Source organism: Rhodococcoides fascians A25f (assembly GCF_000760935.2).
In the GTDB taxonomy this organism is placed as follows: Bacteria; Actinomycetota; Actinomycetes; order Mycobacteriales; family Mycobacteriaceae; genus Rhodococcoides.
This window is the reverse complement of record NZ_CP049744.1, coordinates 2,697,501-2,755,171: the sequence shown is the minus strand read 5'-3', so window position 1 is coordinate 2,755,171 and position 57,671 is coordinate 2,697,501. Positions and strand designations below refer to the sequence as shown.

At 63.2% G+C, this 57,671-nt stretch carries 53 protein-coding genes, 1 tRNA gene, 2 rRNA genes and 1 pseudogene (2 of these 57 cut by a window edge); 19 read left to right on the top strand and 38 right to left on the bottom strand.

What is annotated here, in order from left to right; genetic code table 11:
• Positions 1-703, top strand: the final stretch of a protein-coding gene (gene car, locus BH93_RS13100) for a carboxylic acid reductase (protein WP_037173650.1). It extends 2,825 nt beyond the left edge of the window; 703 of the gene's 3,528 nt are visible here — the last part of the coding sequence; its start codon lies off the left edge, out of view; its stop codon occupies positions 701-703.
• Between the two features lie 41 nt (positions 704-744).
• Here the strand turns inward: car and BH93_RS13095 are convergent, their stop codons facing one another.
• The 4 genes from BH93_RS13095 to BH93_RS13080 are packed head-to-tail and all read right to left on the bottom strand — an operon-like array spanning position 745 to position 5,610.
• Complete coding sequence (locus BH93_RS13095; RefSeq protein WP_037173649.1) at positions 745-2,334, bottom strand: hypothetical protein; 1,590 nt, start codon at positions 2,332-2,334, stop codon at positions 745-747.
• 10 nt (positions 2,335-2,344) lie between these two features.
• Positions 2,345-3,058 carry a cysteine hydrolase family protein gene (locus BH93_RS13090; RefSeq protein WP_052065069.1) on the bottom strand — a complete coding sequence of 238 codons (714 nt, stop codon included), beginning with the start codon at positions 3,056-3,058 and terminating at the stop codon, positions 2,345-2,347.
• Positions 3,055-4,878, bottom strand: a complete 1,824-nt coding sequence (gene atzF / locus BH93_RS13085) for an allophanate hydrolase (RefSeq protein WP_080739026.1) — start codon at positions 4,876-4,878, stop codon at positions 3,055-3,057. Before atzF ends, BH93_RS13090 begins: the two co-directional genes overlap by 4 nt.
• 57 nt (positions 4,879-4,935) lie before the next feature.
• On the bottom strand, positions 4,936-5,610 hold the full coding sequence (locus tag BH93_RS13080) for a GntR family transcriptional regulator (protein ID WP_032378522.1): 675 nt from the start codon (positions 5,608-5,610) through the stop codon (positions 4,936-4,938).
• A 103-nt stretch (positions 5,611-5,713) separates the two neighbouring features.
• On the opposite strand from BH93_RS13080, the gene BH93_RS13075 reads away from it, so the two are divergent.
• Positions 5,714-6,010 (top strand): DUF503 domain-containing protein, encoded by a 297-nt coding sequence (locus tag BH93_RS13075; RefSeq protein WP_032377966.1) that lies wholly within the window; start codon positions 5,714-5,716, stop codon positions 6,008-6,010.
• 15 nt (positions 6,011-6,025) lie between these two features.
• Here the strand turns inward: BH93_RS13075 and BH93_RS13070 are convergent, their stop codons facing one another.
• A complete protein-coding gene (locus BH93_RS13070; protein ID WP_037173648.1) occupies positions 6,026-6,589 on the bottom strand; it encodes a dihydrofolate reductase family protein in 564 nt (187 codons plus the stop codon).
• A 79-nt stretch (positions 6,590-6,668) separates the two neighbouring features.
• On the opposite strand from BH93_RS13070, the gene BH93_RS13065 reads away from it, so the two are divergent.
• Genes BH93_RS13065 through BH93_RS13055 form a run of 3 tightly spaced genes read left to right on the top strand, consistent with a single transcriptional unit; the run spans position 6,669 to position 8,644 of the window.
• On the top strand, positions 6,669-7,829 hold the full coding sequence (locus BH93_RS13065) for an NAD(P)/FAD-dependent oxidoreductase (protein WP_052065129.1): 1,161 nt from the start codon (positions 6,669-6,671) through the stop codon (positions 7,827-7,829).
• A 19-nt stretch (positions 7,830-7,848) separates the two neighbouring features.
• Complete coding sequence (locus BH93_RS13060; protein WP_037173646.1) at positions 7,849-8,166, top strand: hypothetical protein; 318 nt, start codon at positions 7,849-7,851, stop codon at positions 8,164-8,166.
• A gap of 58 nt (positions 8,167-8,224) precedes the next feature.
• Entirely contained in the window at positions 8,225-8,644 is a 420-nt protein-coding gene (locus BH93_RS13055; protein WP_037174218.1) for a VOC family protein, read from the top strand.
• 18 nt (positions 8,645-8,662) lie between these two features.
• On the opposite strand, the gene BH93_RS13050 is transcribed toward BH93_RS13055, so the two are convergent.
• The 4 genes from BH93_RS13050 to BH93_RS13035 all read right to left on the bottom strand — a co-directional run bounded on the left by BH93_RS13050 (position 8,663) and on the right by BH93_RS13035 (position 13,550).
• The gene (locus BH93_RS13050) at positions 8,663-9,934 is read right to left on the bottom strand and encodes an MFS transporter (RefSeq protein WP_037174216.1); all 1,272 of its coding nucleotides are present in this window, start codon (positions 9,932-9,934) and stop codon (positions 8,663-8,665) included.
• 13 nt (positions 9,935-9,947) lie between these two features.
• Positions 9,948-10,580: a GyrI-like domain-containing protein gene (locus BH93_RS13045; protein ID WP_037173643.1), complete on the bottom strand. Its 633-nt coding sequence runs from the start codon at positions 10,578-10,580 to the stop codon at positions 9,948-9,950.
• A gap of 79 nt (positions 10,581-10,659) precedes the next feature.
• Positions 10,660-12,204 (bottom strand): alanine/glycine:cation symporter family protein, encoded by a 1,545-nt coding sequence (locus BH93_RS13040; RefSeq protein ID WP_037173642.1) that lies wholly within the window; start codon positions 12,202-12,204, stop codon positions 10,660-10,662.
• A gap of 92 nt (positions 12,205-12,296) precedes the next feature.
• A complete protein-coding gene (locus BH93_RS13035; RefSeq protein WP_037173640.1) occupies positions 12,297-13,550 on the bottom strand; it encodes an EAL domain-containing protein in 1,254 nt (417 codons plus the stop codon).
• 156 nt (positions 13,551-13,706) lie between these two features.
• On the opposite strand from BH93_RS13035, the gene BH93_RS28130 reads away from it, so the two are divergent.
• From BH93_RS28130 to BH93_RS27945, 8 genes are all read left to right on the top strand, one after another.
• Positions 13,707-15,098 (top strand): serine/threonine-protein kinase, encoded by a 1,392-nt coding sequence (locus BH93_RS28130; RefSeq protein WP_037173639.1) that lies wholly within the window; start codon positions 13,707-13,709, stop codon positions 15,096-15,098.
• Between the two features lie 28 nt (positions 15,099-15,126).
• Complete coding sequence (locus BH93_RS13025; RefSeq protein ID WP_037173637.1) at positions 15,127-16,461, top strand: flavin monoamine oxidase family protein; 1,335 nt, start codon at positions 15,127-15,129, stop codon at positions 16,459-16,461.
• A gap of 115 nt (positions 16,462-16,576) precedes the next feature.
• Complete coding sequence (locus BH93_RS27955; RefSeq protein WP_242459199.1) at positions 16,577-16,816, top strand: hypothetical protein; 240 nt, start codon at positions 16,577-16,579, stop codon at positions 16,814-16,816.
• Between the two features lie 3 nt (positions 16,817-16,819).
• The gene (locus BH93_RS13020) at positions 16,820-18,193 is read left to right on the top strand and encodes an SLC13 family permease (RefSeq protein WP_242459198.1); all 1,374 of its coding nucleotides are present in this window, start codon (positions 16,820-16,822) and stop codon (positions 18,191-18,193) included.
• A 180-nt stretch (positions 18,194-18,373) separates the two neighbouring features.
• Positions 18,374-20,437, top strand: coding sequence for an AMP-binding protein (locus BH93_RS13015; RefSeq protein ID WP_037173636.1), 2,064 nt, complete (start codon positions 18,374-18,376; stop codon positions 20,435-20,437).
• A 1,273-nt stretch (positions 20,438-21,710) separates the two neighbouring features.
• Positions 21,711-22,034, top strand: a complete 324-nt coding sequence (locus tag BH93_RS13010) for a carboxymuconolactone decarboxylase family protein (RefSeq protein WP_080739025.1) — start codon at positions 21,711-21,713, stop codon at positions 22,032-22,034.
• 73 nt (positions 22,035-22,107) lie between these two features.
• Positions 22,108-22,401 (top strand): DNA-formamidopyrimidine glycosylase family protein, encoded by a 294-nt coding sequence (locus tag BH93_RS27950; RefSeq protein WP_242459197.1) that lies wholly within the window; start codon positions 22,108-22,110, stop codon positions 22,399-22,401.
• Positions 22,402-22,464: 63 nt separating this feature from the next.
• On the top strand, positions 22,465-22,926 hold the full coding sequence (locus BH93_RS27945; protein ID WP_242459196.1) for a hypothetical protein: 462 nt from the start codon (positions 22,465-22,467) through the stop codon (positions 22,924-22,926).
• Between the two features lie 68 nt (positions 22,927-22,994).
• On the opposite strand, the gene BH93_RS13000 is transcribed toward BH93_RS27945, so the two are convergent.
• Together BH93_RS13000 and BH93_RS12995 are read right to left on the bottom strand one after the other, a co-directional pair.
• The gene (locus BH93_RS13000; protein ID WP_037173634.1) at positions 22,995-23,459 is read right to left on the bottom strand and encodes an SRPBCC family protein; all 465 of its coding nucleotides are present in this window, start codon (positions 23,457-23,459) and stop codon (positions 22,995-22,997) included.
• A 146-nt stretch (positions 23,460-23,605) separates the two neighbouring features.
• The gene (locus BH93_RS12995; RefSeq protein WP_037173633.1) at positions 23,606-25,597 is read right to left on the bottom strand and encodes a TerD family protein; all 1,992 of its coding nucleotides are present in this window, start codon (positions 25,595-25,597) and stop codon (positions 23,606-23,608) included.
• A 174-nt stretch (positions 25,598-25,771) separates the two neighbouring features.
• Here BH93_RS12995 and BH93_RS28240 point away from each other — a divergent pair, with 174 nt between their 5' ends.
• From BH93_RS28240 to BH93_RS28230, 3 genes and pseudogenes are all read left to right on the top strand, one after another.
• Positions 25,772-26,224 carry a hypothetical protein gene (locus tag BH93_RS28240; protein WP_347402325.1) on the top strand — a complete coding sequence of 151 codons (453 nt, stop codon included), beginning with the start codon at positions 25,772-25,774 and terminating at the stop codon, positions 26,222-26,224.
• A 15-nt stretch (positions 26,225-26,239) separates the two neighbouring features.
• Positions 26,240-26,308: pseudogene (locus BH93_RS28235) on the top strand (ion channel); the annotation flags it as partial.
• On the top strand, positions 26,309-26,539 hold the full coding sequence (locus tag BH93_RS28230) for a hypothetical protein (protein ID WP_347402324.1): 231 nt from the start codon (positions 26,309-26,311) through the stop codon (positions 26,537-26,539). It abuts the pseudogene before it with no gap.
• 97 nt (positions 26,540-26,636) lie between these two features.
• Here the strand turns inward: BH93_RS28230 and BH93_RS12985 are convergent, their stop codons facing one another.
• From BH93_RS12985 to mhpA, 3 genes are all read right to left on the bottom strand, one after another.
• Positions 26,637-27,419, bottom strand: a complete 783-nt coding sequence (locus tag BH93_RS12985; RefSeq protein WP_037174211.1) for a class II aldolase/adducin family protein — start codon at positions 27,417-27,419, stop codon at positions 26,637-26,639.
• A gap of 413 nt (positions 27,420-27,832) precedes the next feature.
• A complete protein-coding gene (locus BH93_RS27940; RefSeq protein WP_155290938.1) occupies positions 27,833-28,402 on the bottom strand; it encodes an orotidine 5'-phosphate decarboxylase / HUMPS family protein in 570 nt (189 codons plus the stop codon).
• A gap of 145 nt (positions 28,403-28,547) precedes the next feature.
• Positions 28,548-30,128, bottom strand: a complete 1,581-nt coding sequence (mhpA, locus tag BH93_RS12975; protein ID WP_052065068.1) for a bifunctional 3-(3-hydroxy-phenyl)propionate/3-hydroxycinnamic acid hydroxylase MhpA — start codon at positions 30,126-30,128, stop codon at positions 28,548-28,550.
• Between the two features lie 199 nt (positions 30,129-30,327).
• Between mhpA and BH93_RS12970 the strand changes: the two genes are divergently transcribed.
• The gene (locus BH93_RS12970; RefSeq protein ID WP_052065067.1) at positions 30,328-31,629 is read left to right on the top strand and encodes an MFS transporter; all 1,302 of its coding nucleotides are present in this window, start codon (positions 30,328-30,330) and stop codon (positions 31,627-31,629) included.
• 4 nt (positions 31,630-31,633) lie between these two features.
• Here the strand turns inward: BH93_RS12970 and BH93_RS12965 are convergent, their stop codons facing one another.
• The 4 genes from BH93_RS12965 to BH93_RS12950 are packed head-to-tail and all read right to left on the bottom strand — an operon-like array spanning position 31,634 to position 34,667.
• Entirely contained in the window at positions 31,634-32,377 is a 744-nt protein-coding gene (locus BH93_RS12965) for an IclR family transcriptional regulator (RefSeq protein WP_037173630.1), read from the bottom strand.
• A 4-nt stretch (positions 32,378-32,381) separates the two neighbouring features.
• The gene (locus tag BH93_RS12960) at positions 32,382-32,816 is read right to left on the bottom strand and encodes a hypothetical protein (RefSeq protein ID WP_242459195.1); all 435 of its coding nucleotides are present in this window, start codon (positions 32,814-32,816) and stop codon (positions 32,382-32,384) included.
• Entirely contained in the window at positions 32,783-34,027 is a 1,245-nt protein-coding gene (locus tag BH93_RS12955; protein WP_037173629.1) for a DUF3500 domain-containing protein, read from the bottom strand. Before BH93_RS12955 ends, BH93_RS12960 begins: the two co-directional genes overlap by 34 nt.
• Before the next feature lie 10 nt (positions 34,028-34,037).
• A complete protein-coding gene (locus BH93_RS12950; RefSeq protein WP_242459194.1) occupies positions 34,038-34,667 on the bottom strand; it encodes a FadR/GntR family transcriptional regulator in 630 nt (209 codons plus the stop codon).
• A gap of 178 nt (positions 34,668-34,845) precedes the next feature.
• Between BH93_RS12950 and BH93_RS12945 the strand changes: the two genes are divergently transcribed.
• Positions 34,846-35,694, top strand: coding sequence for a fumarylacetoacetate hydrolase family protein (locus BH93_RS12945; protein ID WP_037173626.1), 849 nt, complete (start codon positions 34,846-34,848; stop codon positions 35,692-35,694).
• A 786-nt stretch (positions 35,695-36,480) separates the two neighbouring features.
• Complete coding sequence (locus tag BH93_RS12940; RefSeq protein WP_155290936.1) at positions 36,481-36,660, top strand: hypothetical protein; 180 nt, start codon at positions 36,481-36,483, stop codon at positions 36,658-36,660.
• Between the two features lie 598 nt (positions 36,661-37,258).
• Here the strand turns inward: BH93_RS12940 and BH93_RS12935 are convergent.
• From BH93_RS12935 to BH93_RS12840, 20 genes are all read right to left on the bottom strand, one after another.
• Positions 37,259-37,332 (bottom strand) — tRNA-Pro (locus BH93_RS12935).
• 85 nt (positions 37,333-37,417) lie between these two features.
• Positions 37,418-38,866: a ribosome biogenesis GTPase Der gene (gene der / locus BH93_RS12930; protein WP_032377998.1), complete on the bottom strand. Its 1,449-nt coding sequence runs from the start codon at positions 38,864-38,866 to the stop codon at positions 37,418-37,420.
• Entirely contained in the window at positions 38,863-39,546 is a 684-nt protein-coding gene (cmk, locus tag BH93_RS12925) for a (d)CMP kinase (protein ID WP_037173624.1), read from the bottom strand. The genes der and cmk overlap by 4 nt, the downstream gene beginning before the upstream one ends.
• Positions 39,546-40,724: a pseudouridine synthase gene (locus BH93_RS12920; protein ID WP_080739024.1), complete on the bottom strand. Its 1,179-nt coding sequence runs from the start codon at positions 40,722-40,724 to the stop codon at positions 39,546-39,548. The genes cmk and BH93_RS12920 overlap by 1 nt, the downstream gene beginning before the upstream one ends.
• Positions 40,725-40,736: 12 nt before the next feature.
• Positions 40,737-41,420: an SMC-Scp complex subunit ScpB gene (gene scpB, locus BH93_RS12915; protein WP_037173623.1), complete on the bottom strand. Its 684-nt coding sequence runs from the start codon at positions 41,418-41,420 to the stop codon at positions 40,737-40,739.
• On the bottom strand, positions 41,417-42,253 hold the full coding sequence (locus tag BH93_RS12910; RefSeq protein ID WP_032378001.1) for a segregation and condensation protein A: 837 nt from the start codon (positions 42,251-42,253) through the stop codon (positions 41,417-41,419). Before BH93_RS12910 ends, scpB begins: the two co-directional genes overlap by 4 nt.
• A complete protein-coding gene (locus BH93_RS12905; RefSeq protein WP_242640164.1) occupies positions 42,250-43,212 on the bottom strand; it encodes a ParA family protein in 963 nt (320 codons plus the stop codon). The genes BH93_RS12910 and BH93_RS12905 overlap by 4 nt, the downstream gene beginning before the upstream one ends.
• Before the next feature lie 110 nt (positions 43,213-43,322).
• Positions 43,323-44,237: a site-specific tyrosine recombinase XerD gene (xerD, locus tag BH93_RS12900; protein ID WP_027497213.1), complete on the bottom strand. Its 915-nt coding sequence runs from the start codon at positions 44,235-44,237 to the stop codon at positions 43,323-43,325.
• Positions 44,238-44,242: 5 nt separating this feature from the next.
• On the bottom strand, positions 44,243-44,875 hold the full coding sequence (locus tag BH93_RS12895; RefSeq protein WP_037173622.1) for an NUDIX domain-containing protein: 633 nt from the start codon (positions 44,873-44,875) through the stop codon (positions 44,243-44,245).
• On the bottom strand, positions 44,872-46,605 hold the full coding sequence (locus BH93_RS12890) for a CTP synthase (RefSeq protein WP_037173621.1): 1,734 nt from the start codon (positions 46,603-46,605) through the stop codon (positions 44,872-44,874). The genes BH93_RS12895 and BH93_RS12890 overlap by 4 nt, the downstream gene beginning before the upstream one ends.
• Before the next feature lie 151 nt (positions 46,606-46,756).
• The gene (locus tag BH93_RS12885) at positions 46,757-47,704 is read right to left on the bottom strand and encodes a copper transporter (protein ID WP_037174201.1); all 948 of its coding nucleotides are present in this window, start codon (positions 47,702-47,704) and stop codon (positions 46,757-46,759) included.
• Positions 47,701-48,885 carry a putative cytokinetic ring protein SteA gene (steA, locus tag BH93_RS12880; RefSeq protein WP_037173619.1) on the bottom strand — a complete coding sequence of 395 codons (1,185 nt, stop codon included), beginning with the start codon at positions 48,883-48,885 and terminating at the stop codon, positions 47,701-47,703. Before steA ends, BH93_RS12885 begins: the two co-directional genes overlap by 4 nt.
• An 84-nt stretch (positions 48,886-48,969) precedes the next feature.
• Positions 48,970-50,739 carry a DNA repair protein RecN gene (gene recN, locus BH93_RS12875; protein WP_037174198.1) on the bottom strand — a complete coding sequence of 590 codons (1,770 nt, stop codon included), beginning with the start codon at positions 50,737-50,739 and terminating at the stop codon, positions 48,970-48,972.
• A gap of 2 nt (positions 50,740-50,741) precedes the next feature.
• Positions 50,742-51,707 (bottom strand): NAD kinase, encoded by a 966-nt coding sequence (locus BH93_RS12870; protein WP_032366112.1) that lies wholly within the window; start codon positions 51,705-51,707, stop codon positions 50,742-50,744.
• Positions 51,704-52,531 carry a TlyA family RNA methyltransferase gene (locus BH93_RS12865; protein ID WP_032372367.1) on the bottom strand — a complete coding sequence of 276 codons (828 nt, stop codon included), beginning with the start codon at positions 52,529-52,531 and terminating at the stop codon, positions 51,704-51,706. Before BH93_RS12865 ends, BH93_RS12870 begins: the two co-directional genes overlap by 4 nt.
• A 1-nt stretch (position 52,532) precedes the next feature.
• Positions 52,533-52,775, bottom strand: coding sequence for a hypothetical protein (locus tag BH93_RS12860; protein WP_027497221.1), 243 nt, complete (start codon positions 52,773-52,775; stop codon positions 52,533-52,535).
• A gap of 64 nt (positions 52,776-52,839) precedes the next feature.
• Positions 52,840-53,829: an HAD-IIA family hydrolase gene (locus tag BH93_RS12855; protein ID WP_037173618.1), complete on the bottom strand. Its 990-nt coding sequence runs from the start codon at positions 53,827-53,829 to the stop codon at positions 52,840-52,842.
• A complete protein-coding gene (locus tag BH93_RS12850; RefSeq protein WP_080737267.1) occupies positions 53,826-54,707 on the bottom strand; it encodes a tetratricopeptide repeat protein in 882 nt (293 codons plus the stop codon). The genes BH93_RS12855 and BH93_RS12850 overlap by 4 nt, the downstream gene beginning before the upstream one ends.
• A 74-nt stretch (positions 54,708-54,781) precedes the next feature.
• Positions 54,782-54,898: ribosomal RNA gene (rrf, locus tag BH93_RS12845) — 5S ribosomal RNA — on the bottom strand.
• Positions 54,899-55,052: 154 nt separating this feature from the next.
• Positions 55,053-57,671 (bottom strand): 23S ribosomal RNA (locus BH93_RS12840) (it continues 535 nt past the right edge of the window).

Sequence of the window (57,671 nt, the reverse complement as noted above, 5' to 3'; positions counted from 1 at the left end):
CGACAGTCCTGCGCGGGCTGTCGACGATTCGTACGCCAACGGCTATGGCAACTCCAAGTGGGCCGGCGAAGTGTTGTTGCGCAACGCATTCGACGAATTCGGTCTGCCGGTGTCGGTCTTTCGCTCCGATATGATCCTCGCGCACAGCAGGTGGTCGGGCCAGCTCAACGTACCGGATGTATTCACGCGTCTGATCCTCTCGGTCGTGGCAACCGGACTGGCTCCTCGGACGTTCTACGCCACGGGAACCGGTGCGCCGACGGACGAAAGTGGGCGTCCCCTAGCCCATTACGACGGGCTTCCCGCCGATTTCAGCGCCGGTGCCATCACGACGATTGCGGGTGCCGACGTCTCGGGTTACCGAACCTTCGACATTCTCAACCCACACGACGACAACATCTCGCTGGACACGTTCGTCGATTGGATCCGTGAGGCGGGTCGCGACATCGAGATCGTCGACGACTACGACGAATGGTTCGAGCGTTTCAGCGCTGCAGTCGAGGCTCTTCCGGAGAAGCAGCGCTCCCACTCGCTGCTGCCTTTGATTCAGTCGTACGCACACCCGCAGCAGCCGTCGTCGGGTGCGATGTTGCCGGCGGACGAGTTCGCTGCGGCGGTCGGGGAGATTCCACACCTCGGGCGTGGACTGATCGAGAAGTATCTGTCCGATCTCGTGGCCCTCGGACTCGTCGGCGAGCGCTGAAGCATCTCCCGATGCGGGCCGAGCGGCCCGCATCGGGAGCGCTACTCCCCTGGCTCACCGACCGGTTGCGGCTCGTCCGTCCGCTTCGTGCCGGGAATCAGCCGCGAGTACGCCAGACACACCAGCCCGAAGAACAGGTAGCCCAGCGCCACTTGGGGATTGGCGGCCCAACCCACCTCGTGTGAGTGGATCAAGCCGACCCACGACAATGCCGCGGCAACCCCGCCGGCTGCACCAGCGGTAACAAATCGTTTGTCCAGAACGAACGTGACGATGGTGCCCAACATCAGTCCGGCGAGCACCGCGCCCGACCCGAACGTCTTGAGCCCCTCGTACACGACGCCCGCCTGGCCGAGCGCCTCGTCACCGACCTCCGTCGCCGATGTACCGGCAGCACTGAGTGCATTGTCGATCAACCCCACTGCCCATTCCGCCAGGTTCGGTAGTAACGCGACCACCACCGCGATGGCATGGAGCCTCGGCACCGATTGGAACGCCTGAGCACCGATCAGCAAGCCGATGTACAGCAGAATCGGGACGATCGCTGGAATCGGCAGCAGCGTTGCCAGTAATCCGAAGAGCCCGAGGAAACACATGAGTCCGATCGCGATGCCCGACGCGAGCGAATACCCGGTTCGGCCGCCCGCGTCCTTCCAGCCCGGGTGCCCGATGTACACCGCAGGAGGGAACGGCGATCCGAAGGCCGAGCCGACGATCGCACCGAATCCGTCGGCGAGCAGCACGCTGCGAAGGTTGTAGTTGTCTCCCGCGGCGGATGCGCTTTCGACGTTGCTCATCGCCTCGGTGAAGTTGTAGACCCCCAACGGAATTGCGGTAGCGAGCAACGGGGCCAGATTACCGAGACCGTCGAGAAGGAGATCGAGGCGCAGATCGGGTAAGCCGAGTGCGATGTTGCTCGCTGCCTCGGTCACGTCCGGCACCGACATGTATCCGCCGATCCAGCCGATCGCCGTGCCTACCAGAAGCGCTGCGAGACCGACCGGGATGTTTCCGGGCAGCTTCACGTCCGTGAAGAATCCGATCAGAATGATTGCGAGAACGGGCAATCCGATCCAAGCTGCCTCCCACATCTGAGCGGCCGGACGCATGGCGATGAACGTGATGGAGATGCCGGCCAGGGTGCCCAGCATGGCCGCGCGCGGGGTGATCCTACGGATGTACGGCCCGACGAATGCGCCGATCATGACGATGATGCCGATCATGAACGCCCAGGCCAACCCCGCTGCCCACGCCTGCAGCGCGTCACCCGTTGCCAGATAGACCGGCAACATGACCACGAACACCACGATGAACATGTGCGGAACGCTCGGCCCGTAGGGCAGCGCCGTCACGTCGGTTCGGTTCTCGCGCTTGGCCAATCGACGGGCGAGAACCATGTAGTACAGGTTTCCCAGAATCAGCGCGATACCGAGGGCGGGGAGCAGGGTCCCGAGGACGTCACTCGACGGAATCCCGACCACGGCGATACTGAGTGTCGTCAGAGTGAGCACATTGACGAGGATGTTGAAGCCGAGTCCGAAGAACGCGTTGGTGTCTCCCTTGGTCCACCACGAAAGAGCGAACGGAGACGACGGGTCGGCAGCGGGTGAATCTTTCACGTCCATGGTCATGTCCGAGGTCCTATCGACTCGCCGAGGTGGGGACGAAAGCAGACAACGCAGCCACGACGTCCTCCGACGACGCGGTCCACCCGAAAATTCCACCTTGAGCCGAGATCATCTCGAGTCCAACGCGCTGGAATTCCGGAAAATACGAACCGACGCAGTCCGTCACCACGAGGCACTCGTATCCGCGATCGTTGGCTTCACGCACTGTCGTGTGCACGCATACCTCGGTCGTCACGCCCGTGACGAGCAGCGTGGTGATTCCGGCGGCGATCAGAATCTCGGCGAGTTCGGTTGCGTAGAACGCCCCCTTTCCAGGCTTGTCGATGACGGTCTCGCCGTCGATCGGTGCCAGTTCGTCGACGATGTCGTGACCGTACTCTCCGCGAATCAGGATGCGGCCGAACGCTCCTGGGTCGCCGATGCGCTGCGACGGGGTGCCGCGACGCAACTTCGCCGGTGGACAGTCGGACAGATCCGGTAGATGACCCTCTCTGGTGTGAATCACGGGTATCCCGGATTCCCTGGCTGCCGAGATGAGGCCCGCGAGTGGTTCGATGACGCTTCGCAGTAGGCCGACGTCGTTGCCGAGGCTCTCCCCGAACCCTCCGGGCAGCAGAAAATCCCGCTGCATGTCGATCACGAGTAGTGCCGTCCGTGCGGCATCGATCGTGAACTCCGATGGTGATGCAGTTGCAATCGTCGATTCGGGTCTGTGTGTCGAGGTCATGAGATCTCCTGTGCTGCCGTGGGAGTGTCGTGGGCGGAAGTGATCGCCCGGGAATATGCCCGCCAGCCACCGAACTCGCTGATGTCGTCGACGGTGTGACGCTCCGCGCCGGTCTGGACAGTTGCGTCGCAGACGTAGCCGAGAACGTCGGAACCGTCGGCCAGCAGTACTCGTCCCAGAGCGAGCACCGCCGGCAGTCTGCCCGCGAGTACCGCAAGAGAAGTGGCGGGCAGACGCCACCTCTCCACGTCGATTGCGCTGCCGCCGAATGGAACTCGCAGCAAGCCGGGTGTCGGATCGGCAGTTCCGATCCGAAGCAGTGTGTACGTCGGTGCGGTGGTCGTCGCCTCCACCAGGGTTCCGCCGAGTTCGAGCAGCTGCGGATTGGCCCGCTCCCCTGACAGGTGGTGCCCCGCGACGACGATGTCGACAGTCGATTCTTCGGTTGGAGTACGCGCCGAGACGATCCGTCGTTCGCCGATGATCCTGGCCGCGACCGCCAGCACCGTGTCGTCGGCAAGCGCGGGCCCGATCACCATGAGACCGGTCGGTCGACCGTCCTCGGTGAGCCCCGCGGGGACTGCCACCGCCGTCAGGTCGAGAAGGTTCCCGAAGTGGGTGTAGTGACCGAGCTTCGTGTTGCACGCGATGGGGTCTGCGAGTACCTCCGGAACGGTGAAGGTGGTGCCGATGGTCGGCACGATCATCACGTCCATCGACGTCCAGAGCTGCGCGACGCGAGCGCGAAGGTCTTGCAGTGTCTGCAGTGCACGGAAGGCATCGACTGCGCTGTACTGACGCCCTCCCAGGAAGATCTCGCGGACGACGGGGACGATGGAATCTGGATTCTCGGTGAGGAATGCATCGAACTCGACCAGTCGCTCGGCAACCCACGGCCCTTGGTACAGCAGCGAGCCGGCATCGAGAAACGGCATGAGATCGACTGTTGCCGTGCGCAGTCCGTACGAGGGCAACGATTCCCGAGCAGCCGAATGCGCGGCGGCCATGGCCGCGTCGCCGAAGAAGTCCAGCAGCTGCAGGTCCGGTAGTCCGACGGTGATCTCGCGCCCGTCGTACCTTCCTCCGCGCGGACGTGACCAACCGTCCGCCGGGTCCTCGGCACACATGACGTCGAACACGAGGTCGAGGTCCTCGATCGTGGTAGCCATCAGGGTGATGCAGTCCAGGGACTTGCACGCGGGGACGAGTCCGACGGTGCTGATCAGGCCACGTGACGGTTTCCATCCGACGATTCCGTTGAGCGCGGCCGGTACTCGACCGGATCCGGCGGTGTCGGTGGCCACACAGAACGGCACCTGCCCGAGGGCGACGGCCAAGGCCGATCCGGAGCTCGATCCGCCCGAGATCATGTCGTTGCCGTAGACACTGCGCGGAACGGTGTGTGGTGTACGAGTGCCGTTCAGGCCCGTCGCGAACTGATCGAGACTGGTCTTGCCGACGAAAATGGCTCCGGCGTCGAGCAGCGCCTGAACCGCAGGTGCCGTCGAATCCGGCGTGTAGGCGTAGTCGGGGCAGGCCAGGGTGGTGGGGTACCCGGCCACGTCGATACTGTCTTTCACCCCGAAGGGAATCCCGAACAGCGGAAGCAAATGCGCGTCGGATCGTGCTTCCAGAGCTGCGGCCGCAGCGGAGAGTTCCGCGAGTCCGACGACGGTGATCCATGTGCCGTCATCGCCGCGCGACGCGACGGCGGCCGAGAACGCTTCGACGACACTCGATGGAGTCTTCGCGCCCGTTCGGTACGCCTCGAGCATCTCTGCAACGGTGGGTCCACACACTGGACCACGGTCTGAATTCATACCGTCGATTGTCGACAGTTTGCTGTTTCAGCAGGTTGTCGCCATGTTTCGAGTCTGTTAGGAAATTCTCTCGAGGTGGAGGTACGTGAGTTCGCCGTGCTGCTTCAGCGCAGCGAGCGCCACCGACACGTCGTTGGATTCGATCGCATCGAGCAACCACTCGTGACGCCTGATCCCGTCGACCGGATTCGCAACCCGCGCTTCTTCTCTGAGGTTGCGGGCCATCGGTAGTTGCAACTTCAGCAGGATCGGCGCATACGCGACGTCGAGCTGCCGACTGCCCGCCAACCCGACTATGGCTTCGTGAAAGCGACGATGCGCATCGTCCTTCTCCAATGTGTCTCCGCGGGCATCGGCGTCGCGCATCTCGTCGAGGGCCGCACGTACCGGAGCGAAAGAATCGAAGGACGAGGACGCAACCGGGAGTGCGCGTCTGAGCGCGTGCTGCTCGAGAACCTGACGCAGCTCGAAAAGTTCGAGAATGTCCTCTGCGGACCACACCGTCACCCGAAACCCGCGGCGAGGAAGATGTTCGACGAGGCCCTGCTGAGCCAACAGCCGCAGCGCCTCCCGCACCGGTGCCCGGCTGATTCCGAGGCGCGAGCACAACGTCTCCTCGACCACCCGAGATCCGGGCTCCAGCTCACCACTGAGCACCTCGGATCGCACCTGGCGGGTTGCCATTTCGACAAGGCTCGGCGGCAAGGATCCGTGTCCATCCCGCGCAGCCATGAGGCCAGTGTACGAACACGAGCGTCGAATGGTGTGCATCCACGGCCATCGCCGGGTCGAGTCGGGAGCACGCGGGTGCCGCCGGCACTACACTGGCAGGCCTATGTGGATTGGATGGATAGAATTCGACTTTCTTCTCGGCGATGTGCATTCACTCAAAGAGAAACGCTCCGTTGTTCGGCCGGTGATCTCCGAGATGCACCGCAAATTTGCGGTATCGGTCGCAGAGACCGACCATCGTGAACTTCATCGGCGAGCAGGTATCGGCGCTTCGGTCGTGGCCGGCGACCTCGATCACGTCACCGATGTTCTCGACCGGCTCGAGCGAGTTGCAGCGTCCCGGCCCGAACTCCAACTCGTATCGGTTCGCCGGCGCACCATCCGAAGCGACGACGTCTGAGCCCTGCCCGACGGACTAACGGCGAACGTCGAAGACTTGCTTCTGGATTCCGTTTCCGTACACCTCGTGTTCGACCAATTCGAGATGCGTGGTGTCCTTGTCCGACGCACTGAACAGACGCTTTCCTGCACCGAGCAGGAGCGGGAACACCAGTAGGTGGTACCGATCGACCAGACCGGCATCGGCAAGACTCCGGCCCAGCGTGGCGCTACCGTGCACGGAGATGGGCCCACCGTCGGTGTTCCTGAGCTCCGCGACATCGTCGATACTGCGCAAAATGGTTGCGGGCCAACGCGAATCATCCTGCTCCAGCGTGGTCGACACCACATACCTGGGCATGGCATTGTATTCGGCGAAATCGTCCATCGTCGGCCAGATCGGTGCGAAGGCCTCGTACGAGGTGTGGCCGAGTAGCAGCGCCGACGCTTCGCTCTGCTCACGCCCCTTGATTTCGTAAGCCGCCGGGTCGAACTCGATGTCCTGGAACGTCCACCCGGAGTTGCGGTAGCCCGCTTCGCCACCGGGTCCTTCCATCACGCCGTCGAGCGAAACGAACGCGGTCACGATCAAGGTGCGCATTGGCGGTCCTCACAGTCAAGGGTGTCGGGTGCCGGAATCGTAAACCATGCAGTGCCGGTCGACGGATACCATCGTCGGCATGATCGGCACCGTCCCCATCGACATGTCCCGTCCGGCGTGGGACGACGATTCCGCGGTGTCCGGTTGGCGGGGCGTGCCCGCGTTGGACGGCGACTGCTCTGCTGACGTCTGCGTCGTCGGTCTCGGCGGTTCGGGCCTGGCCGCTGTCGCTGACCTGCTCGGCCGCGGCCTCGACGTCGTCGGGATCGATGCAGGGCGAGTCGCAGCCGGTGCTGCGGGTCGAAACGGCGGCTTTCTGCTGGGCGGCCCCGCAACGTTTCTGCACACCGCGCTGTCGATGTGGGGGCCGTGCGCCGTCGATCTCTATCGTGCGACCCTCGCCGAGATCGATTCGTTGGAAGCACTCCTCGGATCGTCCGTCATTCGCCGCACCGGGTCCATCAGGCTTGCGGGCGTCCCGGATACGCAGGCCGACCCCGCTGATGCGCGGGACTGCGCGGAATTGGTGAAGTGCCTGCGCGAGAACAACATTGCCGTCGAAGAGTATTCGGGCGAGCTGGGAGACGGCGTCTTTTTGCCCGACGATGCGGTGATGAATCCTGCCCGTCGCGCACTCGGAATGGCGGCAGCGCTTGCCGGTCGCGCCAGGCTCCACGAGTACACACCCGCTGTCGGCATCGAGCCCGGAGCAGTGACGACGCCGACCGGGGTGATCCGCTGCGATCTGATACTGGTCGCCGTGGACGGTCGCCTCGAACGCGTACTCCCCCAGCTCGACGGTCGAGTTCGGACGGCCCGCCTCCAGATGCTCGCCACCGCTCCTGTCACGGCGGGTCGGTTGCCGTGTCCCGTGTACGGACGGTGGGGGTACGACTACGCACAGCAGGACGCGTCGGGACGCCTGTACGTCGGGGGTGGCCGCGACTTGTTCGTCGAGGAAGAGTGGACCTTCTCCAGCGAACCGACGGCCCGAGTGCAGAACTACCTCGACTCGCTCGCCGAGTTGTTTGCCGGCGAACATGTCTCCGTGAACGCACGGTGGGCAGCGTCGGTGGGGTTCACCGCGGACGGGCGGCCGTTGTGTGGTTACGTCGATGACGGAGTGATCGCGTTCGGTGGCTACAACGGAACCGGCAATCTCGTCGGGCCGGTGACCGCTCGCGCTGCCGTGGCCCTCGGACTGGACGCGATCGAAGTTCCGCAGTACCTGAGCAGCTGACCCGTGGCAGGGTGGACTCATGGCTGACGAACCGGAACACACCGAAGACGGTCACTACATCGTGATCAAGGGCCGACGTTGGCGCGCAACGGATCCCGACATACCCGAGGATCGGAACGCAGAACTGCGGTCGATCCTCATGGCATGGCGCAGGGAGGTCAAACGCACGTCGGGTGCCCCGGAATCTCGCGCAGGTGTACAGGCGACCAAGGTCGCTCTCGGCGAACGAGGAGCACCGTGGTGGGAGCAGTCCGACGACGAACGACGGGCCAGATGGGAGTCCGCAGTACCGACGCCGGAAGACACCGATACCTCTTCCGGTGACTTTTCGTCGTAGCGCCGGTCTACCGTTTCGACGGATGCCGTCGGTGTACATCAGCGAAAAGGAGCCAGCCATGTCCATTCTCAATCCGTATCTTTCGTTTCGAGACAACGCCCGCGAGGCCATGGAGTTCTACCGGTCCGTCTTCGGAGGCGAGCTGACCGTCAGCACGTTCGGCGAGGCCATGGCCAGCGAGAATCCCGCCGATGAGAACAAGATCATGCACGGCCAGTTGACCACTCCCAATGGATTCACCTTGATGGGTGCCGACACGCCGTCCTCGATGGACCACACGCCCGGTAGCGCGATGAGCGTCTCTCTCAGCGGCGACGACGAGGACGAATTGACGGGCTACTGGAACAAGCTGGCCGTCGACGCGCAATTCACGATGGGCCTCGACAAGGCTCCGTGGGGCGATACGTTCGGCATGCTGACCGACAAGTTCGGTGTGCAGTGGATGGTGAACATCGCGGGATCCACACCCGGTAGCTGAGCGCCGGTTCAATCGTCCCTAGCCGGCGAAGGTCTTCGGAGGGACAACCTGCCGAAGACCTTCGGGGCCCCAGCCACGGTCGAGTGCGACAAGCAATGCTGCACAGCCGATACCGGACAACACCAGGGCAGAACCGAACATCGCTGTGTAGCCGAACAGGTCTCCCACCACACCGGCTGCGATTCCTGCCGCTCCTTGCGCGAAGACGACCGCACAGGCCATCAACGTGTAATCGCTTCCTGCGAAACGCTTCTCCGATGCGTCCATCATGAGAGCGAACACCGCGACCGTGGCCGCCCCACCGAGCACGTGCTCGGTGATGTTCGCCGTGATCAGCAGTGGAAATCCGCCGATGCCGAGGGAGGCGATGACGTACAACGCAAGGCTCATGGTCTGGCTCACTCCGCCTATCAGCAACGCCCGGCGACGTCCGTGCCGGAAGGTCATCCACGCCCCGAGGGCCGCACCCCCGAGCGCTGCCACCGAGGAGAGGCCACCCTCGACCAGCGCGATCTGCGGCAGGGACAATCCACTGTCCGACAGGAACGGGCCCACCAGTGCCGATCCCATCGAGTTTCCGAATTTGAACCCGATGATCAGCAGTATGAACGCCACCATGCCGGGCCTGCGGAGCCTGGACCACCAGGCAACAGCAAGCCGAACCGGCGATTCCGATTCGGTGTGCCGATCGGAGGCGGCATCCGCCGCGTCGAGTTGCCTGCGCATCCACCACACCGGGACAGTCGTCAATGCGATGAGCAATGCCATCGCGACGAACAGCACCCGCCACCCGGCAAAGGTGAACAGCCACAACAGCAGTCCACCGCCGCACACCATTCCGATTCGGTAGGCACCGACTTGGAGGCCGTTGCCCAGCCCTCGCTGCGCCGCGGTCAGCGTTCTGACCGCGATGCCGTCGGTCGCGATGTCCTGTGTGGCCGAGAGAGCATTCATGACGAAGATGCCGACGAACAACCAACGCAACGTCGACGACAGGTCGAGGAACGACAACGCCAGAGCCACCACCGCAGCCGCACACTGCAGAGACAGCAGCCACCGCCGTCTGGATCCGTAGCGATCGACGTACGGTGCCCAGAGAAATTTCAGCGCCCAGGGCAGAAACAGCACACCGGTGGCACTGATCTTCACCAACGAGAATCCCGACTCCCGCAGCACAACCGGGAGTGCCTGGGTGAAGAATCCGAACGGCAGTCCCTGCGCAAAGTAGAGAGCCCCGAGCAAGGTGAGGGTTCCGGCCGTGAACGAAGCCGGACGCACCGCATTGGTCATGTCGGCCATCGTGTCAGAGCTTCGTCGACCCCGCTGAACGCACAACCGGTTGCCGGAGAACAGTCCGGAGTTTCGCGGGCTCGACCCGGCGCGGATCGCTCAGGTAGATCTCGTGGTGTCGGCCGGTCATCGTCAGTCCGGCATCGGGGATGTACGAATCGTGAAGTTCGGCCAGCACCGGCGTCTCGTCGTCGTATGACCCGATGTGCAGCGTCTGCACGCACAGTCCCTCGTTCAGGGTCTCCAACCGAACTCTGGTCGACGCCTCGGACGTGCCTTTCGCGCCGGCGGACGCCACCGCCGCCTCGAACATCGTTCGATCGATCCAGTCGGGCACCATGATCATGACGGTCCAGTTCCACTCGGCCTTGTTGCGGGCAGTGGTGAACGAGACCATGTTCTCGGCCCACCACAGCGCCTCGAGCGGCGGGACGACGTAGTCCCGGTCGAGGTTCTTCTTACTGGCGAACTTCAGTGTGTACGCCACCGGGTAGAGCGCCCCGATTGCTTCGGCGTACTCCGGAGCGGTGTTCGGATCGCCGTGTCCGTCGATCATCAGGTAGGTCAGCGGCGGAACGACGAGGGTACGAAAGGTGTTGTGTCGCGCCGAATATGCGTCGAGCGTCTTCTTGAAGTCGATCTTCACTCGTCCCCCTCCGTCAGGGATGAGCCAAGCACATTCTGCGGGTCGACGCCGACCCTTCGTGTCGACGATCCGCCGTTTCTCAGACCTCGGCGTCGACCTTCTCCTGCTCGCCGCGACGCATCGCCATGTACTCGGACAGCTCACGCTTGACCACCGGCAACAGCAGGTACAGGCCCGTGATGTTGACCAGCGCCAGCAGGAACAGCGTGGCGTCGGCGAAGTCGAGAACCGAGCCGAGCGAGAGCACTGTTCCGATGACGGTGAACACACAGAACATGATGTTGAAGAAGCTGCGAGAGAAACGGCTACGGCCGAACAGCGACGTCCATGCCTGCAGCCCGTAGTACGCCCACGTGATCGCCGTCGACAGCGCGAACAGCGCCACCGCAAGCGTGAGCACGTACGGGAACCACGGCAGAACGGTCTCGAATGCATCCGAGGTCAGCGTCACGCCGCCGGCAGGTAGTTCACCGGTCTCGGCGACGATCGCCCGCTGGTCCTGCCAGGACACGGTATTGGCGATGACGATGGTCAGCGCGGTCGCGGTGCAGATGACGACTGTGTCGATGAAGGGCTCGAGCATTGCCACGAAGCCCTCGGTGACCGGGTGTCTGGTCTTGACGGCCGAGTGTGCGATGGCCGCAGATCCCAGCCCGGCCTCGTTGGAGAATGCGGCCCGCTGGAATCCGATGATCATGACACCCAGTACGCCGCCCGCCACGCCCTCGGGCGAGAACGCACCCTCGAAGATTGCGACGAACGCGGTCGGGACGGAGCGGAAGTTGACGGCGATGACCACACCACACGCGACGATGTAGATCAGCGCCATCGACGGAACGAGCTTGGCGGTCACGGCCGAGATCGACTTCATCCCGCCGATGATGACGAGCCCGATGATCAGCGCGACAACGAGCCCGAACACGGCTTTTGCGCCGTCGGAGCCGAGGAATCCGTCCTCGCCGCCGGTGACCGAGCGAACCTGAGCGTAGGTCTGGTTGGCCTGGAACATGTTGCCACCGCTGATGGCGAAGAAGGTGATGATGATGGCGTAGAAGACGGCCATCACCTTGCCGACCTTCGCAAGCCCACGCTCGGCAAGTCCCTTGGTGAGGTATTTCATCGGTCCGCCGGAGACGGTCCCGTCCTCGTTGATGTCTCGGTACTTCACACCGAGCGTGCACTCGACGAATTTCGACGCCATGCCGAGCACGCCCGCGAGAATCATCCACAGCGTGGCACCTGGGCCACCGAGCGTCACTGCTACCGCGACACCTGCGATATTGCCGAGTCCGACGGTTCCGGACACTGCGGCCGTCAGGGCCCGGAAGTGGCTCACTTCCCCCGGCGCATCGGCCTCGTGTTCCTTTCCGCTCACCAGGATCAACGATCTCTTGATCCCGCGGAACTGGATGAACTTGAAGGTCACCGTGAAGATGACGGCACCGAGGATCAGCCACAGCACGATCAAGGGAACAGCGGCACCACCGATGTTCACGGTGAAGAAGACGAAGTTGGACACTGCAGCGGAGATCGGATCGAACGCATTGTTGATCGCAGTCTCGATGGAGCTGAGTGTGCCTCCATCTGCGGCCAGAAAGTCGCTGTCGAGGGGGTGAGAACTCATACCGACGAGTGAACAGCACGGGGAGCGCTACCGAAGCCGTTTACCTTTTTTCTAGTGAGTGTTTACCTGAACTTGACCGAGCGCATCGGCGATCACGGCGTAGGCCGAGCAGGAATCCGCCTGAGAAGCACTGTGGCCGCGTCGAGTACGACGTCGCGGTCGTAGGTCAGGCGGTAGTCGTAGAGCGTCGCGCCATCGTGCGTGACACCACATTCGACAGCGATCAATGCCACGCTCGACATCGGCGCCACGATCACTGTCGAGCGCTCCAGCGCCAACGGCTCGTTCTCACCCACCGGCACCGACCGAAAGCGGTGCTGCATCAGCGTTGGATCGCAGCCGAAAACTGCCACGAGAGCGGTGCGCGCAGCCAGATCGTCGAGGACGGCGGCACGTGCGGGCGTCAGCCGGTTCGACACGTTCACTGTTGTCAACACGACCGTCGACGGTCCGGTGCCGAACGCACTGTTCAGCAGGCTGTTCTCGATGGCCTCGAGAAACGTTGCCTCGGCGTGCCTGCGGGCACCGAGCTGGTGGGTGAGACCGAAGGGTGTCACCGCGACCGGAGCGCGGACGGTGACAGTCGCATCGAGCTCGAGTGATCCAGCATGGTAGGAAACGTCGTCGAAGTCCGGCAGTGGCCCCGGAGCGCCGTAGAGAAAACCTTGCCCCAGAACGGCACCCATGTCGCGTGCGCAGCTTTCGTGTGTGTCGGTTTCGATTCCCTCGGCCAACACGAGGGCACCGGTGCGCTCGGCCTCGGCGGCGACGGCAGCAACTATGGCAGCAGTCTGGTCGGTCGAACGCTCTTGCACGAGGGCCATATCGAGCTTGATCACGTCGGGACGCAACAACGGGATCAACGCCAGGCTGGACGAGTCTGCACCCACGTCGTCGATTGCGACCCGCCAACCCAAATTTCGGGCGTGCTCGGCCGCCCTCAGCAGACCGGCCGGATCGCCCATCAGGTCTCGTTCGGTGATTTCGACGGTGATCGACAGCCTCGCTGCCTCGGCGATCAGCGGCAGGAGGTCTCCGGGTGGCGGACTGTCGAGGGCGGTGGGTTCGGCGTTGACGAACAGCGCCAGCTCATCGGGATATCTGGCCTCGACGGCACCGTGCAGGGCGCTCGCTCTGCACCGCCAGTCGAAGTCGGCGGACACACGCTGCTCCCGTGCAGCGCGCAGGAGTTCCGGCGGAGCAATGGACGGACCGTCGCTGCTGGTCCGCACGAGGGCCTCGTACCCCACCACGGCGCGGTCGTCCAAAGAAACTATCGGCTGGTAGGCCGACGTGATGTCGATCGACATCGGCGATATCTGCGCATTCGTCGATTGGGGACGCATGGGTAGGACCTTCCTCGACGCCTGCTCGGTCTGTCCCCCACCCGGTGAATCATCATGCCCGACGGAACCGCAGTGTCGAGAACGGACTGCACTCCGAACGACGATCGGTTGGCTATAAGGTGCTCGGAGTAGTCGACGAACGGCGGGTGAATCACGATGGCGGAGGACGCCCGTTTCCGCGCTGCTCAGGATCGTCTGTTCGCGGATCGATATCGACTGGGCGCAGTGCTGGGGCGCGGCGCGATGGCCGACGTCGTGCGCGCAGAAGACCAGGTCCTCGGCAGGTCCGTGGCAGTGAAGATATTCCGCCACGGCGAGCCGGTGGACACGGTTGAACGGATCGACGCGGAAATTCGAACCTTGGCGTCACTGTCGCATCCGGGCCTGGTCACGTTGTACGACGCAGGGACTGCCCCGGACGCCACAGGAATTCCGTCGCCCTATCTGGTGATGGAATTGATCGACGGACCGACGCTGAACAGCTTTCGCCAGAACAGGGCGATGCACGCCGTCCACGTCGCGCGCATCGGAAGCGAGCTGGCGGAGGCGCTCGCGTACATCCAGGACCGGGGTGTGGTGCACCGAGACATCAAACCAGCCAACATCCTGATCGCGCACGCCCCGGACTCAGGGGCGGGGCAGTGCGCGAAACTGGCCGATTTCGGCATCGCCCGCATCGTCGACTCCGATCGCCTCACCGAGCACGGCACCACAGTGGGCACCGCGCACTATCTCAGCCCGGAACAGGCGACCGGTACGTCTGCGGGACCGCCGACCGATATCTACACGCTCGGCCTCGTCCTCATCGAGTGCCTCACCGGCACAATGGTATTCGAGGGCAGCGCGGTGGCCGCCGCGGTAGCGCGACTGCACCGTGATCCCGCCGTTCCCCAGGAACTCGGGCCGGAGTGGCACTCGCTGCTGACGGCCATGACGTCTCGGCAGCCGGAGGACCGCCCGGACGCAGCTGCGGTCGCGCACCGACTGCGCAGGATCCTCCGAAGTGCAACCCCGCTCCCCCCGACTGCCGTGATACCTGTCGAGCGCACACACGTGGTTGCGGCTGCTGACCCGGTCGGCACCGCACACCGTCCTCCGCGTCGACGGTGGATGGTTCCTGGGGCGGCGGCCGCGCTCGTCCTTGCGCTCGGAGCGGGCATCATCTGGATCGCGTCCAGCGCGAGCGACGACCCGGGTCAGGTGCCTGCTACACCGGCGACACCGACACCGATACCGTACGAGTCGACGATCGCGGTGCCCACGACGCAGGTGACTGAGCCTCCGGTAGCCACCGTCCCGAACCCGACCGACGCCGAGGTGACGCCATCGTCGAATCCGGTGCTGATCCAACCCGCTGCACCTGCCGCACCACAGCAAAACGAAAGCCCCGGCACCAACAACGGCAACGGCAACGGCAATTCGGGCTCCGGCAACGGAGGCCCCGGCAACTCCGGCAACGGCAATTCAGGCCCCGGAAACAGCAGTTCGGGTCCGGGAAACCCCGGCAACGGCAATTCGGGTCCGGGAAATCCCGGTCGAGGAAACTGAGCAGGCCCACCACGTGATCGGAGCAACTATGACCCATTTCGACACGATCGTGGTGGGAGCGGGAATCTCCGGTGCAACCGTAGCCAGGATTCTGCACCGTGCGGGTCGGCGAGTAGTCGTTCTCGAGGCTCGTGATCGCGTGGGCGGTCGTGTGTGGACGGTGCGCGGCGACGGCAACCCCTTCGACGTCGGTGCGTCCTGGATTCACGGGATCGACAACAACCCCCTCGCCGACGCCGTGCGAGCTTTCGGTATGCAGACAGTCGAGTTCACGGTGGGCAGCTATCAACCCGATGGCCGACCCATTGCGTACTACTCCCCTACCGGTGTCAGGTTGAGCGAGTCCGCCGCCGCACGATTCGCCGCCGACGTTCACGACTTCGACGGTCCGTTCGCCAGGACCGTTGACCAGTCCTCTCCACGGACATCGTTCGGTGATGCGGTGGAAGCGACTCTGACTCAGCTCAATTGGGACGTAGACCGTCTGGACCGAGTGCGCGAATTTCTCGGCCATCGAGCCGAGGAACAGCTGGGGGTAGCCCAGGGGGATCTCGACGCACACGGTTTGGACGACGACGCCATCGACGGCGACGAAGTCGTGTTTCCCGACGGCTACGACGAACTCGCCGTCTGTCTCACCGAGGGATTGGACGTCCGACTCGGACATGAGGTCACGCAGGTCCGCTGGGGCGACGAGGGAGTGGTCGTGACAACCGCAGCAGGCTCGTTCTCGGCTGATCGCGCCGTGGTGACAGTGCCGATCGGGGTACTGAAGTCGCCGAATTTCACCGTCGAACCTCCGCTACCAGAACCAGTTTCGGGTGCTCTCGACCGGCTCGACATGAACGCCTTCGAGAAAGTGTTCCTCCGGTTCCCGGTGAAGTTCTGGGACGAGAACGTCTACGCAATACGGCAGCAGGGCGAAGCCGGGCGCTGGTGGCACTCGTGGTACGACGTGACCCAGCCGAATGGCAGACCCACGCTGTTGACGTTCGCAGCGGGGCCCTGTGCACAGCAGACCCGACACTGGTCGGACGAACGTATCGGGGACTCGATCATCCACACGTTGCGTGGCATCTACGGCCACCGCGTCGTCCCGCCGGACAGTGTGTATGTCACTCGGTGGCAGGACGATCCGTTCTCGTACGGTTCGTACTCCTACATGACGGTCGGTTCCCGGACTCGCGATCACGACGATCTCGCCACGCCCATCGGTGGCGTCCTGCATCTCGCGGGTGAGGCCACCTGGACCGATGACCCGGCAACGGTCACCGCAGCAATGAAGTCAGGACATCGCGCCGCAGAACGAATCCTGGGCCGCACCGTTCCTTTCAGCGACATCTGGGACTTCGCAAGTCGTTGACGGCAACCACCGATCCCTGCCCGACCACTGAATCGGCATCCAACAACGATCGAACGGGATATATCGGTCATTTCAGACGTTAGGCTGACGGGACGTCGAGCATGAGGAGGTCCCCGTGACGCAATTGGGCGACGAAGTACAAGCTGGTCGCCAGTCCGACAGCCACAGTTTCGACGAGGTCGATCAGCGATCCGCCGGTGAGCGCGAAGTCGAGGTTCAGCCGGGCCGCAGAAAGCGTCAGTGGTTCGGACTCGACGTAGGCCTTATTGCAGTTCTCGTCTACGCAGTTCTCCCTGACGACGTCGCCCATCCGGCTCGACTGACCGCCGGTACGGCGGTATTGATGGGGATCTGATGGATGACCGAAGCTGTTCCGATTCCCGCGACAGCACTGCTGCCGCTCGTCATTTTTCCGGTCTTCGATTCCGGCGTCGCTGTCAACGATGTGGGCGCCTCCTACGGCAACAACATCATCTTCCTGTTCATGGGCGGTTTCTTACTGGCAATGGCCATGCAGCGATGGAACCTGCATCGACGCATCGCTTTGCTCACGGTGAACGCCACGGGAACGAAGCCGACGATGGTGATCGCCGGTTTCATGATTGCCACTGGTTTTCTGTCGATGTGGGTCTCCAACACGGCCACCGCGGTGATGATGATTCCGATCGGCGTCTCGGTGTTGGTACTGGTACTCGATATCGGCAAAAAGGCTGGAGCGATCGATGACTCGGACGGATCCGGATCGGGCGAGAACGTTGCTCCGGACGAGAAGACGATCACCGAGGCCGTGATCGAGAGCAATTTCGGCACCGCACTGATGCTGGGAATTGCCTACGCTGCGTCGATCGGCTCCCTGGGCACGATCATCGCCACTCCACCCAACACTTTGCTGGTGGGCTACCTGGAGGGCCAGGGAGTCACGATCGGATTCCTGCAGTGGATGGTTGCCGGTGTTCCACTTGCCGTCGTCCTGCTGGTGATCACGTGGTTCTTGCTCACCCATGTGATGTTCAAGCCCGAGAGCGACGACATCCCCGGCGGAAAACAATTGATCAGAGGCGAACTGGACTCGCTGGGAGCGATGTCGCAGGGCGAAATTCGAGTGGCGATCATCTTCTTGGCCGCAGCCGCTTCCTGGGTAGACGTTCCACTGCTCTTCGACAGTCCACCGATCTCGGATACCGGCATCGCGATGACTGCGGCGCTGCTGCTGTTTCTGCTCCCCAGCGGAAGCAAGAAGGTTGTGCGCCTCATCGATTGGGAAACGGCCGTGAAGCTGCCGTGGGGTGTGCTGTTGCTCTTCGGCGGCGGGCTCGCGCTGTCTGCCCAGTTCGAGTCGAGTGGCCTCACCGAGTGGATCGGCAGTGTCGCCGGCGGTCTCGACACGATTCCGGTGGTTCTACTCGTCATGGTGGCAACCGCGGCCATCATCTTCCTGACCGAGATCGCCAGCAACACGGCAACTGCGGCGACTTTCCTGCCGGTCGCAGGCGGCGTCGCCATGGGGATGGACATAGACATTCTGGTACTGACCGTCCCCGTCGCACTGGCAGCGACCTGCGCTTTCATGCTGCCTGTAGCCACTCCGCCCAACGCGGTGTCCTACGCCAGCGGCTACATCACGATCGGCCAGATGATGCGAGGTGGATTCTGGCTCAATCTGATCGCCATCGCATTGATCACCGTTGCCGCCTACACGGTGTTCGCGTGGTCGCTGGGTATTCAGTTCTGACCGCTGGACACACTCGACCAGCAGGAAACCGAGATCGGCAGATTTCGCCCACGAAACGTGCGTAGGGATTACGATAGCGATTTCATCCAGGCGGATGACCCGTTCCAAGTGCTCGCCGCCATCCCCTGGTCGGTGCTGATGCGACGTTGTCGTCCGCCTCGGCGAGTACAGGGGTGGGGAATGGTTTCGGACGTCATCGACTGCAAGGTTGTGTTCGCACACGACGTCGAGCAGGTGTGCGAGGTCTTGAGCGCGGTCGAGTTGTTCCCACGCTACTTCGCCGGTCTCGAATACTGCACGTTGCGTGACACCGCTACCGGGTATCGATGCGGCGTCGGCGGCGTCGAGCACAACCTCGAGCTCGTGGTGAACCGGCGTAATCAACCGATCATCACAATCGAGCACACCGAGTCCGGTGGATTCGTCAGATTCACCCTGACGAGACGATCGGCCGGCGAGACCAAGATCGATGTGACCGTGTTCAGGGCAGGTCTCGGCGGGGCGTATGCACCCCAGCCCGAACACAACCGCGCTGTCGTAGATTGGGTCATGGGGGGTCTTCGCAGACTGGAGAATTCTCTTTCCGGTACCCCGACGTCGATAGTGTCGAACAGTGGAGACTCGCGGTCGCTACAACTGGCGATTCTGAAGACAATGGTCGCGACCGGTGTCGTTCGTGCTGCGCGCCCCGACCGCGCGTACAGACAGTTGAACTCCCTGTCGAAGTGGGGCTTCACTCTGGGTGGCGGATTCGCGGCAGCGGCAGCGAAGTCACCCGATGAGATCGCCGTGATCGACGACCGTGGAACCCGCACGTTCTCGGAAATCCACCACCGGTCGCATCGCATCGCTGCAGGTCTCGCAGCATCCGATATTCGCCCGGGAAGCACCGTCGGGATACTGGCCCGAAACCACTCGGCGATGATCGAATGCACCGTCGCATGCGGCATGCTCGGCGTCGAGGTAGTGCTACTCAACACCGGCCTCGCGGCCCGTCAGATCGAGGCGATCGCCGCCCGCCACCAGCTTCGGATGTTGTTCTTGGACGACGAATTCGACACGACGATTCGGTACCTCCCTGAGGACGTCACCCGAGTCAGCCTCTCCGCGCACACCGCCGTTCCGCGTCGACGTACCTTGGAGCATTTCGTCGCATCGCCGTCCGCCACGTTCGTCAGACCCGATCGCCCCGGATCGGTCGTCGTCCTGACATCGGGGACCAGCGGGGCGCCGAAGGGCGCACTCCGTCCCACACCACGAGGCTTCGGCACCATCGCGGCCATGCTGTCGCGGATGCCTCTCCGGATGAACGAGCGGATGCTCATCGCGGCCCCGATGTTTCACAGCTGGGGGTTGGCTGCACTGCAGATCAGCACGCCCCTGCGCGCAACGGTAGTTCTCCAGGATCGGTTCGATCCAGAAGACTGTCTGCGCGCAATCGAAACGCACCGTTGCACCTCTTTGATAGCCGTGCCGATCATGCTTCAGCGCATCCTCGATCTGCCCGAGTCGGTGCGATCCCGTTACGACACCTCCAGCCTGCGCGTCGTCGCCTGCAGCGGTTCTGCGTTGACCGCGTCGACAGTCAGCCGCTTCATGAACGTCTTCGGCGACATTCTCTACAACTTCTACGGGTCCACCGAGGTCTCGTGGGCCACGATCGCCACACCCGACGACCTGCGCGCGTCCCCTGGCACCGCAGGACGTCCGCCGCTCGGCACGACCATCGCGGTGCTCGATGCCGACGGCACCCCCATGGCGGTGGGCAGCCTCGGCCGCATTTTCGTCGGGAACGACATGCTGTTCGACGGCTACACCAACGCCGAACCTCCGCCCACTGCGTCTGCACGTGGAGCCGCGTTGATGGACACCGGAGATCTCGGGTACATCGACTGCAACGGGCGATTGTTCGTGTGCGGTCGGGACGACGAGATGATCATTTCCGGTGGCGAGAACGTATTTCCGGGACCGGTCGAGGATGCCATCGCCAATCTCCCTCAGGTCGGCGAGGTGGCAGTGGTCGGTGTGCCCGACAGCGAGTACGGACAACGTCTTGCAGCGTTCGTCGTCGGACGCGGCGCCGCAGGTCTCGATGCAGACATGGTGCGTGCCTACATTCGAAACCGGCTGAGCCGCTTCTGCGTTCCCCGAGACATCACGTTTCTGGACGAACTCCCCCGCACTGCGACCGGCAAGGTCATCAAGAGAATGCTGATCGAACCCCCGACCGCCGCCGGAATGTGAACCCTGTAGGCCGACGACCGACCGGATTCGCCTCGTGACTGTCGTCGGAACGGTGTTCGACGATGCCGGCCAGGTGCGGTCTCCTTGCCGTTCGAGTGCACCTTGTACGAGTGCATTCCGGAGTTGGCACATCACCGCCGAATCACGAGTCCGTCTTGTCCCTGGTATCTGCGGGCTACTGTTCGGGTAGTGCTCGGCAGCCGCTGATTCACGACCGACGAGCACTGCTGGCTGCGATTCGATCGGAATCACACTGTCTCCCAACAATTATCCAGGATCGAATCTGCTACGCGTAGCGTTTCTCGACGCCGACGTAACACGCCGAATACGGCAGTCCGTCCGCGAACGCGTTGCACCGGCCTTCTCGACCATTCCGAGGTCGGCCCACTCGATGGTCAACCTCGCCGCCGCCGAACAGCGGTAGTCGATCGATTCTCCTCGACACAGTGGGTACTATCTCAGTTGTTTGACTATTCAGAATCTGAGACTGTTCGCCGGAGTCAGGAATGACGCGAGTTCTCCGCACAGCCGATACGGGAGGGACACGAATCGCCATGCCTCAGCAATCCGAAGAGCCTCAGGGAAAGAAATCGACCCGGGAACGCCGCGAACATTCGTCCTTTCTCCAGCTGTTCCTCGAAGCCACCCGCGATGAACAACCACCCAGTGACCACGCGTCCACGGACGCCTACGCATCGCCTGGTCGCTGATCCGATAGGCAGCGTTCTCGAGCTCGACAAAGCCATAGGCGTTTGACAGCGGCGCGATGATGTCCGACGGTAGGGAGTACGGACGAGCCGGGAGAGCAACTGTGAACACTGTATTGGTCCTCGTCGTCTCAATCGCGGTTCTTGTTGTCTTCGTCGCGATCGCTCGCTTGCTTCGCTCCAGGATGCGAAGCGGACGCCTTCACGGAATAGAAGGCTCGGTCGGCGGTTCGGCGTTCATGGGAGCTACACGCAAACCGGGGATCGCCCCACCCGATCGTGCTGATCCCATACGGACACGGGTCGACCAGACGCGTCGCCGGAGTAGGTGACTCCTACGGGACGGACACAGTGGCCAAGCCCGGAGTGGCGGTGCCGCCGGTCGAGACGATCGTGATCGCAACCCCGAGGACAATGGATGCGCAAACAGCAAGTGCACGAGGATGTTTCATTCAAGCTGCCGCCAAAGAGTCACTGAGCAAGCGTGTTCGATACTCCACCCCCTTCATCGCTGAAACATGGGCCTCGGCCAAATCGAGACCTCGCTGACCAGCGCCTGACATGATCTGGCGGCACCCTCCGCCGCACTGCAGGATTTCGTCACCGACACCGTCTGGGGAGGTGTGTGGACCCGCCCCGGACTCGATCACCGCAGCCGCAGTCTGCTCAATCTAGGAATCCTCATCGCGCTGCGCGCACACGAGGAACTCGCGGGCCACGTACGAGGGGCGCTTCGCAACGGCCTCACCAGAACCGAAATCACCGAAACCGTCATCCACACAGCGGGCTACTGCGGAGCACCGGCCGCGCTGGCGGCGATGCGCGTTGTGCAGAAAGTGCTCGACGCCGAACTCGGACCCCTGGTTGCGGACTCGGACTCCACCCGGTAAGTGCCACACGCGGATTCCGATGTTTTCGGTGCCGATCACCGATTGATTTTCGTCGATCGGGTACACGGGATCCATGCCGGAACTCCCCGAAGTCGAAAACGCCCGTCAAGTAGTGGAAAAAGCGCTCGGTCGCGTCATAGTCGACATCGACGACGCAGACACCTTCGAGTGTCGACCGCACATGCCGGGCGATATTGCCCGCGCCCTGACGGGCGGAAAGCTCAGCGAGGCCTGCCGCCGTGGCAAGGCGATGTGGTGCGAAACCGTCACGGCCGACGGCTCCCCCGGACCGACGCTGGGCATTCATCTCGGCATGGGTGGACGCATCATCGTTACTGCTCCCGACGGCGAGCGGACGTCGAAGTAAGGCGGAGGTGATCCTCACGTCGGTGAGCGTGCAACAGACAAGCCGGAGTGGACGCGCTTCTCCATGACGTTCGACGATGGCGGCCAGCTTCGGCTCTTCGACAAGCGCCGCCTCGGCCGGGTTCGACTCGAGCCCGACATCGATGCTCTCGGACCGGATGCCGCGGAGATCACGCGCGACGAGTTCCGGCACCGAATCGGTTCCAGCGGTGCACCTCTCAAAGCGAGGCTGCTCGATCAGGCCGCGATCGCAGGGGTCGGTAATCTGCTGGCCGACGAGGTGCTGTGGCAGAGCGAACAATCACCGTCCAGACGCGCCAAGACGCTGACGACAGAGGAACTCGACGAGCTTCGGGTGATTCTGCGTCGCGCGATCAGATCGGCGATCAAGAAGGGCGGAGTGCACACCGGGGACATCATTCCGTTCCGTAAAGCGGATGCGGCATGTCCTCGGTGTGGTGCGCCCATGACCCGCGGGACAGTCGGCGGACGTACCACCTGGTGGTGCTCACGCGAGCAGGCCTGAGCGGGACACACAAAAGGCCGGCCCCGAGGGGCCGGCCTTTGTCGTCGATCGATCTCTATCTCAGACGATCACGACGTCGCTTCCACTGCGAGGCGAGCGAGAGTGTCGTTCAGCTGATCCTCTGTGACCAACGGAAACTTGATCTGCTCGAGCAGCTTCTTGTCCGTGACCTTGGACCAGTCGTAGGTATGGCGCACCAAGGTCTCGTTGGGACCCTGCGACTCCAACTCCCACAACCACTCCCAGCCGGGAGGCTCGTTGCCGGCGGGTGCTGTCTTCCAGGCGAGCAGCTTGTCCTTGATGTAGCCGCTCACCACGTTATCGGTCTGGTACTCGCCGCCCATGTGATCGCCCTGCATGTTCATCGTGAACTTCTCGCCGACCTTCTGAATCCGATCGGCGTGGTCCACGCTGCGTACGAAGCCTGATCCATCGAGCGCCTGATGCCGCTCGGGATTGGACAGGACGTCGAATACTGCGTCGACGGGTGCCTCGATGGTGCGTTCGACTGTGACCTTGGCATTGTCTGTCATGTCTACCGGGTGCCCACTGTTCGTCATCCTCAATCATGACGTTCGCACAGAACTCACTTTGCCTGAACCGACTGGACATCCAAACGCGTATTCGAGGGGTCGGTTGTGATGCATCCCGCCGTGAAGTGCTCCGAGAACTCGGCTACTCAGTCATCCATAGTCTCGACAGAATGAGCTCCGGGGGCCGAAGGAACCCATGGCTTCAGAGGCTGTACGACGTCGCGATAGAAGGCGTCAAGACCGTCGGTCACGCTGCCGATGAAGCTGGCCGCCGATCCGGAGCGCTTGCTGCCCATCTTGGTCGGTGACGTCAACGTGAAGTACTGCAGTTCACTGGTCCGGCCTGCGGTCAACGATCTCGTATCCGCTCGTACGGTCGCCAGGTTCTCGCACGACACTTCGCCTGGGTCTGCGAACACGGCTTCGACCAGGATGTCGGCGGGAGCGTTCTTCAATTGCTTGAGTAGCCACGACGCTCGTCGAAGCGCGGTTCCTTCGGTCGGCGCGTCGATAGCGGTACTGCACTGAATCTTGTTGGTCCGCATATCCGCTTCGACGGTGACATCTCCCGCGGCATCAGGGATGCGCAACGTGGTCGCAAGGCAGCCGGAAGCAACGAGCTGCTCGACGATGTACTCGTTGCGTGCCTGAGGGTCAGCACTGAACTTTCTCGGGAGGTGGTGCTTCACCGGAACGCCGAGGTCGGCAGTCATCCTCAATGCCAGGTGCCTGGACAGCGACGCCCATGTATTCGCGACTGACAAGGCTTTGACATCACTCGAACGAAGGGTTCCGGCGGTGACGGAGTCACGAACTGCCACCCAGTGGCGACCCATGTCGACGAACTCCGTCGCACCGGACTTCGGGTGGGTCAGATACCGGACGAACTCGCTGAGAATCCATACCTGCAGAGAATCCGCAAGGTCGCCGTGTGACAACAACATTCGAGCCTCGTGAATGACCTCGGACCACGAGATATGGCGCAGCGATACCTTGTTCAGCTTGGTCTTGTTCACCTGGACCGGGAGCTCACCGGCAGAGGCCGGTATGTCGTTGGACAAACTCAGAACGGTCTCGTACCTGTGTCGTTTTGCGACGTCGAGGTAATTCTCGAGCTGCTCCTTCTGTAGCTTGCCGGTGCCGGTCTTCACTTCCAGTAACGCGGTCCACACTTGGCCCGCGCGAGCTACACGGAACACACCGTCGGGAATGACCTTGCCCTCGCCCTTGGCGAACTGCACTTCGAGATATCCCTCGAAGGGACCGGATGGCGCTCCGGCATGTGCGCAGATTGCGCGAGCGAACGGACGAACCGCCTGCATCGTGGCGATCAATGCCGAGGTGGCCCTCTTCTCCTGCTCCTCACCGGATCCGACACCGGAAACGGAGAACAGGCGAGCTGTCTGCCACCCTTCTCCCCCGGCCAGGGTGAACTGAGGCGGCGTGACCTTCTTGGCAATCGGCTTCTTGGTGCGAACGCCGCGTTTCGGTGGTTCGACATCGACGACCGAGACGTCGACGATCTCGCCGGTCGTGTCGACGGCTTGCACGTGCGAATCAGCGACCTCGACAACGACCACATCGTTCGCTGACGCTTCGGGCTCACTGTCGTCGATGTCGACGCCGAAGCTCTGTGCCAAACCACCCAATCCGGATTCCCAGCCCTGCCCGACCGCGCGCAGCTTCCACGCTCCGTTCCTCCGGTACACCTCTCCGAACACCAACGCGCGTTCCGACGACGCATCGGCGGTCAGGAACTCCCCGAGCACCGAACCGGTTTGATCCCGCACCTGCATCGACAGTTTGCCGAAGTCACCCAACGGAACATCGTCGGAGCTGCCCGCGATGACCACCTTGTCGACTTCGGCTGCGAGAGAATCGAGATGGATCGATACTCGTTCCTGTTTTCCTTCGTCGGTGCTACTGCTCCCGCGGTAGCGTACGGTCGCGTCCTCGGACTCCGGCTGGTTGTAGAAGACGAAGTCTGCATCGGACCGAACATGCCCGCTCGAATTCACCAGCAGCGCAGACGCATCGAGATCTCGCTCCGGGTCGACCCAGGACACGATGACATCCAACTCGGTCACGTCGTCCGGTAGAGAAATGTTCTGACCCTTGACGAGAATGGGTGAACTCACGCTGACACGCTCCTGTCGGACAAAACGGACTCGAACCGTGCAGCTTATGCAAAACTGCTTCGGCGATAGTCGTCCTCACCCGACAATTCATTCATTCGACCTACCGACCGCCCGGCGCAATCTGGGCGAGCACAGAAATGAGTCAGGCCCGGTGCCGCAGTACAGTCCCCGCTCATGAACTATCAGCATTGGGAGCGAGCAACCGAATGGCTGCTTGCCGGATCAGCTCTGACGTTCCTTGCGATCTACACATGGACTGTGCTGAGCCAGCAGACAGGCACAGGCGCACACGTCGCCGAGTACGCGATCCTCGCGATCTGGGCATTGTTCGGGATCGACTACCTCGTGCGACTTGCCCTTGCGGAGCAACGCATGCGCTGGTTTTTTCTGCACCTGCACGAACTTGCAATCGTCGCGTTGCCGGTACTGCGTCCGCTGAGACTGCTCCGCCTTCTCACACTGGTGAGTTTGCTGCAACGCTCGATCGGTGGCGCTCTCCGTGGTCGGGTAGTCACCTATGCCGTCGCCGGAACCTTGATGCTGGTTTTTGTCGCGTCACTCGCGATGTTCGACGCCGAACGCACCACACCGGCCGGCAGTATCAAGACCTTCCCCGATGCCCTGTGATGGGCAACTACGACTATCACAACGGTCGGCTACGGCGACTTCTCACCATCCACAGCGACGGGCCGATTCATCGCCGTCGGGCTGATGGTCGCAGGCATCGCGCTGCTCGGAGTCGTCACGGCAACCTTGGCGTCGTGGCTCGTCCAGAAGGTAGCCGAACAGGACGACGCGAACCAGGCTGCGACTCAACAGCAGGTGGCCGAACTGACCTTCCAAATCGCCTCACTGCGAACCGAACTCGCGTTGCGACCCGACAGACGATGTTCGGCAGAGTCTTCGGCACCCGAAGGCACAGTGTCGTCACAAAACCGCTGATCGAAGAACGTCGAGCTGCAGTCGTCGCAAAGTCTCGAAACCGCTCCGCTGAGCGGAGTTTCGGCAGCTCAAACAGAGACAAAGTGGCCGGAGTAGTTCAGTCCATCAATTCTGGGTACTGCGCGACGATTCGGTCGTACATCGGCTGAAACTGGAACCACCCTGCGTACTCGAGACCCACCTGGTTGTACGTCAGCTTCGCCGTCACGTCATCCAACGGTTTCGGTTCACCTGCTGCCATGGCGATGAGCTGCGCCTGACTGGACCGCTCCATTGTGATGAACCACCACGCCGCGGAGTCCACGGTCCGACCGACCGTGAGCAGACCGTGGTTCGACAGCACAACCGCCTTGCGCTGACCGAGTGCTTCACCAATTTTTCTACCCTCTTCCAACTCGGCAACGACACCCGTGTAGTCGTCGAACACGGCGTGGTCGTCGTAGAACGCGCAAGCGTCCTGAGTCAGAGGTGTAAGCCCCATCCGCAGGCTAGACAGCGCTTTGCCGTACAACGAATGTGCGTGTGCGGCCGCAACCACGTCCGGTCGAGCCGCGTGCACCTGGGAGTGGATGACGAAAGCAGCACGATTGACCGGACGATTGCCCTCGACGATCTGACCCTCGTGATCGACCAGGATCAGATCGCTCGACTTGATCATGCTGAAATGCATACCGAAGGGGTTGACCCAGAAATGGTCGGTCTTCTCTGGGTCACGGGCGGTGATATGCCCCGCCACCCCTTCGTCGAAGCCGCACTGACTGAAGAGCCGGAAAGCGGCCGCAAGTCGTTGCTTTCGGTGCTGCCGTTCGTCGTCCACCGACTCGAAAACCGGCGGAGCGGGTACGTCGATTCCTGGGCGGGTCTGTGCCAGTTCGGACATCGTGTTCCTTCGGTCGCAGGTGTCGTTTCCGCGCACGACCTCGGGGCATGGTCGACGCGTAGCGGACGGTCCGCATGACGACCCTCGCAGCGAAACATCACTGCTCGGTCATGCTTCAGTTCTACACCCGCGAGTAGCACATTCGATCGCGAAAGCCCATATGCAAGGCGATGTGCGTCTTGCTGTCGCCGGAGTGGTGGCATTCGCTACGGCTCGTGGCTTTCAGTCGCAGTGTCGCCGGCGACGTCCGGTCAGCGCTCGGCAATCGACCGATGAGATCACCCAGATACCGTCACGCCGGATTGCCACTGTTCCGATTGCGCACCAACAGTTTTGCCGCAACCGACCTGGAGTTTCTCACCACCTCCGGGACGGACTCGAACCACCAGCACAACAATCCGCAGGCCGCAGGGTCATCGGCCGTCCACCACGCGGAGCTGTCCGAACGGTTCGTTGCACCACCGGCAGCTCGCGTTAACGTAGTCGTGGCCGTCTTCACGTTCGCACTCATCCACTGCGCACCCGCTGCCGCAGGAGAGCATCTGCCCACATCGGCACCGCTCGCCGTCACACCCAGGGTGGTGAAGCGCTCCCGGCGGGGTGCCACAGTCGTGACACTTTCTCCTTCCGTTCGGTATTCGACTGGGTCGCCAAGTGCAACCCACCGAATCGAGCATTTCCAGATCGCACGCCATGCAGATCGCCATGCTGTGCAGAGTCGCACAGGGCACCGACAGCAAAGGATTCTCGCGCTCGAAATTCTCGACGTCTCCGTGCTCGACCCCTGCCGTGACGGCACCGTTCACGGTGGTGTCACCGGCAGACCCGAGCACCGTCACGAGGTCGGCACCGGCCGCGAAGGCGATATCGGCTCTCAAAAATCCGGCGTCCGCGGTCTCGAGGTCCGCAAGCACTTCCTTGTCCGGGTGGGCTGCCTTGATGGCACCTACTGCGGTCAACCCTACGGTGGACGACGAGCGCATGCCCTGCCCCCTCAGCTCAGGTCGCACGCCCTCCTGTCGGTCGGTGTCGAGAACATGGGACGACCGTGGGGACCTCGTTCCCGAACGTTATCGAAGCCACCGCGGAACGAGCACCGCACTGCCACATGAAGATGACTTCCCTCGATCAGCAAGCGCGGGCCGCACTGACCACCTTGCCTTTCACGCGCCGAAGAAAATCCTCGATCAGACCGACCGTCTCGGTTGCCGCACTCGTTCCGAACAGATGGAAATCCGGTCGGATGAGAAGAGTGTCCGCACCCAACTCATCGAGCCACTCGCCGTAGCTGCCGTTCACGTCGTCGACATCGGACAGCGCCACGACGCTGATTCCCATGTCCTGCAATTCTTCACGAGTCTCCGAAGTGAGCGACGCGAGCGCCGAGGCACAGCGTGTGATCACCGCCCCGGGACCCCCGAACGCATCGTCGAACATCATCACCGTGCCGTCGACGCCGACGCCGATGAGACCCTGACGAGCCAGCGTTCCGCCGTTGGGTCCGGTGTGAACTCCCTCGCCCAGTCCTGGGCGCGGCGGGGCCGACGGCTTCATTCCGGCTTCCCATTCAGCGATCATCCGGCGATCTCGCTCTACCGCCTCGTCCACGTCGGTGATACAGATGACCTCGCCGAGCGAGGTCGAGAACTTCACGAACGCCACCGCGTGGTGGATACGTTCGGTCCCGTAGGTGTCGAGCAGGCTGTGCTCTGCACGTCCCGCCAAGACGGCATCGAGCTTCCACGACAGGTTCATGACGTCGCGCACCCCGGCCCCGAGACCCTGCCCGGCGAACGGTGGCATCAGATGGGCAGCGTCACCGGCGATCAGAACGCGGCCCACGCGCCACTGCGTCGCCCAGCAGGACTGGAACGTGTAGACCGAATGACGCTCGAGGTCGGAGTTGTCCGGCGTCAGACCGTAGGGCTCGAGTAACTCCCATGCAGTATCCGCCCGATCGAGTTGCTCTTTGGACTCACCGGGCAGACGCATGAACTCCCAGCGACGGCGACCCGGACCGCCGGGAACCATCGTCGAGGGTCGCCGAATATCGCAGTTCTGTGTCGCAATGTGCGGAAAATCGACCCCCTCACGCGGTTTCACATCCACCACGAGCCAGTCGAAGAAATACCCGTCGTTGTGCCACTCGATGTCAACCAGCGATCGGATTCTGCTGTTCGCGCCGTCCGCTCCGATGACCCAGTCGGCACTGATCGACCGTTCGTCACCGGAGGCGTTGTCGCGCATCGTGACCGTCGCGTCGACGACACTCTGGGAGAGCGACGTCGCTTCCCACCCGCGGAGCACGCGAACGGTGTCCAGGCCCTCGACGATCTCGTCGAGGGCGCGCTCGAGGTCCGGCTGGTTGAAGAAATACGTGTTGTACCAACCGGATTCACCGCGCCCGCTCCAGTCGACTTCGAGCAGCGTCTGTCCGGTGCTGTTGCGCCAGCGATACATGTCGTCGTACGGGACCGTGATGCCGGGGATCGTGTCCGGAGCCAGCCCGACCGACTGAAGAATGCGGGCGACATCCGAGCAGTGGGTCACCGCCCTCGGGAGTGGGTAGGCGGCGTGGTTCTTGTCGACGACGGTCACGACGTGTCCTAGCCGGCCCAACTTGACGGCGAGCAGTTTCCCCACCGGTCCGAATCCCACGATCAACACATCGGTACCCATTGCGCCGGACGTCGGCTCACTGATGGTCATAGCTATGACGATGGCGGCTGATACGGCGCCGGTCACTGTGCGCGTCCCGATTTTCGGGACAGTTCTCCGGCGGTCTGCTTCGGGTCGATTGCACGCAGAAGTGTCTCGGAAATCGGGACGGGGTGTTATTTGGATCACATCTCGTCGGCAGGATCACGATGGTCAGTCGAGCCCGATCCCCTTGAATCCGGAGAAGTCAATGCACCCGACATCGTCCCGCACCACACCCGCCGACGCAGAAGTCCGATCGCACACCCGCGTCATCGTGTTGTGCATGTTCATCACCGTCATCGAGGGCTTCAACCTGATCGTATTCGGATCGGTGGTACCGCTTCTCCTGGGCGACGCCTCTCTCGGCTTGACCGACCAGCAGGCGGGTCTCGTCGGTGGACTCGTCTACATCGGGGCCATCTGTGGATCGGTACTTGCCCCATGGGTGGCCGACAAAGTCGGCCGAAAGAACGTGCTGCTGATCGCAATCGGAGTATTCGCGCTAGGTGCTGTCCTGACCGGGTGCGCGACCAGCGTCCCCATGCTCGCGATAGCGCGGTTCGTCACCGGATTCGGAATAGGCGGGGCGCTGACCAGTGCCATGACGGCGGCACGCAACAGCTCGGCGTCGAAGCACGCGTCGTTGGTCGTCACAGTCACGATGGCCGGAATCCCGCTCGGCGGAGTGGTTGCCTCGCTGCTGGCCATACCGATACTCCCGGCGTTCGGATGGCGCCCCATGTTCTTCGTCGGAGCCGGCACCGCTGTCGCGATCATGCTCGCCGTCGCACTGATGACGATTCCAACCGACACTCCGCAGGAAGTAGCCGGACGATCGTGGTCGACCACGCAGAAACTACGGACCATGTTCGTCGGGCGCGGCCTGACCGCGACACTGATCATTGCCGGTTGCGCCGTTGCGAACATGGTTGCGTGGCAGGGCCTCAACGTCTGGGGCACCCAGGCGATGGTCGACATCGGGTACTCGCTCAGCAGCGCACTGCTCATCATGTTCACGCTCACCGGTGCTGCGGTTGCCGGGTCCTTCGCCACCGCGTGGGCATCCGATCGACACGGATCTGCACTGATCTCGATCGTCACCAGCTCGTGCACGCTCTTCGGGCTGATCGGCATCGTCGTGGCGGAACAATCGGTGGCGACCACCATCGCCTGCGTGGCCTTGATGGGAATCGGCGGGCACTCGACGATGAATCTGGTGCACACCACCACCGCCGACATCTTTCCGCTCCCGGTCCGCGCCACCGCACTGGGCTGGTCGAACGGCACGTCCTTCATCGGGGCGTTTCTGGGACCGGTCCTCGGAGGAAGTGCAATCGCCGTCGGCGGCGCGAGTGGCCTGTTTTCGCTCTTCGCTTCGTCCGCCGGTCTCTGCCTCGTGGCCGTCGTCGCGTTGTTCTTCGCCGATCGATCAGCGCTGGCGCGGCACGAAGATCGTGCGAACGGCCATGGCGATCGTTACACCGCAGCAGTGGTACCCAGCGGGGCGTAAAACGTCAGTAAGGGGCGACATCCTCGATCGACGAGACGTGGACCGCCGGATTGATGCGCTGCAACTCTTCGATCGCATGCGCCCGCTTCTGTGCGAATCGAGTCGTCGGCATGACCACACTCACCGCCTGCAAAGCCCCCGTCGGCCCGATGAATCCTGTTCCCACGGCGCAGATACCGAGGTCGTGCTCTTCGACGTCGACAGCGATGTGCGTACGGCGGATATCGACCAACCTGCGTTCGAGCTCCTCCAGGTCGGTGACGGTGTTGGCCGTGAACTGTCGGAGCGGCAGAGACATCAGGTCGTCCACCTGCTTGGCCGGCAGGTGCGCGAGGAGCGCCATGCCGATGCAGCTGGCATGGAGCGAGAAACTCTTTCCGACCTTGGTCACTCCACGTAGCCGCTCCGGCGAAGCAAGTTGATCCACGACGACCACTTCTCGACCGCTGAAAACGGCGAGTTCGACGTTTTCGTTGACCGCGCGGGCAACGCGCACCATTTGCGGACGGTTGGTGGACAGGAGGCGCAGATGAGCATTCATACCGAACTTGAGCAGACCGGGTCCGAGTGCGTACCCAGGACGACCCTGGCCCCGCACGACGAACAGCTCGTTCTCGAGGGATCGAGCGATACGATGCACCGTCGACCTCGGTAGCCCTGTGCGAGTGGCGAGTTCGGTCAGCGTGAGAGATTCTTGACTTTCGGCGATGGCGTCGAGCACCAGGGTGGCTCGACCGATATCTGCCACTGCCTCATCCTTTCGTCCACGTACGGGTGACCGTCAACGCGCGAATCGACCAGTCCGCTGCATCGATCTCCAGTGTGTACTCACCGAGCGTGTGCAGAACCGGTTCCGGGTCGAAAATCCACCGCGTGTAGTGAGCATGCGCGTTCCATCGCTCCGCGTCACCCGGAAACACCCGCAGGTTGCTGGTGTCGTGTCGGTGACCGGTAGGCCCCGCCCACAGGTCGGCGAAGAAACCATGCGCCGCGTCCGGTGAGGAGTAACTGCGATGCGGGAACTGCACCCGCGCACCACCGAGCAGATCGACCACGGCATCGAGATCCTTACGGTCGGCGATGTCGGTGTAGCTGTTGAGCAGGTTCGCGATTCGATGACGCGCAACAGCGTCGACGACATCGGCGGCTTCGCTCACCGCCGGGCCCGCTGCCACTGCCGAACCCACGAACGTCCGTAGTCGTTGCCGTGCGGTGTCCGCAGGACCGTATGGATGTGGAACGGTTTCGGGGTGTCGTAGTTCAGAAACACACCGCAGTGATGATCGAGTTCCGCGATGACGACCGGCGACTGAATCCGGTAGTAGAAGACGTCGCCCGGCTGGTGCCCACCGATCCACGAGAACCAAGTATCGGGTAGATGTTCGGTGACCTCACGCATTTTGGCTGCGCGCGGGCCTGCCGGCAGCAGGGCCATGAATCGTTCGACGATGTCCAGAGCAATTTTTTGCGCACCACCGGACAGAGTGGCGACTCGAACGCCCTCGAACGGGATCTGCCGGTTGTCCTGGAATGCACCGGCTAGATGTCGCTCGTCGCCGGGATGCACTCTGCCGCGCGGCATGGCCGGATCCACCATGTTCTCGTACACCGTTGCAGCACTGCGCTCCTCGGCCGTGAGCGTGTTCATCAGGCGAATAGCGAGATCGATTCTGGGCGCGAACGACTCGGTGCCGGCGTACGGCCCCTCGTCGATCTCGTTCGGCTCGGCACCGAGGAAGGCGGGAGTGACCACCATTCGGCCGTTCACGACAAGGCAGTTCACTGCCATGTGGTGTCCGAACACATGCCATCCCCACGGCTCCGTGAGGTTGGGCGTGCCGTACAGGGCGATGTTGTAACTGAATTCGCTCAGGATGCTCTGCAGGCCCACGACCTCGCCGAGAAAACCGTTGATCAACATCATCGTGTGGGCAAGCTCGAATCCTTCCGGACTCAACGACGCTGCCATCAGAGCCAGTGCCTTCTCGCGCACCTCGGTCGGCTGGAACTCCAGACGCAGGCCGGTATCGAATTGCATGAACTCGGGGTTGGCCCAGGTCTGCCATTGCGGAGCATCGACCGGAAAGCTCACGCTGGTTCGTGATTCAGGATCGAGTGCTGCGAGAAAACCCTGCGCCGCGGCCACCATTGCCGCGACCGGAGCCTCTTCGCCCGGGCGGGCGGGCTCGAAGTCGTGGACACCCTCACGCAGTGTTCCATCCTCGGTAACGCCTCGAAAGTCGTTCAGATACAGCGGAGCCCACCCGGCAACCAGGTCCCCGGTGAAGGTGCCCTCCTCACGCGCGGCTTTTCGGTACGTGTACGGGTCCATTCCCCGCACGTCCGCCAATCGGGGATGGTCGTGGTCGAACAGGTACTGGCGAAACTCTCCGGTCATGACGGGTCCTTCATGCAGTGGTGGTGTTGTGCCGAGAAACGATCTCCCGCACGGCGGGGACGTCACCCCCGACGATGGCGTCGACGAGATCGGCATGGATGCGGTAGCGCTCACGGCGATAGAGCTCGGCGTCGGCTGCGTCGATGCGCGACGACGCCGAGTTGAGATGACCGAGTGTTCCGACGTACACGGCCCGAGCCATGTCGTTGGGGCAGATGGCGGCAATCCGCTCGTGCAACGCCCAATTCGCATGCACAAAATCGTCCCAGGAGGTCGCCGATTCCATCGCGCTCAGCGCGAATCTCAGGTCGGCGGCGTCGCGCGGTCCGCAGTGCCGTGCGGCCGTGACGTCGATGAGCAGTTCGAGGTGATCGCGCAGCTCGATTGCATCGGCCACGGTAGCGGGGTCGTCCGACACACTGAGCAACGTACGGCGCAGGCGGACTATCGGACCGGATTCGGCCACGAACAATCCGCCGCCCCGGCCCGGTCGAATCTCGAGGATGCCTCGGTCACGGAGCAATCGCACCGCTTCGCTGACCGTCGAGTACGCGAATCCCGTTTCGGCCCGCAAGGATTCGAGAGTGCCGACCGACTCCCCCGCGGCCATTCCTGCCGTCCTGATTCGATCGTCGAGCACAGCAGCAAGCTCCTCCGCGCGCGTGCGAGGCGTAATCGGTGCTGCCGGTCGGCGTGAAATTGCCCCTTGCAGACGGGGCTCGGGTGCAGGCATAGTCACCATGGAAGCATAAACATGCGAAGGTTTACAAGGTTTAGATTTACCATTTTCGCCACATCGAATCGAAGGAGTCCCTCCCATGCGTTTGGTAGGAATCGAACGGCACGGAACGAATCTCGTCGAGGTGGCCGATCTCTCCGACGACGGAAAGGTGACCGTAGTCGCGAGCCTCGCCGAATTCTGGTCGGACCCGTCCGGGCACATCGCGCGCGGGGGCACGGAGGTGCTGAGCGCCCACGAGGTCCGGTACGTTCCGCCGGTCCTTCCGGGCGCGCGCGTGATCTGCATCGGCCTCAACTATCTGAAGCACGTCGCCGAAGGCAGCTATCGGTCGGAGCCGCTCCCCCAGGTTCCGACCTTGTTCGCACGGTGGTCTACCTCGCTGACCGTGGACGGCGACTCCATTCCGGTGCCCTCCGAGGAGGACGGCCTCGACTGGGAAGGCGAGGTGATGGCCTGGGTAGGAACCGAACTCGTGGACGCAACGCCGGACGATGCCCTCGCCGCGGTGGTCGGATACTCCACTTTTAACGACATCACCGCCCGTCTCGCCCAGAAAGTCACATCGCAATGGATCCTCGGCAAGAACGCCGACCGCTCCGGCCCCGTCGGCCCCTTGGTGCCCGCCGCCGAAGTCGGCGACCTGCGCGACGGATTGCGGATCAGCACCCGCGTGAACGGACATACGGTTCAAGACGCACGGACCGACGACATGGTCTACACGGTCGGTGACACCCTTGCGTACATCTCCCGTACCTTCACCGTGCGGCCCGGCGATCTGTTGGCAACCGGGACGCCGTCGGGTGTCGGTTACTCGCGTACGCCACCATGGCTCCTGCATCCGGGCGACGAGGTGGAAGTCGAGGTCGATCGACTGGGAGTTCTGCGAAACACGATAGTGGAAAACAGCTTTCGCTCGAAATCGTAATCCGAAAAGTCTCGGATGGTCAGAGGCGAAGAGGTCGTCGCAGAGCTGCCCTGTGGCCACGACCGCTTTGCAGATCTCCTTCAGCCGACGCGCCTGGACCTCGGTGATTCCGCCGATGCCCAACGTCCGCACCGCCCGATCGTGACCCGATGCGGCGTCGAGCTGAACGCGCACCCAGATCGGTCGGCGCCGCATACACTGCACCGACTGTTCTGAGACACCTCACGCGCGCACGAACCCGTCCGCATGAATCGACCCTGCCCGTCGTCGAAGTCAGCGGATACAGCCACGATCTGCCCTTCGCCGGCCTGTTGCAGGATGCGCTGGCGCTCCGCGTCTTCGAGGGAAGCAACGATGGGGTTCGCCGTCGGCAGTTGCACGCCATCCTCGCCGCGCCGTTACAGGCGACGCCATGATGTGAAAACGCACAGCGCATTCTTGCGGATGGTCATCCGCACCTCGTTGTTCCTGTCGCGCTCATCCCCGGACAGCTGGATTCGAAATGACACCCATTCTGTCGGTACTGGTCGGTACAAATGACAGCTCCGCACCGCGAGGCTAAGGTGCCGTGGATCGGCGAGCTCGCTGCGGCGATAGGCACCAGCAAACCCGATGAGCAGGATCGTCGAGTCCCGACGCTCCAGAACTTCGTCGGCCCAGCCTTGGCACCGCTCCCGCCGGTCCAAACGAGCAACTTGATGTCGTCGACCAGAAGCGGATCCCGAGGGGTACGGTGTCGGTTCCCCGGCTGCGGCGTACTCGCAGAGGATCCCGGAAGAGGTTCCGGTGACCAGTTCGTGCGGTCGGGGACAGATGGCCGGTGGTGCGGTGCTGGTGATTGATCGCCTCAATCCAGGTGCCGAAAGTGGCAACCGCGTAGGCCCGCTCTCCCGTTTCGGTTCGGGTGTCGGCGGCATCGACGAGAAGGCGGCGACGGTGATCGGGTGCGCCGGAAGCGTCACGTGATCATTCGCCTCACACCAGTTGGAAGCGTCTCCACGCGGCCGCATACGTCCTGCGCGTTCCCTCCGACCGGGAGGACTGCACGGCGGCCGCGATCCGCTTCGCGACAGCGGGCGGGACCTCCGGCTCGACAGCCACTGACCTGCCGACCTCGGTAGTACCGACGATGGTGGTTACCGCAGGTGCTCGGCTTGATCGGAAGTCCATGTCGACAGCTAGCGCAGGTCACCGACATGTCTGTAGAGAAAAACTGTGCTGAACTGGTGTTTTTCGTTCGACAATGCGAAGAATGCAATTTACATGGTTGGTATCGGCCATGGCTAGGTCGACTGAATCGCCCGGCAAAGGGTCGAGTTCGATCGGTGCGAACGCGCGTGACTGACCGCCGTCAGGGCTCGAATGGTTCCCACAAGAGTTTGATCCTGGACTCGAAATTCACGCGTTGAACCGTCAGAAACCTCGGCTCAGTCAGGGCGGTCGAGGCGGACGTCTGTGGACACCGAAAATTGGGTAACAAACGAGTAGTGACACTCCCGCGGCACCCAGCCGAAAAAGGCGGCCCCGGATTTCTCCGAAACCGCCTTTGACCTGCAACTATCTGTCGGGCTGACAGGAATTGAACCTGCGACCCCTTGACCCCCAGTCAAGTGCGCTACCAAACTGCGCCACAGCCCGCCGCGCCTCGAAAGGCGCTTGCTGAGATTACCCCAGCCCTACCCCTGAGAGGAAATCGCCTGCTCAGGGGCAAGGCCGGGAAACGTCAGCGGTTGTTGCCCTTGCCCGGCCGTTCCCGCTTCTCGCGGATACGCACCGAGACGCGCACGGGGCTGCCGTCGAAGTTGAACTCCTCACGCAGACGCCGCTCGATGAAGCGCCGGTAACCAGCCTCCAGGAACCCCGTGGTGAACAGCACGAACGTCGGCGGCCTCGTGCTGGCCTGCGTCGCGAACATGATGCGCGGCAGACGTCCGCCACGCATCGGCGGCGGAGTGGCCGCCACGACTTCCTTGAGCCACGTGTTGAGGCGTCCGGTGGGCACACGCTTGTCCCACGACTCCAGAGCCGTCTCCAGAGCGGGAACCAGCTTCTGGACGGCGCGGCCCGTCTGCGCCGAAATGTTCACTCGCTGCGCCCACGGCACCCGAGCGAGATCGCGATCGATCTCCTTCTCGAGCTGTTGACGACGATCGTCGTCCACCAGATCCCACTTGTTGAACGCCAAGACCAGTGCGCGGCCGGCGTCGGAGACCATGCTGAGCACCCGCAGATCCTGCTCCGAGATCACCTGTGAGGCATCGAGAAGCAGAATCGCGACCTCGGCGGCCTCGATGGCGGACTTGGTGCGCAGCGACGCATAGAACTCGGCACCACTGGCATGGCTGACGCGCTTGCGCAAGCCTGCGGTATCGACGAATCGCCATGTCTTACCGCCCAATTCGACCAACGAGTCGACCGGGTCGACGGTGGTGCCGGCGACATCGTGCACCACCGAGCGCTCGTCACCCGACAGCTTGTTGATCAGCGAGGACTTGCCGACGTTCGGCTTGCCGACCAAAGCCACACGCCTGGGTCCCCCACCGGGGATACCTTCACGCGGCGTCTCGGGCAGTGCCTCGAGCACGCGGTCGAGCAAATCGCCAGTGCCGCGGCCGTGGGTGGCCGAAACCGACAGCGGCTCCCCCAGGCCGAGCGACCACAGTGCGGCAACCTCGGACTCGGTGCGACCATCGTCGACCTTGTTGGCCACCAACAGAACCGGAGTCTTCGACCGGCGCAGTACTCGTGCCACTGCCTCGTCCGTCGTTGTCGAACCGACACGAGCGTCGACGACCAACAGGATCGCGTCGGCAGTGTTCATCGCCAATTCGGCCTGGCGCGCAACGGATTGCTGCAGACCCTTGGCGTCGGGCTCCCAACCGCCGGTGTCCTGCACCAGGAAGCGTCGGCCACTCCAGTTCGCCTCGTACGACACTCGGTCACGGGTGACGCCGGGGACGTCCTCGACCACGGCCTCACGTCGTCCGATGATGCGGTTGACGAGCGTCGACTTGCCGACGTTCGGACGCCCCACCACGGCGAGAGTCGGTACGGCCACGGCATCTTCGCCGTCTTCGCCTTCGTTGAGGTCGACGTACTCCCACTCGCCCTCGTCGCTCCATGTTCCATCGCCCGCGGTTTCCGCTGCGCCGGAGAAGAATTCTTCACTCACTGCACTGCTCCAGTTCTGTCATTGACCACGAGCAGCAAGCGCTCCATCACACCGTCGAGATCCAGCTCGCTGGTATCGACGATCACCGAATCCTCGGCGGGACGAAGCGGTGACACTGCTCTTGTCGAATCTGCATGGTCACGGCGTTGCACATCCGCGAGCACGGATTCGTAGTCGTCGCCGCGACCCTGCTCGACGTTCTGCTTGTTGCGACGCTTCGCCCGCGCTTCCGGGGACGCCGTGAGGAACACCTTCACGTCGGCGTCAGGAAGTACGACGGTGCCGATGTCCCGGCCCTCCACCACGATTCGCGTCGACGAGCTCGCGAGGTCGCGCTGCAGCTGCACCAACAGCTCACGCACCGCAGGCACCGCAGAGACCGCCGAGACGGCCTTGGTGACGGCATCGCCGCGGATTTCGCCGCTGACGTCCTCACCGTCGAGCAACACGGTCTCGGACAGCGGGTCCTTCCCGATCTCGAGGGGCAGTGCTGCAACAGCTTTGGCTACTCCGTCTGCATCGGTGGGTTCGACACCCGACCGCAGCACCCATACCGTTGCGACGCGGTACATCGCACCGGTGTCGAGGTAGCTTGCTTCGAGTGCCGACGCGAGCCGACGCGATACCGACGACTTACCGGTGCCCGACGGCCCGTCCATCGCTACGACGAGCGCACTCATCACAGGCCTACGGATTCGTAGAGCTTGCCGATCTCGCCGCGGCCGAGGACACGCAGTGTTCCTGGACGCTGATCGCCGAGCACGATGTTGCCGACATCGGTACGCACGAGGCGGCCGACGGGGAATCCGACCTTGTCGAACAACCGACGCACGATGTGCTTGCGGCCCTCGTGCAGGGTCACCTTGACGAGCGACTTGCCGTCCGAGATGTCGAGCAGCTGGAAGCCGTCGACCTTCACCGGGCCGTCGTCGAGAGTGACGCCCTCACGCAGCTGCTTGCCGAGTGTGCGGGGAATGGTGCCGAACAGCGTTGCCAAATAGGTCTTGGAGACCTCGAACGACGGATGCATCAGGCGGTGAGCAAGGTCACCGTCGTTGGTGAAGAGCAACAGCCCCTCGGTGTCCGCATCGAGGCGGCCGACGTGGAACAGTCGCTGCCCCGCCTGGACGCGCTCGGAGACGATGTCGCCGACGCACGGGCGTCCGAGGTCGTCGGACATGGTGCACTGCCATCCACGCGGCTTGTTCATCGCGAGATGAACCAGCTCTTCCTTCACGACGACGCGGGTGCCGTCGACGCGGACCACGGCGATGTTCGGGTCGATACGGATGCCCTGTTCGGTGACGATGCGTCCGTCGACCTCGACGCGGCCGTCGGCGATCAGTTCTTCGGCGGCACGACGCGATGCGACACCGGCCTGCGCGAGCACCTTCTGCAGACGAACACCTTCACCGGCAGGCACGTGCTTGCGGGGCGAGGAATCGGTGTGCTGGTGCTTCGCCGGCTTGGCGTTGCTGATCGTGGTCGTCGGAACCTGCTTCTTCTGCGGCTTCGGCGGCTTGGGACGCGACGGCTTCTTGCGGGGCACCGCGTCGTTGCTGCGGTCGTTGATGCCCGTGTCGGCAGGCTTGAAATCGAACTCGTCCTGCTCGACGCCTCTGCGGGGATCCGGTCGGCCTCCGGTTCGGGGTGCTCCGGTTCGGGGAGCGCCTGCGCGGGGTCCTCCGGTTCGAGGTGCACCAGCGCGGGGGGCTCCGTCACGGGGCGCTGCGTCGCGGGTGCGATCTCCGCGGCGTGCGTCACGCGGAGTGTCCGACCTACCTGCGGTCGGCTTCCTGCGTGGGTCTTGTCTCTTGTTGCGGTCCGGTGTGCCATCACGGCGAGCGGGCTTGTTCACTTGTCTTACCTATCAGTCGTCCGAGTCGAGCTCGGCTGCCGGATCGGGTTTCGATCCGCGGTTCTTGGTGGAGCGGGTCATTCTCGGGTCGGTGTCCATGCTGTCACTGATCTCGTCGATCAGGTCCACTCCAGGCAACAGCGGTGCCAGTTCGGGTAGATCACCGAGCGATGCGAGTCCGAGGCGTTCGAGGAACAGCTCGGTGGTGCAGTACATCGTTCCGTTCGTCTCCGGGTCCGTTCCCGCTTCGGAGATCAGTCCACGGGCGAGCAACGTACGCATCACTCCATCGACATTGACTCCACGTACGGCGCTGACTCGTGCGCGGGTCAACGGTTGACGATAGGCGATCACGGCCAGGGTTTCCAATGCTGCGCGTGTGAGCTTGGACCGAGCACCGTCCAGAAGCAGCCGTTCGACATAGGGCGCGTACGCGGTTCGGGTGTAGAAACGCCACCCGTCACCGGCGTAGCGAAGATCGATTCCGCTGCTTCGCTCGGTCAGTGCTGCGGCCATCTCGTTCAAGGAGGCGCGTACGCGAGCGATCGATGCACCCACGGCGGACGCGAGCTGCTCGTCCGACGCGGGGGTGTCCACGATCAGCAACACAGCTTCGAGCGCCGACGCGAGGGTGGCGTCGTCCAACTCCTCGGAATCGTCGACGTCCTCGAGCTCGAGTTCGGGGTCGGCACTCATGCGTAGTCCTCTTCCGTGACCACGATGGGTCCTTCGTCCTTGCCGGTCCAGCTCACTCGGAGATCGCCCAGCGGCTCCGGTTGTTCGAACGCGATCACCTGTTGGCGGAACAGCTCCAGCAACGCCAGGAATCGCGCGATTATTTCGACCTGCACCTCGCAGTCCTGCACCAGCTCCGAGAACGACGCCCATTCGTTCAGGCCGCGGCCCTGCAAATTCTCCAACAGCCACTCGGCCTGCTCGGGAATCGAGACGGCGTGCTGATGGATGTGATCGAGCCCCACCTGCGGAATCGGCTTGGGCCGAAAGGCGGCAGCGGCGATGTCTGCGAACCTGGCGGGGTCGACGCCGAGCAACACCTCCGGGATCAGATCGGCGTACCTGTCCTCCACCGACACCGATCGCGGATACCGCCGCAGCGCAGCAGCTTCCAGCTCACCGAACAGCAGGGCCACCTGCTTGTAGGCGCGGTACTGCAGCAACCGCGCGAACAGGAGGTCTCGTACTTCGAGCAGCGCCAGATCCTCGGCATCCTCGACGTCACCCGAGGGCAGCAGACGAGCTGCCTTGAGGTCGAGGAGCGTGGCGGCGACGACCAAGAACTCCGTCGTCTGATCCAGTCCCACATCGGCACCGAGAGACTTGGTGAACGAGATGAAATCGTCGGTGACGGTGTGCAGCGCGACTTCGGTGACATCCATGCGGTGCTGACTGATCAAGGACAGCAGCAGGTCGAACGGACCCTCGAAGTTGAGCAACCGAACCCGAAATTTCGACGGATCCGCGTCGGCGGGAACCTCGATCGGGGCCTCGTCGGCAGCGTCGACGGTCACGGACCCGACCGGTAGATCACCTCGCGCGCCAGAGCGCGGTACGCCTGCGCGCCGCCGGATTTCGGAGCCCATGTGGTGATGGGTTCACCGGCCACACTGGTTTCCGGGAACCGGACCGTACGAGTGATCACCGTGTCGTAGACCACGTCCCCGAACACCTCGACCACCCGTGTCATCACCTCGCGAGAGTGCAGCGTTCGGGCGTCGAACATCGTCACCACGATGCCGGCCAACTTCAGCCGAGGGTTCAGCCGATCGCGCACCTTCTCGACGGTGTCGTTGAGCAGTGCCAGGCCGCGGAGGCTGAAGTACTCGCACTCCATCGGAATCAGTACTTCGTCGGCGCATGTGAGCGCATTGACAGTCAGCAGACCGAGCGACGGCTGGCAGTCGATGAGCACGTAGTCGTAGCGATCCAGAATCGGATGCAGCACCCGCCCGAGCGTCTGCTCGCGGCCCACCTCGGTCACCAGCTGAATTTCGGCGGCCGAGAGGTCGATGTTGCTGGGCATCAGATCGAGATTCTCGACGCGAGTCCGCATGATGATGTCGTCGGCAGAGACCTTCGCCTCCACGAGAAGGTTGTAGACCGTCAGATCGAGTTCGTGATGCGCGACGCCCAAGCCCGCGGACAGTGCGCCCTGCGGGTCGAGGTCCACCAGCAGCACGCGACGACCGTAGCCGGCCAGCGATGCACCGAGATTGATGGTCGACGTCGTCTTGCCGACGCCACCCTTCTGATTGCACATCGCGATGATCTTGGCCGGGCCATGACTGGCCAGCGGTTGGGGATCCGGAACCGACCGCGTCTTTCGACCGGTGGGCCCGAGTTCGTTGGGAGCGGGAATGATGTCGCGCGACTCGCGACTGGACTCCGGTTGACGCGTATGGAACAGCGCGCCTTCGAGATGCGCACGATCCGAGGCTGACTCCGCCGCTGGCGGCTGCGGTGTCGACACGTTCCAGCGCTCCCCTGTCCCGTTCGTCTTCGAGTAGTTCACGCAAACGCTACCGCTTGAGGCACCGACGCTGTCACCGGACACGCTGACAACCAGCGCTCGACCTCGTGCTACCGCGCCCGCGGATGCGCTCCCGCCCACACTTCGCGCAGTGTGGTGACGGTGACGAGAGTGTAGATCTGCGTCGTCGTCACGGACGCATGGCCGAGCAATTCCTGCACGACACGGACGTCGGCACCGCCGTCGAGCAGGTGCGTCGCAAACGAGTGCCGGAGCACGTGCGGCGAAACCCCGGCCGTGATTCCGGCCCGCTGCGCGGAGTCCTGCAGCACTTGCCAGGCGCTCTGCCGCGACAGTCGACCGCCCCGCACATTGAGAAACAGCGCCGGATTCGAGCGGGCGACGAGCCCTGGCCGCCCGCGCACCAGGTACGCGTCGACCGCCTCGATGGCCGGCCGCCCCACCGGGACGACTCGGTGTTTCCCGCCCTTACCGCGCAGGAGCACCGAGCGAGCCTCGGTGTCGATGTCGTCCACATCCAGACCGACGGCCTCGGAGATGCGCGCGCCGGTGGAGTACAGCAGTTCGAGCAGTGCCCGATCTCGCAAACCACGCGGCGCGTCGGGACCGGCGATGGACGCCGATTCCAGTAGCGCCACGACCTGGTCGACGGGCAGCGACTTCGGTAGTCGTTTGGCCGGCTGCGGCGGCTTCACTTCGCTCGCGACGTTGCGCTCCACCATGCCCTCGGCCAGAGCGAAGCGATGCAGACCACGCACGGCGATCAGCGTCCGGGCCGCCGAACTGGCTGCGAGAGCCGGGAATTCGTCGTCGCCGCGCCGGAGGTACAGCACGAACTCGGTGATGTCGTTCTCGGTCACCTTGGCCAGATCGGAAATTCCGTACCCACTCAGAAACCGCTCGTACCGCACCAGATCGCGACGGTACGACGACACCGTGTTCGGTGCCGACCCGCGCTCGACCACCAGATGATCGAGATACGTCGCAATCTGATCGCCGATCACGGTGGCTACTTTCGTGAACTCTTCCGAGACTCGAATGCCGTGGGTCGATCCGCCCACGGGGCGTCGGCCGAACGCAACTCGGTGCCGGTGGCACGAGCTGCCGCCAACGCGAGCACTCCCGACACGGCGGAGGCGTTGACGATCTCCCCGGCCAATGCACGACGGACGGCCTCGTCCATCGGCACGAAGAACAGCTCGATGTCTGCCTCCTCGTCGTGTGCCTCCGGGCGATCGACCTCACTCAGATCCTCGGCGAGGAAAATGCGTACCGCTTCGTCGGTGAATCCGGGCGAGGCCAACACGTCCACCAACACCGACCACTTCCCGGCCGCAAGACCGGTCTCCTCGGCCAGTTCACGCTGCGCCGCCAGCACCGGCTCCTCCCCCGGCTCGTCGAGCAGGCCCGCGGGCAGCTCCCAGAGACGACGCCCGATGGGGTGCCGGTACTGCTCGATCATCGCCACGCGGTCCTGATCGTCGACGGCAAGAATGCCGACTGCGCCGTGATGCTCGACCACCTCACGCTCGGCCTTGCGCCCGTTCGGCATCGATACCTGATCGAGCCGAAGCGCCAGAATGGCACCGGAGTACGCAGCCGTCGAGTCGAGGGTGGTGAACTCGTGTCGGGGCTCGCTCATCCGACGGTCTCGGCGGCGGCGTCCGACTCCTCCGCCGCCACGGTGTCACCGTGAACGTCGACCGGCAGGCGCTCCGCAGCCTTGTACTTCAGAGCCGCATTGATCAACGATGCGAACAACGGGTGCGGACGGGTCGGCCGGCTCTTGAGCTCCGGATGCGCCTGGGTGGCGACGAAGAACGGGTGCACCGAGGCAGGCAGCTCTACGAACTCGACCAGATGGCCATCCGGAGAAGTACCGCTGAACACCAAGCCGCTCTTGGCAATTCGATCCCGGTAGTCGTTGTTGACCTCGTAGCGGTGGCGATGACGCTCCGAGACGCTTTCGGTGCCGTACGACGCGGCAACAACCGAACCCTTCTGCAGTGTCGCCGGGTAGGCACCCAGGCGCATCGTGCCGCCGAGATCGGCGTCACCGGCGACGGCATCTTCCTGATCGGCCATCGTCGAAATCACCGGATCCTTGGTGTCCGGATCGAACTCGGCGGAATTGGCGTCGGTCAGACCGACCGAACGAGCCGCCTCGATGACCACACACTGCAATCCGAGGCACAGACCCAACAGCGGAATCTTGCGCGTGCGGGCGAACTCGATGGCCCCGAGCTTGCCCTCGATACCGCGGATGCCGAAACCGCCGGGAATGAGCACCGCATCGACGTCACCGAGCGCAGCCTGAGCCCCCGCAGGCGTCGAGCACTCGTCGGACGGGACCCACTTGATCTCGACCTTCGCGCGATGAGCGAATCCGCCGGCACGCAGCGCCTCGGTGACCGAGAGGTAGGCGTCGGGCAAGTCCACGTACTTGCCGACGAGGCCGACACGCACAGTTTCGCGTGGCTGGTGGACCCGCTCGAGCAATCCGCCCCAGATGGTCCAGTCGACATCTCGGAACGGCAGACCGAGCTGACGGACGACGTAGGCGTCGAGGCCTTCCTTGTGCAACACCTTCGGAATGTCGTAGATCGACGGCGCGTCGGGCGTGGAGATGCAGCCGTCGACATCGACGTCGCACATGAGCGCGATCTTGTTCTTGAGTCCCGGCGGCACGTCACGATCGCAGCGCAGGATCAATGCGTCGGGCTGGATGCCGATACTGCGCAGGGCAGCCACGGAGTGCTGGGTGGGCTTGGTCTTGAGCTCACCGGACGGCGCCAGGAACGGAACCAACGACACGTGCAGGAAGAAGACGTTGTTGCGGCCGACGTCGTGGCGAACCTGGCGCGCTGCTTCGAGAAACGGCTGCGACTCGATATCGCCGACGGTGCCACCGATTTCGGTGATCACGACGTCGGGCTGATGGCCCTGCAGGTCCGGCCCGTTCATGGCCAGAATTCGACGCTTGATCTCGTCGGTGATGTGCGGGATGACCTGAACGGTGTCGCCCAGGTACTCGCCGCGACGCTCCTTGGCGATGACCGTCGAATAGACCTGGCCGGTGGTGACATTGGCGAACCCCGACAGATCCCGGTCGAGGAAGCGCTCGTAGTGTCCGACGTCGAGGTCGGTCTCGGAGCCGTCCTCGGTGACGAAGACCTCACCGTGCTGGAACGGGTTCATCGTGCCGGGATCGACATTGAGGTAGGGATCGAGCTTCTGCATGGTCACGCGGAGTCCGCGTGCGGTCAGCAGCTGGCCGAGGCTCGACGCCGTCAGACCTTTTCCGAGCGAAGACGCGACGCCCCCGCTGACGAAGATGTGCTTGGTGTCGGAACGCGACTGAAGGCGTGACAATGAGGCTCCCGTGACGAATCTGCAGGGCTTGCTCCTACCAGGGGGCTGATAAGAGAGGTACAGCATGAAAATTGGGCCTGCTACCCACGGGACTTCACGGTAACACCAGTACGTACCTCACCGCCAACGACACGCTCGTTGCGGGCACCGATCAGCTCGCCGGCGCTCCGACGGTGACGGCATTCGCGTTCGCTCCGGTGCCGTACCGACCCGATGCACCGTCCAGCTGCTCCGCCAAGGCGAGAACGGTGGTGATCCGTCCGGCTTCACGGTCTACGTTGTCGACCGTACTCAGTGAGGACGACAGAGCCGAATCAGCGCGTACGACGGCAATGGATTCGTTGCCTTCGGCGGCGCCGGACCGGCCGGCCAGCACCGCACCTGCACCGCGCGAATCGAGAGCACCGGCAAAGCGAGCGACGATGGCCCCGCGATTGCCGTCCTCGACGTTCGAGGAACCGGAACCGGTGACGACGACCGCCAGCTGGGCGGGCGCGACTGCACCGTTGTCGTAGGCGATGAACCCGCCGCTGCGCAGCGTTTCCAGAGCGAGCGAAAGCTCCTCCGGGGTGGACTGGGGTTGCGCGGTCTGCGCGTTGAGCAGCAGCACCGAGCCCAGCAGGTCACCCGCCAGGCTTCCCTGATCCACCGCGCCGGTGCGCAACTGCACGCCGGCGGGAATGACGTTGGTCAGTCGGGTGCGCAGGTCGTCGCCGTTCGCCGCCGAGACGAACGCGTCGGTCAGCGACACTCGGCCGGTGACGGTGGCTCCCGACGCTCCGATCGAGCGGGTGACTCCGCCGACGTCACCGGGATCTGCGTCAGGGGTGGTGATGACCACCACGGAACGATCCACCAAGGTGTCTCGCAGAACCCGGCCCGATACTGCGGCGTCGAACCCGTCGGCAGAGTTCAGCTGCTCACCGAGCTGGTTGTTGGTCGCCTGCAGATCGTCCACCTGATTTTCGAGGCCGGTCTTGTCGTCCCGAAGACCCGAGACCAGACCGCTCGACAGCAGACCCGAACCGAGCACGATGCCGATGGCCAGAGCGACGAATACCGCTGCCAGCGAAATGGCATGTTGGCGAAGCGAAATCACGGAAGCAACCCCTGGAACCACAGAGCGAACCGGTTCCACAGGTCGATCGCCCAGTCCAACGATTCACCACCGATGTTGGACACTGCCAACGCCACGATGACGGCAACGAGGGCCGCGAGAATCAGCAGGGCAATCGCGCCACCGGAAACTCGGCTCCGGTACAGAGTGGCCACAGCTTTGGCGTCGACCAGCTTGGCCCCGACCTTCAGACGCGTCATGAACGCTGCCGGGTTCGTATTGCGACGACCACGATCGAAGAACTCGTCGAGGCTGGCCGGGCTACCGACCGACACGATCAGCGAGGCCCCGTGATGATCGGCCAGCAGCAGAGCAAGATCGGCAGCGGCACCGCTCGCCGGGAACGTCATGGCACCGATTCCGAGGTCTTGAATGCGTTCCAGTCCTTGCGCGTGACCGTCCGAATCGGCCGGAAGTACCACCTCTGCACCACATTTGAGCGTCTGAGCGGTGATGTCCTCGGGGTCGCCGACGATGAGATCGGGCCGATGACCCGCCTTCATCGCAGTGTCGGCACCCGCACCGACGCCGATGATGACGGGCGAGTATTCCTTGATGAACGGCTTGAGGTTCTTCAGATCCTCGGCATGACCTGGTCCGTCGGCGACGATCACGACGTGACGGCCCTTGAGATCGATGTCGATATCCGGCACGCCGACACCGTCGATCAACAGCGGGCTTTCGGTGCGGATGAACTCGATCGTGTTGCCCGAGAATGCTTCCAGGTGATCGACCAGTCCGGTCTTGGCCTCGATCATCTTGTCGGAGATCTCGGCTTCGCTCTGCTCGTCGCCCTTGGCGAGACGACGATCGCCGGTGTAGACACCGCCGTCGTTGAGACGAATCTTGGTGCCGTCCTTGATCTTCTTGAAGATCTCGGTGCCGGCCGAGTCGATCAAGGTGATGCCGTTGGCCACGATGACCTCGGGACCGAGATTGGGGTAACGCCCGGAGATCGACGGCGACGCGTTGACGACCGCGAGCACCCCCGCCTCGACGAGCGCATCTGCGGTCAGACGATCCAGGTCCAGCTCGTCCAGGACGACGATGTCGCCCGGCCCGACCCGCTTGAGCAGCTTGGCCGTGTTGCGATCGACTCGCGCGATCCCGGTGATTCCAGGTAGCGAATCCTGACTACGTGACAGCAGAGCCGGCATCTTCATGTGGACCATGATGACCCGATCGACACGCCCGGCGATGGAGGCGCGCCGAAACAACTACCACACTGATCACATCAGCACCAAAGGTTACAGGGCAGCTCGATCCGCGTTTGCAGTGGCCAGCAGCTCCTCGGCGTGCGCGCGACCGGTCTCCGTATCGTCCAGACCTGCGAGCATTCTGGCGAGCTCTACGACCCGCTCCGACGACGACAGCGTCCGAACGCCGCTGTTCGCCGCACCCTTCTTCGCATCGGTCTTGTCGACCACCAGATGTGTATCCGCGAACGCCGCGACCTGAGGCAAGTGAGTGACCACGATGACCTGATGGGTGCGAGCCAATCGGCCGAGCCGACGCCCGACCTCGACGGCAGCGCGACCACCGACACCGGCGTCGACCTCGTCGAACACCATCGTGGCGCCCTTGTCCGAGCCCGCCAACACCACTTCGAGGGCCAGCATCACCCGTGAGAGCTCACCGCCCGACGCACTCTTGCTGATCGGCAGAGCCTGGGCACCGTCGTGTGCGGACAGGCGAAACTCGACCTCGTCGACGCCGTTGCTGCCGGCATGCAGTTCGGCACCGTCGACGACGATCGGGGCGGTGTCCGACGGTCCGGCAGGCAAAGCTCGAACATCGATCTGCAGCTTGGCTTTTCCCATCGCCAACCCGGCCAGCTCGACGCTGACCGCCTTCGAGAGTTTCACCGAAGCCTTCGCACGGGCCGCACTGAGCTTCGATGCCGCTGCCGCGACGTCGACCGCAGCAGCCTCGACCTTGGCACTCAATTCGGCCAAGGCGTCGGCCGAGGTGTCGATGCGCGAGAGGCGCTCGCGGGCATCCTCCGCCCAGGCGATGACCCCGTCGACGTCGGCGGCGTACTTCCGCGTCAACGACTTCAGCTCGGCCTGGCGGTTCAGGATCGCGTCGAGCGCACCCGGATCGGACGGCAGATCCGTCAGGTACGAAGTGAGATCGGCACCGATGTCGCCCACGATGGCCATCGCGTCGTTCAGCCGCGGCAACAGCTCCGTCAGAGCAGCGTCGTCGGCATGCTCCAAGCGAGAACGAGCCTCACCCAACAGATACAGCGCAGACGTGGTGTCCGACGCCTCCTCGGTACTCCCGACGAGAGCCGCGGCGGCACCCTCGGCGGTTTCCCGCAGCGAATCGAGGTCGCCGAGCCTGCGCACATCCTCGGCCACGGAGCGATCCTCACCCGGCTCCGGTGCCAGGGAGTCGATCTCCTGCAGGCCGAACTGCAGCCGGTCCGCTTCCTGAGCCAATTCACGGCTGCGTTCGGTGCGGTCGATCAATTCGTTGCGTGCGTCGAGCCACGTCTTACGGGCGGCGCGATACTTCGCCACCAGAGAGGCAACCGAATCACCGGCGAATCTGTCGAGTGCACCGAGTTGCTGATCGGGGCGCAGCAGCCGCAACTGATCGTTCTGGCCGTGCACTGTCAGCAGCGAATCGGTGAAGTTCGACAGCACCGATGCGGGGACGCTTCGTCCACCCAGATGTGCACGTGAGCGGCCGTCCGAATTGACCGTTCGCACGGCGATGATCGAATTGTCTTCGTCGCGTTGACCTCCCGAGGATTCGAGCACCTTCTCGACGTCCTCGATCACCTGTTCCGAGGCGGTGTCGGTGCTGAATCGACCCTCGACCACGGCCCTTTGGGCACCGAGCCGCACCCGACCTGCATCGGCGCGTGCACCCGACAGCAGATGCAAGCTGGTGACCACCATCGTCTTGCCCGCACCGGTCTCGCCGGTGAGAACCGTCAACCCCTCGTGAAATTGTGCGCTCGCACCGGAGATGACTCCGAGGCTGTCGATCCGAATCTCTTCGAGCATCCCTACCTCGCTCTCCCCCGCCACCCGGTCACGGGCAGTTCGAATTTCTTGACCATGCGATCGGCGAACGGTGCCGAATCCAGGCGAACCCACTTGATGGGCGATGCTCCCCGCACGACCTCGACGCGTGCTCCCGCCGGCAACCCCAATGTGCGGCGGCCGTCGCAGAACACGAAACCATCGTGTCCGCCGGCATCGATCTCGACGGCGATGATCGACTCGGGGCTGGTGACGAGCGGACGCGCGAAGAGGGCATGGGCGTTGCTCGGGATGACCAGTATGGCTTCGAGTTCCGGCCACACCACCGGCCCGCCTGCAGAGAACGCATATGCCGTCGACCCCGTGGGTGTCGACACGAGCACTCCGTCGCAGCCGAACGCGGAGACCGGACGCCCGTCCACTTCGAGAACGACCTCGAGGACCCCGAGCCTGGAACCGTTCTCGATGCTCGCCTCGTTCAAGGCCCACCCACGCTCGACGACCTGGTCGCCCACTCGGATGGCAATGTCCAGCGTCATCCGCTGTTCGATGCGATAGTTGCCGGCCATGACACGCGCCAGCGCGTCCTCGAGATGGTCGGCCTCGGCCTCCGCGAGAAACCCCACGTGGCCGAGGTTGATACCGAGAACCGGGATGTCGGCCGCCTGTGCGAGCTCGGCTGCGCGCAGGAACGTTCCGTCACCGCCGAGAACCAGAACCATCTCGCACCCGGCGGCCGCATCGGGACCGAACTCGACGACGTTGAGCCTCATGTCCGCCACGAACACATGGTCGTGTTCCTCGGTGTCCGATGCCTCGATCTTGGACGGTTCCACTTCGTCGACGAGAACCCGCAGGCAGATGCCTGCTTCGTCGAACACTTTGCCCACTCGGCGCGCCGTCTCGGCGATGTCGGGCCGGCCGGGGTGTGCGACGAGAAGAATCTCCCGAACGGACTCCTGTGTCGGTGCTGCATGGGACGGAGTCACTGTGGTCCTTCCTCGATCGCGTGACGGACCAACTCGGTGACGTCCACGTCGGTACGCGGCGAACCGTCACCTGCGCCCGCCTTCAGCCACAAAAAGTACTCGACGTTGCCCGAAGGTCCCGGCAGTGGGCTTGCGGCGACCGCCTCGACTCGCAGGTTCGACGCAAGCGCGGCATTCGCGACGTCCTCGACGGCCTCCGCCCGCAGCGCCGGGTCTCGCACGACGCCGCCGGAACCGACACGATCCTTGCCGACCTCGAATTGAGGCTTGACCATCAACACCATGTCCGTACCCGACGTGGAGCACGCGACGAAAGCGGGAAGAACGAGTTTCAGAGAGATGAACGACAGGTCTGCCACGATGACGTCGACCGGGCCCCCGATCGTGTCGGCATCTATCGAACGCACATTGGTGCGATCGATGACGTGCACGCGTTCGTCGGATTGCAGCCGCCACACGAGCTGGCCGTAACCCACGTCGACCGCAACGACCTCGCGCACACCGCGACTGAGCAGAACGTCGGTGAAACCTCCCGTGGAGGCACCGGCGTCGAGACACCGCGCGTTCTCGACGGTCAGACCCAGTGGCTCGAACGCGTCGAGGGCACCGAGCAGTTTGTGCGCGCCGCGAGACGCCCAGCTGATTTCGTTGTCTTCCTCGGCCACCAACAGCGGAGTGCCCGGCTCGACGGCGGTAGCGGGCTTCGAAGCCACGGTTCCGGCAATCTTCACCCGGCCTGCTTCGATGAGTTCGGAGGCGTGTTCACGAGATCTGGCCAATCCACGACGGACCAGTTCTGCGTCGACACGTGCGCGACGGGCCACGTCAAGTCTTGTCGACGGTCGTCAAGGCCCGAACCAGCACTTCGTGGGCCCGGTCCAGCACACTCGCATCACGCGCCAGGGCGTCGGAATCGACGGCCTCCGAGTCGAGGCCTGCCTCCGACCCGATGGTGAGCTGCGCGAGCAGCGACGACACCTCGGCCCTGATGCTGTCCGGATCTGCGGACGACTGTTCGCCGGCCGCGTTCGGCCGGTGTTGTCCTGGGAGTGGAATCGACGCGCTCATCACCTCTCACGCTATCGGATGGGTCCGACGAACGCCCGCTCGCGGCCGACTGCACGAACCCGTGTCAGCAACCCAACAACGAGCGCAAATCGGCGAGTCCGTCCCCGTCGAAGCGAACGTCCGAGAATTCCGAACCCGACCACGCAACATCGAGGACGGCGAGCAGACCCTCGAAGGCGTCCATCTCGGCAGCACCCTCGAACCGCACGGACAGGACCTCGTCGTCGATGCCGACCGTCCAGCCATCCTTACCGGCGACCTCGGACGCCGACTCGTCCTTGTTCAGAACCCCGAGATCACTACCGATGTGAGTGGGACGCAGGTGCTTCGGAGCACGAAGCAACTCTGCAGCGGTACTGACACCCGTCAGGACCAACAGCGACGGGAGGGCAGCTTCGTTCGCGCCTGCTATATCGGTATCGAGCCGGTCTCCGACCACGAGCGCCGACTTGGCACTACTTCGCTCGACGGCGTCACGCATGATGGGAGCCGCGGGCTTGCCTGCAACGATGGGCTCGACGTCGGTGGCATTGCGCACTGCTGCCACCATCGAACCGTTGCCGAGAACGAGGCCGCGCTCGGTCGGAAGAGTCGCATCGACGTTGGTCGCGACCCACAGCGCGCCCGCACGCACAGCCAGCACCGCCTCGGCCAACATGGGCCACCCTGTATCGACCGAATGTCCCTGAACCACCGCAACCGGCTGGTCGTCGGCAGAGCGCACCGGCGTCAATCCGACCTTCGCGATCTCGGTCGCCAAGGCGTTGGTACCTACGACGAGGACGCGTGAGCCAGGATCGAGTCTGTCCGCGAGTACTCGGGCTGCTGCTTCGGAACTGGTGACGACAAATTCTGCTGTGGTGTCGAAACCGAGTTCGCGGAGGTGTTCGGCGACATCGCTCGGTGCGCGACTGGCATTGTTGGTGACGAAGAACTGCTTCTCGGAACCACCCGAAAGCGCCTCCACTGCACCCGGAATGGGTTCCTTGCCGGCGTAGACGGTGCCGTCGAGGTCGAGCAGCAGAACGTCGTGGGCGTCGCGCAGTAATGTCACCGACTGCCTCCGGACAGCTCCTCGACTCGCTCCTCCGCGTCTGTCTCACCATCGACATCGGCCGCAGCAGCGTTGAGGAACCACTTCACACCCTCATCGACGCGACCTGCCGCCACCAGTGCGTCGGCGTAGACGTAGAACAGGCGCGCTGCAGCGGTTCCCGAGCGCGAGGCGTCGAGGTCCGGGGTCTGCAGGGTGACGACAGCCTGGTCGAACTGGTTGAGGTCCATACGAGCACCGGCCACGACAATTCGGAGTTCCGACGCTTCCTCGCCGGTCAACTCGCGAGCCTCGTCGCTACGACCGAGTTCGATCGCGCGCTCGGGACGTCCGAGTCCGCGTTCGCAGTCGGCCATCACGGCAATGAGACCTGGCCCGCCGGCCATGCGCCGGGCGGCGCGAAGCTCGGACAGGGCTTCGGCCCATTCGCCGGCGTGGTAGGCCGCGATACCCGCGGTTTCGCGGACAACTGCGATCCGACCTGCTCGCTGACGAGCAGCGCGCGCGTGCAGCAGCGCCAACTGCGGGTCGTCGTCGAGCAGCCTGCTGGTCATCACGAGGTGACGGGCCACAGCAGTGGCATTGTTCTTGTCCAAGCTCAGCAGATCTCGGCGCACTGCCGGTTCGAGCTGGCCGGCTTCGACCTCGTCGGGCAGATCCGGCTCGTCGGGCCGCGGGGGTCGACGGTCGGACGATGCGCTGTTACCGCGGCGATCGCCGGAGAACCCACCCTCACCACCACGCCTGCGAGGAGGACCGTCCGAACGACGCGGGTCGGCGCGACGGTCCTGAGCGCGAGGGTTGCGATCTCGGGACTCGCTCGGGCGGTTGCCGCCGTCCCCTCGAGAGGGGCGACGATCGTTGTTGTCTTCCGACACGGGCGTCCTTTCGGATTTTGGATACAAAACGCAAAAAGGGGACCCACCAAGTGGGTCCCCTTCTTACAACGGGTGTTCGGCGGTGTCCTACTCTCCCACACCCTGTCGAGTGCAGTACCATCGGCGCTGGAGGGCTTAGCTTCCGGGTTCGGAATGGGACCGGGCGTTTCCCCTCCGCTATGGCCGCCGTAACTCTGCGAAACAGTGTCACGAGCGGTCTCAGTCGGAGAACACGTCCCCCACGTGCTGTCGGGGTGGTGTTTCGTCGTGGACCTGTATTCGATTGTGCTTGCTGAACAACTCGTGTGTTGTTTCAGATATTGCACAGTGGACGCGTAGCTTCTTCGTGGTAAGTCCTCGGCCTATTAGTACCAGTCACCTGCATACATTGCTGTACTTCCAGTTCTGGCCTATCAACCCGGTGGTCTGCCGGGGGCCTTACCCCCTCGAGGGGGTGAGAAACCTCATCTTGGAACAGGCTTCCCGCTTAGATGCTTTCAGCGGTTATCCCTTCCGAACGTAGCCAACCAGCGGTGCTCCTGGTGGAACAACTGGCACACCAGAGGTTCGTCCGTCCCGGTCCTCTCGTACTAGGGACAGCCTTCCTCAAGTTTCTTACGCGCGCGGCGGATAGAGACCGAACTGTCTCACGACGTTCTAAACCCAGCTCGCGTGCCGCTTTAATGGGCGAACAGCCCAACCCTTGGGACCTACTCCAGCCCCAGGATGCGACGAGCCGACATCGAGGTGCCAAACCATCCCGTCGATATGGACTCTTGGGGAAGATCAGCCTGTTATCCCCGGGGTACCTTTTATCCGTTGAGCGACACCGCTTCCACTTGCCGGTGCCGGATCACTAGTCCCGACTTTCGTCCCTGCTCGACTTGTCAGTCTCACAGTCAAGCTCCCTTGTGCACTTGCACTCGACACCTGATTGCCAACCAGGCTGAGGGAACCTTTGGGCGCCTCCGTTACATTTTAGGAGGCAACCGCCCCAGTTAAACTACCCACCAGGCACTGTCCCTGAACCAGATCATGGTCCGAGGTTGAGGTATCCAATACGATCAGAGTGGTATTTCAACAACGACTCCACAGTAACTGGCGTCACCGCTTCACAGTCTCCCACCTATCCTACACAAACCGAACCGAACACCAATACCAAGCTGTAGTGAAGGTCCCGGGGTCTTTTCGTCCTGCCGCGCGTAACGAGCATCTTTACTCGTAATGCAATTTCGCCGAGTCTATGGTTGAGACAGCTGAGAAGTCGTTACGCCATTCGTGCAGGTCGGAACTTACCCGACAAGGAATTTCGCTACCTTAGGATGGTTATAGTTACCACCGCCGTTTACTGGGGCTTAAATTCTCAGCTTCGCCATTGCTGGCTAACCGGTCCTCTTAACCTTCCAGCACCGGGCAGGCGTCAGTCCGTATACATCGTCTTACGACTTCGCACGGACCTGTGTTTTTAGTAAACAGTCGCTTCTCACTGGTCTCTGCGGCCCACACCAGCTCAGGAAGCAAGTTCCATCACCGGCAGGGGCCCCCCTTCTCCCGAAGTTACGGGGGCATTTTGCCGAGTTCCTTAACCATAGTTATCTCGATCGCCTTAGTATTCTCTACCTGACCACCTGTGTCGGTTTGGGGTACGGGCCGTGTAACAACTCACTAGAGGCTTTTCTCGGCAGCATAGGATCACTGAATTCGCCTCAATCGGCTACGCATCACCTCTCAGGCTGTGTGAACGGCGGATTTGCCTACCGTTCGCCCTACAGGCTTACACCAGTACAACCACTGACTGGCCCAGCTACCTTCCTGCGTCACCCCATCGCTTGGCTACTACCAGATCAGGTCCCACGCATCCACCACACCCCTCACTCTCGAAAGAGATCGGTAACGTGGATTCAGGGTGGTTAGTATCACTGATTCACCATGGGCGCGGTTACACGGGTACGGGAATATCAACCCGTTGTCCATCGGCTACGCCTGTCGGCCTCGTCTTAGGTCCCGACTCACCCTGGGCGGATTAACCTGGCCCAGGAACCCTTGGTCATTCGGCGGACGAGTTTCTCACTCGTCTTTCGCTACTCATGCCTGCATTCTCACTCGCGCAGCCTCCACACCTGGATCACTCCGATGCTTCCATGGCTGCACGACGCTCCCCTACCCACCCACACACCTGGCTGAACCCTCGCAAGGATTCAGCGGGCTATTGTGTGAGTGCCGCAGCTTCGGTGGTGTACTTGAGCCCCGCTACATTGTCGGCGCAGGATCACTTGACCAGTGAGCTATTACGCACTCTTTCAAGGGTGGCTGCTTCTAAGCCAACCTCCTGGTTGTCTTCGCGACCCCACATCCTTTTCCACTTAGTACACGCTTAGGGACCTTAGCTGGCGATCTGGGCTGTTTCCCTCTCGACTACGAACCTTATCGCCCGCAGTCTCACTGCCACGCTCTCACTCACCGGCATTCGGAGTTTGGCTGATTTCGGTAAGCTTGTAGGCCCCCTAGACCATCCAGTAGCTCTACCTCCGGTGAGAAACACGTGACGCTGCACCTAAATGCATTTCGGGGAGAACCAGCTATCACGGAGTTTGATTGGCCTTTCACCCCTACCCACAACTCATCCCCTCAGTTTTCAACCTAAGTGGGTTCGGTCCTCCACGACGTCTTACCGTCGCTTCAACCTGGCCATGGGTAGATCACTCCGCTTCGGGTCTAGAACACGCCACTACACCACTAACGTGGATACGCCCTATTCGGACTCGCTTTCGCTACGGCTACCCCACACGGGTTAACCTCGCGACATGCCACTAACTCGCAGGCTCATTCTTCAAAAGGCACGCCATCACCAGCAACAGTAAACTGTTCACCAGCTTTGACGGATTGTAAGCGCACGGTTTCAGGTACTATTTCACTCCCCTCCCGGGGTACTTTTCACCTTTCCCTCACGGTACTAGTCCGCTA

Coding starts and splice junctions, on each gene's coding strand:
- BH93_RS13035 (WP_037173640.1), bottom strand. CDS start 13,550: ATGCGTCCCCAATCGACGAATGCGCAGATATCGCCGATGTCGATCGAC.
- BH93_RS13025 (WP_037173637.1), top strand. CDS start 15,127: ATGACCCATTTCGACACGATCGTGGTGGGAGCGGGAATCTCCGGTGCA.
- BH93_RS27950 (WP_242459197.1), top strand. CDS start 22,108: ATGCCGGAACTCCCCGAAGTCGAAAACGCCCGTCAAGTAGTGGAAAAA.
- BH93_RS13055 (WP_037174218.1), top strand. CDS start 8,225: ATGTCCATTCTCAATCCGTATCTTTCGTTTCGAGACAACGCCCGCGAG.
- BH93_RS13065 (WP_052065129.1), top strand. CDS start 6,669: ATGATCGGCACCGTCCCCATCGACATGTCCCGTCCGGCGTGGGACGAC.
- BH93_RS13070 (WP_037173648.1), bottom strand. CDS start 6,589: ATGCGCACCTTGATCGTGACCGCGTTCGTTTCGCTCGACGGCGTGATG.
- recN (WP_037174198.1), bottom strand. CDS start 50,739: ATGCTCGAAGAGATTCGGATCGACAGCCTCGGAGTCATCTCCGGTGCG.
- steA (WP_037173619.1), bottom strand. CDS start 48,885: ATGAAGATGCCGGCTCTGCTGTCACGTAGTCAGGATTCGCTACCTGGA.
- BH93_RS12860 (WP_027497221.1), bottom strand. CDS start 52,775: ATGAGCGCGTCGATTCCACTCCCAGGACAACACCGGCCGAACGCGGCC.
- BH93_RS27945 (WP_242459196.1), top strand. CDS start 22,465: ATGACGTTCGACGATGGCGGCCAGCTTCGGCTCTTCGACAAGCGCCGC.
- BH93_RS12895 (WP_037173622.1), bottom strand. CDS start 44,875: ATGAGCGAGCCCCGACACGAGTTCACCACCCTCGACTCGACGGCTGCG.
- BH93_RS13060 (WP_037173646.1), top strand. CDS start 7,849: ATGGCTGACGAACCGGAACACACCGAAGACGGTCACTACATCGTGATC.
- cmk (WP_037173624.1), bottom strand. CDS start 39,546: ATGAGTGCGCTCGTCGTAGCGATGGACGGGCCGTCGGGCACCGGTAAG.
- mhpA (WP_052065068.1), bottom strand. CDS start 30,128: ATGACCATCAGTGAGCCGACGTCCGGCGCAATGGGTACCGATGTGTTG.
- BH93_RS13015 (WP_037173636.1), top strand. CDS start 18,374: ATGGTTTCGGACGTCATCGACTGCAAGGTTGTGTTCGCACACGACGTC.
- BH93_RS13075 (WP_032377966.1), top strand. CDS start 5,714: ATGTGGATTGGATGGATAGAATTCGACTTTCTTCTCGGCGATGTGCAT.
- BH93_RS13020 (WP_242459198.1), top strand. CDS start 16,820: ATGACCGAAGCTGTTCCGATTCCCGCGACAGCACTGCTGCCGCTCGTC.
- BH93_RS12970 (WP_052065067.1), top strand. CDS start 30,328: ATGCACCCGACATCGTCCCGCACCACACCCGCCGACGCAGAAGTCCGA.
- BH93_RS12955 (WP_037173629.1), bottom strand. CDS start 34,027: ATGACCGGAGAGTTTCGCCAGTACCTGTTCGACCACGACCATCCCCGA.
- BH93_RS12945 (WP_037173626.1), top strand. CDS start 34,846: ATGCGTTTGGTAGGAATCGAACGGCACGGAACGAATCTCGTCGAGGTG.
- scpB (WP_037173623.1), bottom strand. CDS start 41,420: ATGAGTGCCGACCCCGAACTCGAGCTCGAGGACGTCGACGATTCCGAG.
- BH93_RS28230 (WP_347402324.1), top strand. CDS start 26,309: ATGGTCGCAGGCATCGCGCTGCTCGGAGTCGTCACGGCAACCTTGGCG.
- BH93_RS13000 (WP_037173634.1), bottom strand. CDS start 23,459: ATGACAGACAATGCCAAGGTCACAGTCGAACGCACCATCGAGGCACCC.
- BH93_RS13050 (WP_037174216.1), bottom strand. CDS start 9,934: ATGACCAATGCGGTGCGTCCGGCTTCGTTCACGGCCGGAACCCTCACC.
- BH93_RS13080 (WP_032378522.1), bottom strand. CDS start 5,610: ATGGCTGCGCGGGATGGACACGGATCCTTGCCGCCGAGCCTTGTCGAA.
- BH93_RS12985 (WP_037174211.1), bottom strand. CDS start 27,419: ATGTCCGAACTGGCACAGACCCGCCCAGGAATCGACGTACCCGCTCCG.
- BH93_RS27940 (WP_155290938.1), bottom strand. CDS start 28,402: ATGCGCTCGTCGTCCACCGTAGGGTTGACCGCAGTAGGTGCCATCAAG.
- BH93_RS28240 (WP_347402325.1), top strand. CDS start 25,772: ATGAACTATCAGCATTGGGAGCGAGCAACCGAATGGCTGCTTGCCGGA.
- BH93_RS28130 (WP_037173639.1), top strand. CDS start 13,707: ATGGCGGAGGACGCCCGTTTCCGCGCTGCTCAGGATCGTCTGTTCGCG.
- BH93_RS13095 (WP_037173649.1), bottom strand. CDS start 2,334: ATGACCATGGACGTGAAAGATTCACCCGCTGCCGACCCGTCGTCTCCG.
- BH93_RS13090 (WP_052065069.1), bottom strand. CDS start 3,058: ATGACCTCGACACACAGACCCGAATCGACGATTGCAACTGCATCACCA.
- BH93_RS13040 (WP_037173642.1), bottom strand. CDS start 12,204: ATGAGTTCTCACCCCCTCGACAGCGACTTTCTGGCCGCAGATGGAGGC.
- atzF (WP_080739026.1), bottom strand. CDS start 4,878: ATGAATTCAGACCGTGGTCCAGTGTGTGGACCCACCGTTGCAGAGATG.